At 45.8% G+C, this 57,671-nt stretch carries 61 protein-coding genes (2 of these 61 cut by a window edge); 48 read left to right on the top strand and 13 right to left on the bottom strand.

Features of this window, described 5'->3' with window-relative positions:
* From aroC to ASG02_RS06745, 11 genes are all read left to right on the top strand, one after another.
* Positions 1 to 254, top strand: the 3' portion of a protein-coding gene (gene aroC / locus ASG02_RS06795) for a chorismate synthase (RefSeq protein WP_035407171.1). Its footprint begins 901 nt before the window's first position; only the last 254 of its 1,155 coding nucleotides appear in the window; its start codon lies beyond the left edge, outside the window; the stop codon is at positions 252 to 254.
* Complete coding sequence (gene aroB, locus ASG02_RS06790; RefSeq protein WP_056062174.1) at positions 251 to 1,312, top strand: 3-dehydroquinate synthase; 1,062 nt, start codon at positions 251 to 253, stop codon at positions 1,310 to 1,312. Before aroC ends, aroB begins: the two co-directional genes overlap by 4 nt.
* Positions 1,303 to 2,559, top strand: a complete 1,257-nt coding sequence (gene aroA / locus ASG02_RS06785; RefSeq protein WP_056062169.1) for a 3-phosphoshikimate 1-carboxyvinyltransferase — start codon at positions 1,303 to 1,305, stop codon at positions 2,557 to 2,559. The genes aroB and aroA overlap by 10 nt, the downstream gene beginning before the upstream one ends.
* A gap of 11 nt (positions 2,560 to 2,570) precedes the next feature.
* The gene (locus ASG02_RS06780; RefSeq protein WP_231496842.1) at positions 2,571 to 3,857 is read left to right on the top strand and encodes a tetratricopeptide repeat protein; all 1,287 of its coding nucleotides are present in this window, start codon (positions 2,571 to 2,573) and stop codon (positions 3,855 to 3,857) included.
* Positions 3,858 to 3,885: 28 nt separating this feature from the next.
* Positions 3,886 to 4,416 carry a ReoY family proteolytic degradation factor gene (locus tag ASG02_RS06775; protein ID WP_035407179.1) on the top strand — a complete coding sequence of 177 codons (531 nt, stop codon included), beginning with the start codon at positions 3,886 to 3,888 and terminating at the stop codon, positions 4,414 to 4,416.
* A 183-nt stretch (positions 4,417 to 4,599) separates the two neighbouring features.
* Positions 4,600 to 5,040: a DUF2487 family protein gene (locus ASG02_RS06770; RefSeq protein WP_035407181.1), complete on the top strand. Its 441-nt coding sequence runs from the start codon at positions 4,600 to 4,602 to the stop codon at positions 5,038 to 5,040.
* A gap of 104 nt (positions 5,041 to 5,144) precedes the next feature.
* A complete protein-coding gene (locus tag ASG02_RS06765; RefSeq protein ID WP_035396830.1) occupies positions 5,145 to 5,651 on the top strand; it encodes a ubiquinol-cytochrome c reductase iron-sulfur subunit in 507 nt (168 codons plus the stop codon).
* A gap of 3 nt (positions 5,652 to 5,654) precedes the next feature.
* Complete coding sequence (gene qcrB / locus ASG02_RS06760; protein WP_012370658.1) at positions 5,655 to 6,326, top strand: menaquinol-cytochrome c reductase cytochrome b subunit; 672 nt, start codon at positions 5,655 to 5,657, stop codon at positions 6,324 to 6,326.
* 40 nt (positions 6,327 to 6,366) lie between these two features.
* Positions 6,367 to 7,158: a menaquinol-cytochrome c reductase cytochrome b/c subunit gene (locus ASG02_RS06755; RefSeq protein WP_035407183.1), complete on the top strand. Its 792-nt coding sequence runs from the start codon at positions 6,367 to 6,369 to the stop codon at positions 7,156 to 7,158.
* A gap of 54 nt (positions 7,159 to 7,212) precedes the next feature.
* Positions 7,213 to 7,815, top strand: a complete 603-nt coding sequence (locus ASG02_RS06750; protein ID WP_035407193.1) for a DUF1405 domain-containing protein — start codon at positions 7,213 to 7,215, stop codon at positions 7,813 to 7,815.
* Positions 7,816 to 7,859: 44 nt separating this feature from the next.
* Positions 7,860 to 8,540 carry a zinc metallopeptidase gene (locus ASG02_RS06745; protein ID WP_035407205.1) on the top strand — a complete coding sequence of 227 codons (681 nt, stop codon included), beginning with the start codon at positions 7,860 to 7,862 and terminating at the stop codon, positions 8,538 to 8,540.
* Between the two features lie 41 nt (positions 8,541 to 8,581).
* Here the strand turns inward: ASG02_RS06745 and ASG02_RS06740 are convergent, their stop codons facing one another.
* On the bottom strand, positions 8,582 to 9,469 hold the full coding sequence (locus ASG02_RS06740) for a YitT family protein (RefSeq protein WP_035407218.1): 888 nt from the start codon (positions 9,467 to 9,469) through the stop codon (positions 8,582 to 8,584).
* A gap of 170 nt (positions 9,470 to 9,639) precedes the next feature.
* Between ASG02_RS06740 and bshA the strand changes: the two genes are divergently transcribed.
* The 13 genes from bshA (at position 9,640) to nth (ending at position 22,589) form a co-directional block, all read left to right on the top strand.
* Positions 9,640 to 10,782, top strand: a complete 1,143-nt coding sequence (gene bshA, locus ASG02_RS06735) for an N-acetyl-alpha-D-glucosaminyl L-malate synthase BshA (RefSeq protein ID WP_035407220.1) — start codon at positions 9,640 to 9,642, stop codon at positions 10,780 to 10,782.
* Positions 10,769 to 11,902, top strand: coding sequence for a CCA tRNA nucleotidyltransferase (locus ASG02_RS06730; protein ID WP_035407222.1), 1,134 nt, complete (start codon positions 10,769 to 10,771; stop codon positions 11,900 to 11,902). The genes bshA and ASG02_RS06730 overlap by 14 nt, the downstream gene beginning before the upstream one ends.
* Positions 11,872 to 12,843, top strand: coding sequence for a biotin--[acetyl-CoA-carboxylase] ligase (locus ASG02_RS06725; RefSeq protein WP_056062167.1), 972 nt, complete (start codon positions 11,872 to 11,874; stop codon positions 12,841 to 12,843). Before ASG02_RS06730 ends, ASG02_RS06725 begins: the two co-directional genes overlap by 31 nt.
* 248 nt (positions 12,844 to 13,091) lie before the next feature.
* A complete protein-coding gene (panB, locus tag ASG02_RS06720; protein ID WP_056062164.1) occupies positions 13,092 to 13,931 on the top strand; it encodes a 3-methyl-2-oxobutanoate hydroxymethyltransferase in 840 nt (279 codons plus the stop codon).
* Positions 13,928 to 14,758 (top strand): pantoate--beta-alanine ligase, encoded by an 831-nt coding sequence (gene panC / locus ASG02_RS06715; RefSeq protein ID WP_056062162.1) that lies wholly within the window; start codon positions 13,928 to 13,930, stop codon positions 14,756 to 14,758. The genes panB and panC overlap by 4 nt, the downstream gene beginning before the upstream one ends.
* 2 nt (positions 14,759 to 14,760) lie before the next feature.
* Positions 14,761 to 15,144 (top strand): aspartate 1-decarboxylase, encoded by a 384-nt coding sequence (gene panD, locus ASG02_RS06710; RefSeq protein WP_029341994.1) that lies wholly within the window; start codon positions 14,761 to 14,763, stop codon positions 15,142 to 15,144.
* Positions 15,145 to 15,248: 104 nt separating this feature from the next.
* On the top strand, positions 15,249 to 18,062 hold the full coding sequence (gene dinG / locus ASG02_RS06705; RefSeq protein WP_056062792.1) for an ATP-dependent DNA helicase DinG: 2,814 nt from the start codon (positions 15,249 to 15,251) through the stop codon (positions 18,060 to 18,062).
* A 62-nt stretch (positions 18,063 to 18,124) separates the two neighbouring features.
* Positions 18,125 to 18,295, top strand: a complete 171-nt coding sequence (locus ASG02_RS15420) for a YpmA family protein (protein WP_012370646.1) — start codon at positions 18,125 to 18,127, stop codon at positions 18,293 to 18,295.
* A complete protein-coding gene (locus ASG02_RS06700) occupies positions 18,292 to 18,759 on the top strand; it encodes a hypothetical protein (protein ID WP_056062159.1) in 468 nt (155 codons plus the stop codon). The genes ASG02_RS15420 and ASG02_RS06700 overlap by 4 nt, the downstream gene beginning before the upstream one ends.
* Positions 18,760 to 18,773: 14 nt before the next feature.
* Positions 18,774 to 19,955: a pyridoxal phosphate-dependent aminotransferase gene (locus ASG02_RS06695; RefSeq protein WP_056062156.1), complete on the top strand. Its 1,182-nt coding sequence runs from the start codon at positions 18,774 to 18,776 to the stop codon at positions 19,953 to 19,955.
* A gap of 20 nt (positions 19,956 to 19,975) precedes the next feature.
* A complete protein-coding gene (gene asnS, locus ASG02_RS06690; RefSeq protein WP_035407248.1) occupies positions 19,976 to 21,274 on the top strand; it encodes an asparagine--tRNA ligase in 1,299 nt (432 codons plus the stop codon).
* A 75-nt stretch (positions 21,275 to 21,349) separates the two neighbouring features.
* On the top strand, positions 21,350 to 21,928 hold the full coding sequence (locus tag ASG02_RS06685) for a DnaD domain-containing protein (protein WP_023468616.1): 579 nt from the start codon (positions 21,350 to 21,352) through the stop codon (positions 21,926 to 21,928).
* Positions 21,929 to 21,932: 4 nt separating this feature from the next.
* The gene (gene nth, locus ASG02_RS06680; protein ID WP_023468615.1) at positions 21,933 to 22,589 is read left to right on the top strand and encodes an endonuclease III; all 657 of its coding nucleotides are present in this window, start codon (positions 21,933 to 21,935) and stop codon (positions 22,587 to 22,589) included.
* 39 nt (positions 22,590 to 22,628) lie between these two features.
* Here nth and ASG02_RS06675 read toward each other — a convergent pair whose 3' ends face one another.
* Together ASG02_RS06675 and ASG02_RS06670 are read right to left on the bottom strand one after the other, a co-directional pair.
* Complete coding sequence (locus ASG02_RS06675) at positions 22,629 to 23,543, bottom strand: DUF3800 domain-containing protein (protein ID WP_023468614.1); 915 nt, start codon at positions 23,541 to 23,543, stop codon at positions 22,629 to 22,631.
* 172 nt (positions 23,544 to 23,715) lie between these two features.
* Entirely contained in the window at positions 23,716 to 24,018 is a 303-nt protein-coding gene (locus ASG02_RS06670; RefSeq protein ID WP_035407253.1) for a DUF1798 family protein, read from the bottom strand.
* Between the two features lie 74 nt (positions 24,019 to 24,092).
* Here ASG02_RS06670 and recU point away from each other — a divergent pair, with 74 nt between their 5' ends.
* The 7 genes from recU (at position 24,093) to ASG02_RS06635 (ending at position 32,560) form a co-directional block, all read left to right on the top strand.
* Positions 24,093 to 24,719, top strand: coding sequence for a Holliday junction resolvase RecU (gene recU / locus ASG02_RS06665; protein ID WP_035409519.1), 627 nt, complete (start codon positions 24,093 to 24,095; stop codon positions 24,717 to 24,719).
* A 20-nt stretch (positions 24,720 to 24,739) separates the two neighbouring features.
* Positions 24,740 to 27,436, top strand: a complete 2,697-nt coding sequence (locus ASG02_RS06660) for a PBP1A family penicillin-binding protein (protein WP_056062154.1) — start codon at positions 24,740 to 24,742, stop codon at positions 27,434 to 27,436.
* A 97-nt stretch (positions 27,437 to 27,533) separates the two neighbouring features.
* Complete coding sequence (locus ASG02_RS06655; RefSeq protein ID WP_056062151.1) at positions 27,534 to 29,798, top strand: DEAD/DEAH box helicase; 2,265 nt, start codon at positions 27,534 to 27,536, stop codon at positions 29,796 to 29,798.
* On the top strand, positions 29,795 to 31,000 hold the full coding sequence (locus tag ASG02_RS06650) for a ribonuclease H-like domain-containing protein (protein WP_056062148.1): 1,206 nt from the start codon (positions 29,795 to 29,797) through the stop codon (positions 30,998 to 31,000). The genes ASG02_RS06655 and ASG02_RS06650 overlap by 4 nt, the downstream gene beginning before the upstream one ends.
* A complete protein-coding gene (locus tag ASG02_RS06645; RefSeq protein WP_035407264.1) occupies positions 30,997 to 31,557 on the top strand; it encodes an SLOG family protein in 561 nt (186 codons plus the stop codon). The genes ASG02_RS06650 and ASG02_RS06645 overlap by 4 nt, the downstream gene beginning before the upstream one ends.
* A 5-nt stretch (positions 31,558 to 31,562) precedes the next feature.
* Entirely contained in the window at positions 31,563 to 31,877 is a 315-nt protein-coding gene (gpsB, locus tag ASG02_RS06640) for a cell division regulator GpsB (protein ID WP_035407267.1), read from the top strand.
* A gap of 128 nt (positions 31,878 to 32,005) precedes the next feature.
* Complete coding sequence (locus ASG02_RS06635; protein ID WP_035407270.1) at positions 32,006 to 32,560, top strand: nuclease-related domain-containing protein; 555 nt, start codon at positions 32,006 to 32,008, stop codon at positions 32,558 to 32,560.
* Positions 32,561 to 32,603: 43 nt separating this feature from the next.
* On the opposite strand, the gene ASG02_RS06630 is transcribed toward ASG02_RS06635, so the two are convergent.
* Entirely contained in the window at positions 32,604 to 32,921 is a 318-nt protein-coding gene (locus ASG02_RS06630) for a hypothetical protein (protein ID WP_056062146.1), read from the bottom strand.
* Positions 32,922 to 32,954: 33 nt separating this feature from the next.
* Complete coding sequence (locus ASG02_RS06625; protein ID WP_035407276.1) at positions 32,955 to 34,529, bottom strand: FAD-dependent monooxygenase; 1,575 nt, start codon at positions 34,527 to 34,529, stop codon at positions 32,955 to 32,957.
* An 88-nt stretch (positions 34,530 to 34,617) separates the two neighbouring features.
* Between ASG02_RS06625 and yvfG the strand changes: the two genes are divergently transcribed.
* The 11 genes from yvfG to ASG02_RS06570 all read left to right on the top strand — a co-directional run bounded on the left by yvfG (position 34,618) and on the right by ASG02_RS06570 (position 44,326).
* Positions 34,618 to 34,839 carry a protein YvfG gene (gene yvfG / locus ASG02_RS06620; protein ID WP_035407279.1) on the top strand — a complete coding sequence of 74 codons (222 nt, stop codon included), beginning with the start codon at positions 34,618 to 34,620 and terminating at the stop codon, positions 34,837 to 34,839.
* Positions 34,836 to 35,447 (top strand): CoA pyrophosphatase, encoded by a 612-nt coding sequence (locus ASG02_RS06615; RefSeq protein ID WP_056062143.1) that lies wholly within the window; start codon positions 34,836 to 34,838, stop codon positions 35,445 to 35,447. The genes yvfG and ASG02_RS06615 overlap by 4 nt, the downstream gene beginning before the upstream one ends.
* A 60-nt stretch (positions 35,448 to 35,507) precedes the next feature.
* Positions 35,508 to 35,717, top strand: coding sequence for a hypothetical protein (locus ASG02_RS06610; protein ID WP_023468601.1), 210 nt, complete (start codon positions 35,508 to 35,510; stop codon positions 35,715 to 35,717).
* 351 nt (positions 35,718 to 36,068) lie between these two features.
* Positions 36,069 to 36,698: a 3D domain-containing protein gene (locus ASG02_RS06605; protein WP_056062140.1), complete on the top strand. Its 630-nt coding sequence runs from the start codon at positions 36,069 to 36,071 to the stop codon at positions 36,696 to 36,698.
* A 188-nt stretch (positions 36,699 to 36,886) separates the two neighbouring features.
* The gene (locus ASG02_RS06600) at positions 36,887 to 37,618 is read left to right on the top strand and encodes an ABC transporter ATP-binding protein (RefSeq protein ID WP_035407287.1); all 732 of its coding nucleotides are present in this window, start codon (positions 36,887 to 36,889) and stop codon (positions 37,616 to 37,618) included.
* Positions 37,615 to 39,132 carry an ABC transporter permease/substrate-binding protein gene (locus tag ASG02_RS06595; RefSeq protein ID WP_056062137.1) on the top strand — a complete coding sequence of 506 codons (1,518 nt, stop codon included), beginning with the start codon at positions 37,615 to 37,617 and terminating at the stop codon, positions 39,130 to 39,132. The genes ASG02_RS06600 and ASG02_RS06595 overlap by 4 nt, the downstream gene beginning before the upstream one ends.
* Positions 39,129 to 40,001: a diacylglycerol kinase family protein gene (locus tag ASG02_RS06590; RefSeq protein ID WP_056062134.1), complete on the top strand. Its 873-nt coding sequence runs from the start codon at positions 39,129 to 39,131 to the stop codon at positions 39,999 to 40,001. The genes ASG02_RS06595 and ASG02_RS06590 overlap by 4 nt, the downstream gene beginning before the upstream one ends.
* A gap of 172 nt (positions 40,002 to 40,173) precedes the next feature.
* Complete coding sequence (locus ASG02_RS06585) at positions 40,174 to 41,517, top strand: sodium-dependent transporter (protein ID WP_035407296.1); 1,344 nt, start codon at positions 40,174 to 40,176, stop codon at positions 41,515 to 41,517.
* A 254-nt stretch (positions 41,518 to 41,771) separates the two neighbouring features.
* Positions 41,772 to 42,515, top strand: a complete 744-nt coding sequence (locus tag ASG02_RS06580; protein ID WP_035407298.1) for a 5-bromo-4-chloroindolyl phosphate hydrolysis family protein — start codon at positions 41,772 to 41,774, stop codon at positions 42,513 to 42,515.
* Positions 42,502 to 43,710 carry a toxic anion resistance protein gene (locus ASG02_RS06575; RefSeq protein WP_035407301.1) on the top strand — a complete coding sequence of 403 codons (1,209 nt, stop codon included), beginning with the start codon at positions 42,502 to 42,504 and terminating at the stop codon, positions 43,708 to 43,710. The genes ASG02_RS06580 and ASG02_RS06575 overlap by 14 nt, the downstream gene beginning before the upstream one ends.
* Positions 43,711 to 43,759: 49 nt before the next feature.
* Positions 43,760 to 44,326 carry a deaminase gene (locus ASG02_RS06570; RefSeq protein ID WP_056062130.1) on the top strand — a complete coding sequence of 189 codons (567 nt, stop codon included), beginning with the start codon at positions 43,760 to 43,762 and terminating at the stop codon, positions 44,324 to 44,326.
* 270 nt (positions 44,327 to 44,596) lie between these two features.
* Here ASG02_RS06570 and ASG02_RS06565 read toward each other — a convergent pair whose 3' ends face one another.
* A complete protein-coding gene (locus tag ASG02_RS06565; RefSeq protein ID WP_035407308.1) occupies positions 44,597 to 45,082 on the bottom strand; it encodes a hypothetical protein in 486 nt (161 codons plus the stop codon).
* Between the two features lie 142 nt (positions 45,083 to 45,224).
* On the opposite strand from ASG02_RS06565, the gene ASG02_RS06560 reads away from it, so the two are divergent.
* The 3 genes from ASG02_RS06560 to ASG02_RS06550 are packed head-to-tail and all read left to right on the top strand — an operon-like array spanning position 45,225 to position 47,780.
* Positions 45,225 to 46,415 (top strand): HD domain-containing protein, encoded by a 1,191-nt coding sequence (locus ASG02_RS06560; protein ID WP_056062127.1) that lies wholly within the window; start codon positions 45,225 to 45,227, stop codon positions 46,413 to 46,415.
* Positions 46,416 to 46,426: 11 nt separating this feature from the next.
* Positions 46,427 to 47,386, top strand: coding sequence for a GTP-binding protein (locus ASG02_RS06555; protein WP_035407311.1), 960 nt, complete (start codon positions 46,427 to 46,429; stop codon positions 47,384 to 47,386).
* Positions 47,379 to 47,780 (top strand): reverse transcriptase-like protein, encoded by a 402-nt coding sequence (locus ASG02_RS06550; RefSeq protein ID WP_035407314.1) that lies wholly within the window; start codon positions 47,379 to 47,381, stop codon positions 47,778 to 47,780. The genes ASG02_RS06555 and ASG02_RS06550 overlap by 8 nt, the downstream gene beginning before the upstream one ends.
* Positions 47,781 to 47,802: 22 nt before the next feature.
* On the opposite strand, the gene ASG02_RS06545 is transcribed toward ASG02_RS06550, so the two are convergent.
* Positions 47,803 to 49,107 (bottom strand): hemolysin family protein, encoded by a 1,305-nt coding sequence (locus ASG02_RS06545; protein ID WP_056062124.1) that lies wholly within the window; start codon positions 49,105 to 49,107, stop codon positions 47,803 to 47,805.
* Between the two features lie 115 nt (positions 49,108 to 49,222).
* On the opposite strand from ASG02_RS06545, the gene fumC reads away from it, so the two are divergent.
* Both fumC and ASG02_RS06535 read left to right on the top strand, forming a co-directional pair.
* The gene (fumC, locus tag ASG02_RS06540) at positions 49,223 to 50,617 is read left to right on the top strand and encodes a class II fumarate hydratase (RefSeq protein ID WP_056062121.1); all 1,395 of its coding nucleotides are present in this window, start codon (positions 49,223 to 49,225) and stop codon (positions 50,615 to 50,617) included.
* 81 nt (positions 50,618 to 50,698) lie between these two features.
* The gene (locus ASG02_RS06535; protein ID WP_035407322.1) at positions 50,699 to 52,216 is read left to right on the top strand and encodes a diguanylate cyclase; all 1,518 of its coding nucleotides are present in this window, start codon (positions 50,699 to 50,701) and stop codon (positions 52,214 to 52,216) included.
* Between the two features lie 46 nt (positions 52,217 to 52,262).
* On the opposite strand, the gene ASG02_RS06530 is transcribed toward ASG02_RS06535, so the two are convergent.
* Genes ASG02_RS06530 through ASG02_RS06520 form a run of 3 tightly spaced genes read right to left on the bottom strand, consistent with a single transcriptional unit; the run spans position 52,263 to position 54,205 of the window.
* Entirely contained in the window at positions 52,263 to 52,745 is a 483-nt protein-coding gene (locus tag ASG02_RS06530) for a dihydrofolate reductase (protein WP_056062117.1), read from the bottom strand.
* A complete protein-coding gene (locus ASG02_RS06525) occupies positions 52,742 to 53,536 on the bottom strand; it encodes a thymidylate synthase (RefSeq protein WP_029341960.1) in 795 nt (264 codons plus the stop codon). The genes ASG02_RS06530 and ASG02_RS06525 overlap by 4 nt, the downstream gene beginning before the upstream one ends.
* 51 nt (positions 53,537 to 53,587) lie before the next feature.
* The gene (locus ASG02_RS06520) at positions 53,588 to 54,205 is read right to left on the bottom strand and encodes a hypothetical protein (RefSeq protein ID WP_056062114.1); all 618 of its coding nucleotides are present in this window, start codon (positions 54,203 to 54,205) and stop codon (positions 53,588 to 53,590) included.
* A gap of 225 nt (positions 54,206 to 54,430) precedes the next feature.
* Between ASG02_RS06520 and ASG02_RS06515 the strand changes: the two genes are divergently transcribed.
* Positions 54,431 to 56,101 carry an alpha-glucosidase gene (locus tag ASG02_RS06515; protein WP_056062112.1) on the top strand — a complete coding sequence of 557 codons (1,671 nt, stop codon included), beginning with the start codon at positions 54,431 to 54,433 and terminating at the stop codon, positions 56,099 to 56,101.
* Positions 56,102 to 56,153: 52 nt separating this feature from the next.
* On the opposite strand, the gene ASG02_RS06510 is transcribed toward ASG02_RS06515, so the two are convergent.
* From ASG02_RS06510 to ASG02_RS06500, 3 genes are all read right to left on the bottom strand, one after another.
* A complete protein-coding gene (locus tag ASG02_RS06510; RefSeq protein ID WP_035407335.1) occupies positions 56,154 to 56,525 on the bottom strand; it encodes a PilZ domain-containing protein in 372 nt (123 codons plus the stop codon).
* Positions 56,526 to 56,582: 57 nt separating this feature from the next.
* Positions 56,583 to 57,281 carry a queuosine precursor transporter gene (locus ASG02_RS06505; protein WP_035407338.1) on the bottom strand — a complete coding sequence of 233 codons (699 nt, stop codon included), beginning with the start codon at positions 57,279 to 57,281 and terminating at the stop codon, positions 56,583 to 56,585.
* 127 nt (positions 57,282 to 57,408) lie between these two features.
* Positions 57,409 to 57,671, bottom strand: partial view of a GNAT family N-acetyltransferase gene (locus ASG02_RS06500; protein ID WP_035407341.1) — the 3' portion only. The gene runs 220 nt beyond the window's last position; 263 of the gene's 483 nt are visible here — the last part of the coding sequence; the start codon falls outside the window, past its right edge; its stop codon occupies positions 57,409 to 57,411.

The raw sequence follows: 57,671 nt of genomic DNA, 5'->3' as shown, positions 1-57,671 counted from the left end.
GCGTCCAGGTCGCGATGAAGCCGATTCCGACTCTCTATCGTCCCCTGCAATCAGTCGATATTGAGACGAAGGAAGCCTTCACGGCACAAATCGAGCGAAGTGATGCCTGTGCCGTTCCTGCCGCATCTGTTGTTTTAGAAGCCGTCGTTGCGTTTGAGATTGCGGTCGCTATCCTTGAAATGTTCGGAACATCAACGATTGATCGTCTTCAAGCTGCCGTTGCCGCTTATACAGAGGAGGTTCGAACGTTTTGATCGAGCTTGATATCCGATTAAAAACGTCATATCCAGTATTTGTCGGAAATGGGGCATTAGCACGTTTATCGCATCTTTCGGCGCTGAACGAGGCGGATCGCATCTGGATCATTACGGATGAGACGGTTCGAGACTTGCACTTGCACACGTTGCAAGAGGCATTAGGGTCTATATCTCAATCAACAAGCATTCATGTCAGCACTGTGCCAACTGGGGAGCAGAGTAAATCACTTGCGGTCTACGGTTCTTTATTGGAAGAGGGAATACGTCATGGAATGACACGACATAGTATCATCCTTGCGTTTGGTGGTGGCATGATAGGTGATTTAGCGGGATTCGTTGCAGCGACTTTTTTGCGCGGCATCCCGTTCATTCAAATTCCGACGACACTCTTAGCACATGATTCGAGTGTAGGTGGAAAGGTCGGTTTGAATTTATCGCTTGGAAAAAACTTGGTCGGGGCATTTTATCAACCGAGCGGTGTCGTGTATGATTTAACGCTTCTTCAGACATTACCAGATCGGGAATGGCGGAGCGGCTTCTTTGAATTGGTCAAACATGGATTCCTCGCACGACCATCGTTTGCAGATACGTTACTCGATGCCTCGTTGGATACTATCAAAGGGCTTGATCTTGAAGACTGGCTCGCACGAGGGATTAACGTTAAACGGGATATCGTCGAACAAGATGAGACGGAGCAAGGGATGCGTGCCTTCTTGAATTATGGGCATACATTCGGGCATGCCGTTGAATATGCGAGCCTGGGTCTGTCGCATGGCGAGGCAGTAGGGATCGGACTCGTCTTCGTCAAGTTTTTGGAAGGAAATGAGGAACAGGCGGAACAACTCGGACGGTTGCTCCACCGTCTCGGAACCGGATTGCCGGACCGACAATCGTTCGAGACATATCTGGAACTGATGCGTCGCGACAAAAAGAATCACCAAACTACGATCCGATTCGTCCTTGAGAAAGAAGGACGTTTTGACTTAGAGGCAATCAGTGAAGAACGATTGCAACAAGCGTTCAATCAAACAATGAGGTGTTTAGAATGGGATTAAGAGGAACAGTACAAGTACCGGGCGATAAATCAATGACACACCGTGCTTTTCTGTTCGGTGGGATCGCTAAAGGAACGACATATGTCAGAAATGCACTCGAAGGAGCGGACTGTCTCGCTTCATTAGAAGCGATGCGAGCGCTTGGGGCACACGTCGAGCGAACAGCAGGAGAAATTCGCATCACCGGTACGGAAACGTTTCAAGAAGCAACGATCGATTGCGGAAACTCGGGAACGACGATCCGTCTTTTAAGTGGGATTCTAGCAGGCGGTCAAGCAACGTATGTACTCGATGGAGATGCTTCCTTGCGCAGACGTCCGATGAAACGGATCACGGAACCACTTGCCTTGTTCGGAGCGAACATAACAGGTGAGACGGCGCCGCTTCACATTACGGGAACGCCACTTGTCGGAACGACGTATACGTTACCGGTCGCAAGCGCGCAAGTGAAAAGTGCCGTCTTACTCGCAGGTTTACATGCGACGGGCGAGACGACGGTCATCGAGCCGATTCTATCACGGGACCATACGGAACGGATGCTGCCACAGTTTGGCGTTGACGTATCGATCGATGACTACGAAGATGGTCGACATATTCGTGTTCAAGGTCCTGTACATTTACAAGCGACGTCACTCGACATCCCGGGGGATCCATCGTCAGCAGCGTTTTGGTGGACAGCAGCAGCGATCGGGCAGGATAGTCGGATCACGACGACGCACGTCTTGATGAATCCGACACGGATCGGTTTTTTACAGACGTTGCGCCAGATGGGGGCAAGTGTCGAAATCGATCATCGCTCAGAAGATGGTGGAGAGGAGACGGCAGATGTGACCGTCGAGACGACATCGTTGCAAGCGACCACGGTCGAAGGTGAACAAATCCCTTCCTTGATCGATGAGATCCCGTTACTTGCATTGCTTGCGACGCAAGCAGAGGGACGAACGATCATTCGCGATGCGGAAGAGCTCCGTGTCAAGGAGACGGACCGGATCGAGACGGTAGTGACGGCGTTACGGCGTCTCGGGGCGAATATCGAGGCGACGGATGACGGTATGATTATCGAAGGACCGACACCTTTGCAAGCAGCGGAAGTCGACAGTGCAGGTGATCACCGACTCGCGATGATGTTGACGATCGCGGCGACAATCAACCCGGAAATTATAGTGCATGGACGCGAAGTAGTTGAAGTCAGCTACCCAACGTTCTATGATGATTTAAAGAAACTTCAATCCGACCGATCTGAGTAAGAAATAGGCGGATGACAGAAAGTGGGGCGTTTGCCTTGAATGAACAAGTATTGAATGGCATCATCGAAGAACTAGAACACGGTCATACCTCGGAAGCCTTAGCAACACTAGAACAACTCGAAAAGACAGGGACGGATGAGGATCGCCTCGCGGTTGCCGATCTCTATATCGAACTTGGATTATCAGACCGAGCAGTTAATCTATTGGCACCGCTTTACGTCGAATACGCAGGTAACGCCGGAGTCGCCTTGTTACTGGCAGAATGTTATATCGATTTGGACCGGGAAGAGGAAGCGATTTCTGTCCTTGAGCAGGTCGACACAACGGACATGGAATATGGTCCCCGTTCTCTCGTATTACTCGCTGACCTCTATCAGTCACAAGGTCTTGACGAAGTGGCATTAGCGAAGCTGAAGGAAGCACGTAATCTCGCTCCTGAAGAACCATTACTGGCATACGGATTAGCCGAGCTCTACATGACGCTCGGTGCGTTTGATCAAGCGGTACCACTATTCGCTGAAATCGCAGAGCGTCCAGAGTTACGTGCTGAATTGCCGCTCGATGCCCTGTACGCGGAATCACTCGCGATGACAGGACAATTTGAGGATGCGATTCCACTGTATGAACGTGCTGTCGCAGAACGTTCCGACTTGCATACGCTGTTTGGTCTTGCGATGACGGCTCACCGTGTCGGTCAACACCAAAAAGCAGTCGAGACATTCCAACAATTGATTGCGCAGGATCCGGATTATACATCAGCGTATGTACCGTACGCAGAAAGCCAAGCCGAACTTGGGCTGACGAAAGAAGCACTGAACGTCATCAAGCAAGGGATGGAGCGCGATGATTATAATGACGAGTTACGGACGATGGAAGCCTTATTCCTTCTCAAACTCGGCGATCGCGCAGGAAGTGTTCAAGCGTTACGTGAAGCACTCGCTTTAAACCCGGAATCAATCGTCGCAGCGGAACGTTTGCTTTCGTTACTGGCAGAAGACGAGGATCATGAAGCAATGATTGAGACGATCTCAGCCATTGAAGAACATGTCACGGCTCCGATTCTGACATGGTACCGGGCGCGCGCTTTATATGCGTTAGAGGAATACACGCAAGCGATGGAGAACTATGCGATAGTCGAAGGCGCATTCACGGAAGACGCGCTTTTCTTGAAAGAGTATGGTTTTGCACTCGTCGAGGAAGGACGGCGTGAAGAGGGACAACGTCTCTTACGACGCGCTGCACAGTTGACACCAGAGGATAACGAACTCGTCGACTATGTTGAACGAATGGATGGATGACTTCACGGGAGAAGGGAGTAGGATTGAGATGATAGAGAGAAAGCAGCGATTCTTACGCCGCATCTTGACCTATTACACGTTAAAGCGACGGGAAGCAAAATGGATCATCGATTACTGGTTGCGTAACGAGGCAAAACTCGAGCAGGTACACTTCGTTCAAAATGCGACTTTCGCTCCGAAAGCCATTATCATGACGACATATGGATTCGATGCGGAACCGTTTCTTTTTAAAAAAGGGGACGTCACGACGCTAGATCCAGAAAAAGCGTATCATGACATTCGTTTGACATCGGAAGATATCTACATCGAGCTAAACTTCCAAGGCATGATGATGGACGATGAATACTTGTCTTTACTGGAAGAAAATCCATTTCGTCCGGAAGTCGCTGTTGAACCGCGTTTAGCAGATGAAGCGACTCATTTCATCGCTGTCACGGTCAATCGACAAGAAGAAGAACGGTTGGTCCGATTGATCGATGAAGCACTTGATGCACGCGATCAACATCGATTCCACTCCCTTTCCGAACAGTTACGTCTCGTTCGAAATCAACTCCCTTAATCAAAGAACTCTATTGCTTATAACAGGCGATAGAGTCTTTTTCGTATGTGAAGATTTGTGCAAAATATGAAGAAAAATAGGGTGGAATTTCATAAAACGTTCACATTAAGAGAGCAGGAGGAAATGTGGATATGATACATTAAATGTGACGAATTGTAAGTAAGAAAGAAAGGGGGGAATGACTTGCGTTTCAAACCATCCGACGTACAGCGGACACGAAGCGAGCAAGCGTATATCGACACGCTAATCGTGCCTTTGCTTCCGATCGGTTTCGATGAGGCGATGCATGCTTATGCGGAATGCGCAGACATGACATTGACGGTGGCGTCCGAAGTCGAACGCCAGCTATCTGGACGGGCGTTGCTCTTACCTGCCATGACCTACATCGATGTACCGTCGATCGAACAGTTGGAAGGATGGCGTCAAGCGGCTGCTTCCGGGCAATTCCGTTTCATCACCTTCATCACCGCTGATTTAAGGTGGAAGGAGACTGCCGCAGAAGAGATTATCTACGTGCCACGTCTAGCTCTTGAGACGATGAGTCGTGACCAACAAGGTCAGATGGTCGGGAATTTTGTTGGACAAGTTCTCGAACAGTTAGGAAACCGTTGGACCGCGCTATGAAGCGGTTGACGCAATGATTTTATTAAGATACTATTACCATGTGAGAAATTTGTGTGAAGTACTGTCGTCTTGGGGCACAGCGTACATCACAAGGGGGGATCGAGATGGCTCAAAACGGGTCTAACGTAACACGTCGTCAATTCTTGACGTATACATTGACAGGCGTCGGCGGTTTCATGGCTGCGACAATGGTCATGCCGATGGTCAACTTCGCAGTTGATCCAGTCCTGAAGAAATCAGGAGCAGGCGATAAAGTAAAAGTAATGAAGTTGTCGGATATCACGACAGAACCAAAACGGGTCGACTTCAAGAAACAAACGCAAGATGCGTGGTATGAGTTCGAAGAAACGTTGTCGGCTTGGGTGTTCAAAGATGATAAGGGAGAAATTTTGGCCCTTTCACCGATTTGTAAACACTTAGGTTGCCAAGTCAGCTTCGGCGCAGATCCAACGCACCCGGAGCAATTCTATTGCCCATGTCACTTCGGACGGTATACGAAGGATGGCACGAACGTACCTGGTACGCCTCCAACGAAACCACTCGATGAGTATGAAATGCAACAGAAAGATGGTTACCTCTACCTTGGTAAACCAGTCGAAAGAGGTGCGTAAGCGATGATGCAAAAAATCTATGATTGGATTGATGAGCGCGTTGATATTACGCCGCTCTGGCGAGACATCGCCGATCATGAAGTACCGGAGCACGTCAACCCGGCACATAACTTTTCAGCTTTCGTTTATTGTTTTGGCGGATTGACGTTCTTTACGATCGTCATCCAGATTCTTTCGGGGATGTTCTTGACGATGTATTATGTACCGGACATCATCAACGCACACGCGTCCGTCTACTATCTACAAAACGAAGTCGCACACGGACAAATCGTTCGTGGTATGCACCACTGGGGTGCGTCTGTCGTTATCGTAATGTTGTTCCTACATACATTACGTGTCTTCTTCACTGGTTCATACAAAAAACCACGTGAATTGAACTGGGTCGTCGGAGTTCTCTTGTTCTTCGTCGTCTTAGCTCTCGGTCTGACAGGATACCTATTGCCTTGGGACATGAAAGCGTTGTTCGCGACAAAAGTTACGATTCAGATTGCTGAAAGTATCCCGGTCATCGGTGGTATCGCGAAGACCCTCCTTGCGGGTGGAGAAATCGTCGGCGCAAGTACAATCGCTCGATTCTTTGCGATTCACGTCTTCTTCCTTCCTGCAGCATTGTTCGTCTTGCTCGGGGCCCACTTCATGATGATCCGTAAACAAGGGATCTCTGGACCACTTTAAACCGACTATCATCTAGACAACAAAAAAGGGGGAGAACACGATGCATCGTGGTAAAGGAATGAAATTCGTCACCGATTCACGGGTGTCGATCAATAACCGGATGCCGAACAAGTCAAAAGACTATTCGGAATATCCAGGTCGAACGGAAGCGTTCTGGCCGAACTTCTTACTTCGCGAATGGATGGTTGGAGCGGTCTTCTTGATCGGCTTCATGACTCTGACAATCGTAGAAGCAGCACCACTTCAAAACATTGCCGATCCGACGAATACGTCGTACATTCCACTTCCGGACTGGTACTTCCTATTCCTCTATCAGCTCTTGAAATACCAATTCGCTGCAGGTCCATACATCTTGATGGGAACAGTCATCCTTCCAGGTCTTGCGTTCACAGCACTTCTCGTCGCGCCATGGCTCGACCAAGGTCTTGAACGCCGTCCTGCGAAACGGCCAGTCGCCGTCAGCATGATGCTCCTCGCAGTCGTCTCGATCGTCTTCTTGACATGGGAATCTGTTCAAACGACACACTGGGATACCATCCACAAGCAAGGTGAGTTGACGATGAACGAAGGACCAAAAATTGATACATCGGCAAAAGGATATGAAATTTATTCGAACCAGTCATGTGTCAACTGTCATGGTAAGAACCTCGAAGGTGGAGCAGCAGCTCCAGCGCTCGTCGGAACGAAAAAGACTGAAAAAGAGATTTATGATATCGCAGTCAAAGGTGTCGGTTCGATGCCGGCTGGTCAGTTCAAAGGCTCAGATGCCGATCATAAAGAACTTGCGAAATTCATCGCTTCATACGGTGAAGGCGGCGAAAACAATAAATAAGCCAAAAGCCGGGGGAGCAATCCTCCGGCTTTTGTCGATGATGAGGTGAAACGATTGCAAGGAATATTTACTTTACTCCGTCATAAAGCCGTGCTTTGGATCGTCGGATTGATCAACTTAGCAGGCACCTTATACGGCTACTACTGGTATGAACCACAACTCGCGACATCGAAGTGGTACTTCTATCCGTTCATTCCGGATAGCCCAACCGCATCGCTGTTCTTTACGATCATCGTTTTTCTATGGATTTTCGGACGACGTTCCCGCTTGTTTGAAGCGCTCGCATTCGTGACATTGATCAAATATGGTGTCTGGGCGGTCGTCATGAATGCCTTGATGTTGAACGAACTCGGCACATCAAACGCCTACTTAACAACGATGGCACTGATGCTGATGGTGTCGCACGGAGCGATGGCGTTTCAGGCGTTGTTATTCAGTCCTTTGATGACATTTCGCATCAAGGAACTTGTTCTCGTTGCGATTTGGGTCGTTCATAACGATGTCGTCGATTATGTCCTTGGGCAATGGCCCCGGTACCCGGCGCTTGCAGAGCACATCAAATGGATCGGATACGGTTCTTTCTGGTTGACTGGATTATGTCTTTTGATGGGATATCTGTTTGTCGCACGCGATTCAATTGACAATAAGGTCGCTTGAACATAAAATAGACCTATAAACAAAAAAGAAAGGAACGATGTCTCGTGGCAAACTATTTGATTTATCTCGCGATCATCATGATCGTCCCGATTTGGGCTCAGATGCGGGTGCGGAGCACCTATAAAAAATATCAAGATGTTCCGATTCAGAGTGGGGTGACAGGAGCACAGGTCGCTGACTTCATCATGAAGCAGAACGGGATTACGAACGTCCGGCTCGAGCCGATTGGTGGAACGATGTCCGATCATTATGATCCGACAAATAAAGTCGTCCGGCTTTCAGAAGACGTCTATTACGGTTCGACGGTCTCAGCCGTTTCGATTGCGGCACACGAAATTGGTCACGTCATCCAAGATGCGACGGATTATAACATGATGCGTGTCCGGCACCGCATTGCACCTGTCGCCTCAATCACGTCGAACTTATCGTTCCCTCTGTTGTTGATTGGTCTATTCGCTGGGTTCACTGGTCTTGCGATGCTAGGTGTCGTCCTGATGCTTGGAGCGGTCATCTTCCAACTCGTCACGTTACCGGTCGAGTTCGATGCTTCGAACCGAGCAATGGCGCAATTGACAGATCACGGAATCATCGACGCGGAAGAAGAACGTGGTTCACGCCGTGTCTTGAACGCAGCCGCTTGGACATACGTCGCGGCAACACTCGTTGCCGTCGCCGAGTTCCTTCGTCTCGCACTAATCGTCTTCAACCCGTCAAGTGATGACTAAAACGAAAAACACGGATCGCTCAAACGAGCGATCCGTGTTTTTTACGTTTCTTTGATCGGAATCCGATTCTCATCGAACGTGAAACCTTCCCCCGTCACCTCATAGACATCATGCAAGGTGATGAAGGCATGCTGATCGACACTTTTAACGAGTGTCTTCAAGCGATTGATCTCGTTTCGAGCGACGACGACATATAATACTTCGAGGTCGCGTCCCGAGTATCCACCCTTCGCAATCAGACGGGTCGTACCTCGGTTCATCGTCGCATGGATGCCGTCCGCGATCTCCGTCCGGTGGTCACTGATGATCATCGCCGCTTTACCAGCGTAAGTGCCTTCTTGCATCCAATCGATGACACGGGCACCGACGTAGACGGCAAGTAACGTATACATTGCCTGCTTATAATCGAGATACGTCAAAGAAGCAACGATGACGAAGAAGTCAAAGACTAAGAACGTTCGACCGATCGACCAACCAAAGTAGCGTTTCGTCAGACGCGCGATGATATCGACACCACCCGTCGTTCCGCCATTGTTGAAGATGATTCCGAGTCCCACCCCGATGAACACACCTGCAAACAGGGCAGCAAGGACCATGTCTTCTCGTAAATCAATCACGAGCGGTGAATACTTCGCAATCACTCCGTACCAAAAGGAAAAACTGAATGTACCAATCAACGTATAGACGAACGTCGTTCGCCCTAAAATCTTATAGCTGACGAAAAAGAGAGGAACGTTCAGCACTAAGTTCGTGATCGATGGTGATAACCCGAACAGTCCTTTTAGAATCAGCGTGATTCCGGTGAAACCGCCCTCTGCCAATTCGTTTTGGACGTTAAAATGATAAATACCAAAAGCAAAGATGAATGACCCGACTAAAATCCAGAGAATGTTCTGAACCCGAATCGGAAACTGGAATGGAGGTGCCATTTCCGTGTGCTCCTTTCAAATCAAGACTCTTTCTCTAGGGTAACGGCACGGTCGGAAAAAGACTAGCTTTTCCTACGAAAATCAGTCGAAAAGTGATCAGTATGGTCATTCTGATCGATATTGCTTAGAATAGAGACGAATAGAAGTCATAAAGAGAGTGTGGTTTTATCATGAAAAAAGCAATTGGGATTCTCTGTTATCCATCAGTCGGCGGTAGTGGGGTTGTCGCGACTGAACTTGGTATGAAGCTAGCAGATCGTGGACATGACGTTCACTTTATTACATCGAGCATGCCGTTTCGGCTGACGGAATATCGACCAAACATCACGGTCCATTTGGTTGAGGTCAACCAGTATTCTGTTTTTAAATATCCACCCTATGACATTACGTTAGCGTCAAAAGTCGCAGAAATCATTGATTTATTCGATCTCGATGTGATCCACGCCCATTACGCTGTTCCGCATGCCGTTTGTGCAGAACTCGGACGAAACATGGCGAAGAAAAAAGGCGTCGCCGTCGTCACGACATTACATGGAACAGACATCACCGTCATCGGTCAGGACTTAGAGATGCAACCGGCCATTCGGTATGGTATCGAACAATCGGATGCGGTCACGGCTGTTTCTGAGAGTCTTGCGCTTGAGACGAATGCGACACTTAACGCCCATTACGACATCGATGTCATCGCGAACTCGATTGATGAGAGTGTCTATTATCCGATGCGGGATGAACGATTGAAGCGGCATTACGGTATCGAATCGGATGAAGTCGTCGTCATCCATATCTCGAACTTCCGACCGGTCAAACGAATTGACGATACAGTCGCGGCATTCGCAATCGCGGCAAAAGATCGGAAGATGCGTCTGTTGCTCGTCGGAGATGGTCCAGAGATGGGACAAACGAGACGGCGTGCGAAGGAACTTGGCATTGACGACAAAGTCATTTTCGCTGGTAAACAGGAACATGTCGCGCAGCTGCTCGCCATCAGTGACATTCATGTGTTGCTGTCGGAAAAAGAAGCGTTTGGACTCGTCGTCCTCGAGGCGATGGCAATTGGTGTCCCAAGTGTCGTCTCGACAGCGGGTGGATTACCAGAAGTCATTCAGGACGGCGTGACAGGATATATCGTTCCGACTTACGACGTTAAGGTCGCTGCGGCGCGCATCGGTGAACTTGCGGATGATCCGTTGTTACGAGAACGGATGGCAGAAGAGGGTATTCGCGATACTCGTCGTCGTTTTGATTCGAATGAGATCGTCCGTCGTTATGAACAAGTCTATGAACGGGTGTGTGCGCGTCATGAACTTGCTTGAAGGCGCGCATCATATCATTCAGACGATCGAACAAGCGGGTGGTGAGGCTTATATCGTTGGTGGTGCCGTTCGCGACATGTTACTCGACCGGACACCAGGAGACTATGATTTAGCGAGTTCGATGTTACCGGAACAGATCATCGACTTATTCCCTGTCGTCATTCCGACAGGGCTCGAGCATGGAACCGTAACGGTTGTTCTCAACCACGTACCGTACGAAATCACGACGTTCCGCTCGGAAGCAACCTATAGCGATCGTAGGCGACCGGATGCGGTGACGCTTGGCGTTAGTTTGGAAGAGGATTTGACCCGGCGTGATTTTACGATCAACGCGATGGCACTCAGACCATCCGGACGTGTGGATTTGTTCGGCGGAGCGCGCGACATCGAAGAGCGGATCATCCGCACGGTCGGTGAACCAGTCGAACGTTTTAATGAAGATGCACTCCGTATGATGCGGGCGTTCCGCTTTATGAGTCAACTTGATTTTTCGCTTGAGGAGACGACCGAGCAAGCAATCTTTGAACTCGCTCCGCATCTAGAGGCCGTTGCGATTGAGCGGATCGCGACCGAGTTTGAGAAACTCTTACTTGGTCCAGGGAAACAGCAGGCGTTACAGGCGATGCTCCGGACAGGGATCGAACGCTATCTACCCGGCATGACTTCAGAAATCGTCGAGAGACTCGCCAAGCAATCGTTTCGGGGTGTTTCAAAGGATGCCGTCTGGACACTCGTACTTGATGCCGGTCTAACGCGCGATCAATTGACACGCTGGAAACGATCGAAACATCAAATGCAACTCGCTGTGCGTTTAGTCCCTCTGTTATACCGACCGTTACAGGACTGGGATCGTTATCAATTGTCGGATGAAGAACTGGCGATTCTGCGGGAGATGACTGGAATGGATTATCCGGATCGATCGGATTTACCGATTCGCGGTCGCAAAGAGCTCGCTGTTGACGGAAAAGACATGATTCGTCTTGGTCTTCGAAAGCAACAGATTAAAGAAGCACTCTTGCACTTGGAGTACAGCGTCGTCATACGGTCTTGTCCAAACGACCGAACGGTATTGATGAAGGAGGTAGAGCGATGGCACACACAGTCCGAGAACAAATCTTGATAGCACTTCGCAAGCGAACGTGGTATTCCGGACAGGAATTAGCGGAGACACTAAATATTTCACGTACCGCTATTTGGAAACATATGCAAACCTTAAAGGAAGAAGGATACCAGATCATCTCCAATAAAAAACAAGGCTATCAATTGGTCGATGAAGGTGACTTGTTGACACCGATTGCAATTGAGGACGGATTAACAACAGTGCGTTTCGGTCGACACATCCTTCATTTCGAAGAACTGGACACGACGCAACGGATCGCACATGAACAAGCACAACAGCAGGCGCAGGAAGGAACACTCGTCGTATGCGATCATCAGACGAATGGTCGCGGGCAACTGGGACGGACTTGGCATGAGGCGAAGAATGAGGGGATCGCGATGAGTTTGCTCGTCCGTCCAGATGTACCGATGCACCAAGCGGGGCAATTGACGCTCGTAGCAGGTATTGCGCTTGCGCAGTCTCTCCGGACATTCGATGTTCCAGTTACAATCAAATGGCCGAACGATATCTTGATCAACGGTCGCAAGGTAGCTGGCATCTTAACAGAGATGCAGACCGAGGCAGACCGGATCAGTTCAGTCATCATCGGCATCGGAATCAACGTGCATCATGAACAGTTTCCGGAAGGGATCAAAGATCGTGCTACCTCACTTGTCCGAGAATCAGGAAGAACTTTCAGACGTGCGGAAGTCGTCGCAGCTTTTTTGAATCGATTTGAACGACTATATACGCAGTGGGTCGAGCTAGGGTTCGGACCTTTCGTATTCGAATGGGAAACACTCGCTGATCGCCTACATGAACAAGTGACGCTACGGACACGTCAAGCGACCGCTTCCGGAACATTGCTCGGTATTGACGAGACGGGAACGATCCGGATTGAGACGGATGCAGGCGAGACCCGTTTCCATTCGGCAGAGCTGATTTACTGGGAAAAAGAATGAGGATTTGAATCAGACGGTTTGCAGAGAGCTTTTCCCGTCATGTATAATAAAACCACGGATGGTATCCGCTCGTCGGAATCATACCGAATCGACAGGTGTCAGTTTTAGCTGTTTCAACTGCCTTGATCTTAACGGACAGGGACAGAAGGACGATATTCAATTATTCCGCCTTCTTTTCCGCATGCGTTTATTTTGGAAAAGAAGGCGTTTTCCTTTTGTCCTCCCTACACACGTAAGGAGAGAACACGATGCACACAATGGGTCCATTATTAAAAAAACAACAAGCTGGAGAGAAGCTCGTCATGTTGACGGCGTATGATTATCCTTCAGCAAAATTATCAGAGGCAGCAGGGGTAGATATGTTACTCGTCGGGGACTCCCTCGGAAACGTCATTCTCGGCTATGACTCAACGATTGCCGTCACGGTCGACGACATGGTCCACCATGCGCGTGCTGTTCGCCGCGGCGCACCACAGACGTTCATGATCGTCGATATGCCGTTCGCAAGCTATCATGGTTCATTTGATCGCACGCTTGAATCAGCGGCCCGTATTTTCCAAGAATCAAAGGCGGATGCTTTGAAACTAGAAGGGGCAGGGGAGATCTTAAAAACGATTCGTCGTTTGACGGACGCTGGGATGCCTTGCGTCGCACATCTCGGACTAACACCACAATCCGTTGGAGTTCTTGAAGGATTCAAGGTCCAAGGGAAATCACTAGAAGCAGCCGAACAACTGATTGCAGATAGTTTGGAAGCAGAGCGTGCCGGAGCGAAAATGCTTGTCCTTGAGTGTGTGCCGCATCCGCTCGCGAAACGAATTCAAGAGCTCCTCTCGATTCCCGTCATCGGCATCGGAGCCGGTGCAGATGTCGCCGGTCAAGTACTTGTCTATCATGATATCTTGACGTATGGCGTCGGACGTTTACCGAAGTTCGTCAAAACGTATACGGACTGGAATACTTCAGGAACAGAAGCAATCGCTGCTTACGTCAAAGATGTCAAAGCCGGTGCTTTCCCTGAACTTGCACATTCGTTCCAGATGGACGAGGAACTGATCGGTGCGCTTTATGGAGGAAACAAGGAATGAAGATTGTTCAAGATATTCAGACGTTACGAGAACGTCTAGCGGGAGCCGGTTCAATCGGATTTGTACCGACGATGGGTTTCCTGCACGAAGGGCATGCCTCATTGCTAAAACAAGCACGACAAGAGAATGATGTCGTCGTCTTAAGTATTTTCGTCAACCCGACACAATTCGGACCAAACGAAGATTTGGATCGTTATCCACGAGACGCGGAACGCGATCAGAAAATCGCGGAGGCAGAAGGTGTCGATTATCTGTTTTATCCGACGAACGAGACGATGTATCCGCTTGATATGGCACGGGTCACAGTACGGTCTGGTGATGATGTCTTATGCGGCGCATCGCGACCAGGACATTTTGACGGTGTCTTGACGGTCGTCAGTAAGCTGTTGAACGTCGTCCGTCCAACCCGTGCATATTTCGGCTTAAAGGATGCACAACAGCTCGCCTTGATTGAAGCGTACGTCGCTGATTACTTCGTTCCGGTTGAAATCGTCCGTTGCCCAATCATTCGCGAAGCGGATGGTCTAGCGAAATCGTCACGAAATGTCTATCTTTCGGATACGGAACGCACGCAAGCACCGGGAATTCAACAGGCGTTGCAACAAGCGAAACAAGCACTCGATCAAGGAGTGCCTGTTGAAAAGGTTCTCGAACAGACGCGCGCAGCACTTCAATTTGAGGGGACGACGATTGATTACGTCGAAGCTGTCGACTATCCATCACTACGACCTGCCACTGAACAAACGACTACGATTCTCTTAGCTGTTGCCGTGCAGTTCGCATCGGCACGCTTAATCGATAATTTACTATATACGAGAGGAGTATGACGATGTTACGCACATTCATGCATGCTAAACTACACAAGGCCCGGGTCACCGAGGCAAACTTACACTACGTTGGGTCGATTACGATTGATGAGGATTTACTCGATGCTGTCGGGATCCTTGAAAATGAAAAAGTCCAAGTGACGAACAATCAGAATGGTGCGCGGATTGAAACGTATGCGATTAAAGGGGCTCGCGGCTCAGGTGTCATCTGTTTGAACGGTGCTGCAGCACGCCATTTTCAAGTTGGAGATGAGGTCATTATCATGGCGTATGCGCAATTGTCGACGGAAGAAATTGCGACACATGTCCCAAAAGTGGCTGTTCTAAATGAGCAGAATGACATCAAACAAATGTTGTCTCAAGAAATCGCCCACACGATCTTATGAAATTTTAGAGACCCGATTATGTCAGCGGGTCTCTTTTTTGTTAAGATGAAGAATGAGATGCCATCCAATCATGGATAGGATGGATTAAAGGTGGAGGATCAGTGTTGAAGAAAAAGTACGTCGTAGTCGACCTGGAAACGACAGGTCATTCCATAAAGGCTGGCGATGAGATGATTGAGATCGGAATGGCGGTCATTGAAGATGGACAGTTGACAGAACAACTGTCTGCCTTCGTCCGTCCGACCCAACCGATTCCTCCATTCATTTCCCAGTTGACGGGCATCACGGATAAAGATGTCAAAGATGCCGAGACGTTCGATGTCATCGCACCACGAGTTTTATCATTGCTCGATGGTGGCGTCTTCGTCGCACATAATGTGCAGTTCGATTTAAACTTCTTAAACGATGCGTTAGAAGAAGAAGGATACTTGCCGTACACAGGTCCCGTCATTGATACGGTAGAACTTGCGCGAATCTTACTTCCAACAGCAGAAAGCCATGCGTTGTCGCATCTGTCAGAATCATTGCGTCTTGCTCATCAAGAAGCACATCGGGCAGGAAGTGATGCTTCGGCGACGGCTGAATTGTTACTTGAACTACTCAAGCGACTACATACGTTGCCGCTCGAGACATTAAAACATCTCAGACGGTTATCACCACGTCTATTTAGTGCTATCGAAGAGGAAATCGACCATGCGATTCGTTTAGTCGGCATCGAAGAGGATGAGCGATTCGATCGTTTTCGTAAAATCGCTTTGAAAAAGCGTCAGACAATAGAACGTTTGTCACATCCGCCCATTCTTGAACCGTTCGGACCGTTCGTTGATGAATTGAATGCCGTGACGTTCCCTCGTCTATTTGAAGGATATGAAGAACGGCGTGGGCAGCTCGAGATGATGCGTCATGTCTATCAGTCGCTCGATCAAGAAACGCCGTTACTTGTCGAAGCGGGAACAGGGACCGGGAAATCGCTCGGTTATCTCGTGCCTGCAGCGCACTACGCGCTCGAACACGAAGTGCCGATCGTCGTCAGTACACACACGATTCAATTACAGGAGCAACTGTTTGCGCGTGATTTACCGCTATTGCGTCAATTGTTCGATACGCCGGTCCAGATTGCATTGCTTAAAGGACGAAGTAACTATATCGATTTACGGAAATTCGAGTTTTTCTTGAATGATCAAGAGGATGTCTATAACTTTACGCTCGCAAAAGCGATTCTTCTCGTATGGTTGACGGAGACGGAAACAGGAGATTTAGAGGAAGTCAGCTTACCGGGTGGTGCAGCACAAGGCAATATCGGAATCAAGCAATTGATTCAATCCGATAGTCAATCGCAGCTTGGACGGTTTGATCCCTGGTACAGTCGGGACTTCTTCCAGCATGCGATTCGCCAAGCGAAAGATGCGACGATTATCGTCACGAACCATGCGTTGTTGTTTAGTGATCTGCAGTTCGAAGCAGGGGTCTTACCGAAAGGAAGCCCGTTGATTCTCGACGAGGCACACCAAATCGAAGAAGTCGCGAGCCATCATTTTGGTCTCGTTTTTGATGGTCATACGTTCGATCGTCTGTTCCGCCAACTCGGGTATTCATCTGACAAAAAATTATTGCACCGTTTGCTTGATCTGTCGGAAGAATGGGATATTGCCGAGATGGTTGAAGCCCATAGTGAGACGGTCGATGAAGCACTGACGACGTTGCTCGAAGAAGCAGACGGCCTACTGATGATCGTTCAAGCATATGGGCTCGAACTGGCTTCCCGCAAAGCACGACGGGAAGGAATGGTCAGCATTCGCTTTAAGCGACTTGATCGTTCGATGCGTGCCGTCCAAGAGAGTGCCAAGCGGGTTGAATTGGTGTTGCGGCGTTTGCGTCAAGCAATTCGTGCGATTCATAAACTGTTCCATGAACATCGGGAGCAAATGAGTTATCGGGAGCGTTCGCTCGTCGCGGATTTAAAAGCGATCACGGCACAAATCGAAGAAGCAGAGCTCGCGATCTTCGAGACGATGCTTGCTCCGCACGATGAGACGGTATCTTGGATCGAGACGTCCGTTAAGAACCGGAAGCTAACACGCGTATACACACAACCAATTGACATTTCAGAGCGATTACGACGCGATGTCTTTTCAAAACGCACGTGTATCCTGACGTCTGCGACGTTGACTGTCTCGAACAAATTCCAATTCATTGAGAACCGATTAGGACTTGATGCTTTTGAGACTCGTCGTTTCGTCGTGCCGTCGCCGTTCGGATATGCCGATAATGTGCGACTGATGATTCCGACGGATCTCCCACTCTTACAGGATGTGCCATTGCCAGAATTCGCGGAGACGATTGCGGAAGCAATCTTACAAATCGCAGAGGTGACGGAGGGACGGATGCTTGTCTTATTTACCTCGAACGACTTGCTACGACTGACGCATGAGGCGACGAAGCCGTTGCTGCCAGACCGGTTTACATTACTCTCGCAAGGGGTCACGCAAGGTTCACGGCAACGACTGATGAAACAGTTCAAGCAACTCGATGCCTGTATCTTGTTCGGGACGGCTAGTTTTTGGGAAGGGGTCGATATCCCGGGAGATGATCTCAGTTGTCTCGTCATCGTCCGCCTACCATTCGCGCCACCAGATCAACCAATTGTCCAAGCACGCTCGGAACGGATCGAAAAACTCGGAAAATCATCATTTTTCGAATACAGCCTACCGCAAGCAATCATTCGCTTTAAACAAGGGTTTGGTCGCTTGATCCGGACGACGAACGATCGTGGTGTTGTCTTCGTGCTCGATCGCCGGATTGAGACGACGAGATACGGAAAACGATTCGTTACGAGTCTGCCGAAAGTGCCTGTTTTATCAAAACCGCTTGATGAACTGACCGCAGAACTTGAATTGTTCTTGAATGATGGCGATTGAGTCTATTCAGATAAACCCTATCGCATTATAATAGATAGAGAAAAATGAGGGAGGACATACAGATGGATTCAAAAATTGAAACACTTGCGACCGTCAAAGTGAACCGCCATGACGATACGTATAAAATCGTCGACTTATTGAACCGGACGCTGAAAACGGAAGATTTAATGTTCGGTCTTGCTCTCGATGAAAAAGACAAGGAGCAGATGGTTTTCACCATCTATCGCACATGAAGTGGAAAGTCACGCTTGCTCTACTGAGTGCACTCCTCATCTTGGCTGTTCTTGGAACAGCTGTTTATCAGGTGACGATCGCTGAGGCAAAAGACCGAGAACAGAGCGTCGCGGAACAAGCAGAGACGCGTCTGAAAAAAGAACTAAAGCCGACAGACGTCCGGTTCGAATCTGTCTTTAGCGGAAAACGCCAATATGTCGTTTTTACGATGAAGCAGAGTGGACAGGCGGTACGGGCGTTTGTTCCGGAAAAAGGAACGATTGAGACGCGACCAGTTGCTGATGGTATTGCCATTAAAACGGTCATCGCGGATCATCCGGAACTCGGAGATATCGTGTCTGCTAAATACGGTTTTGAGGACCGTGCTGTCATTGAGATCGTTTCAAAGACGAAGACAGGCTATGATTATTCGTATTACACGTATCAAGAAGGTTCTTTCATCAAACGATTACGAATTAAGTAAAGGGAGTGGGCGACATGTTATCGAAACGCGTACGACAATTGACACCATCTACGACTCTAGCCATCACTGCGAAAGCTAAGGCACTACGTGAAGAAGGTCAAGACATCATCGGTTTAGGTGCGGGAGAGCCCGACTTCAATACACCGGAATTCATCATTCAAGCAGCATTCGAGGCAGCAGAAGCAGGCGATACGAAATACACGCCGTCTGGCGGAACGGTTGCCTTGAAGGATGCGATCATTGAAAAAACACGCCGTGACTTATGGATGCCATATGAACGTTCAGAAGTCATGGTCGCTTCTGGCGCAAAGCATGCGCTCTCGACATTGTTCCAAGCGATTCTCGACCCAGGCGATGAAGTCATCGTCCCAGCACCATACTGGGTCAGTTATCCAGAGCAAATTAAACTCAGTGACGGTGTCCCTGTCATTCTCGAGACGGACGAATCGTCTCGCTTCAAAGTGACACGGGAATTGCTCGAGCAACATATCACTCCGAAGACGAAAGCACTTGTCTTGAATTCACCATCGAATCCGACGGGGATGGTTTATTCGAAAGAAGAGCTTGAGATGGTAGCAGATGTTGCAATCAAGCACGATTTACTCGTCATCAGTGACGAGATTTATGAAAAGTTGCTCTATAACGGTGTGACACATATCTCGATCGCGTCCTTACCAGAAATGCGCGAACGGACGGTCATCATCAATGGTGTCTCAAAATCACATGCGATGACAGGCTGGCGGATCGGGTATGCGATTGGACCTAAAGATATCATCGCAGCGATGACGAACTTAGCGAGCCATTCAACGTCGAATCCGACATCGATTGCGCAAGCAGCATCGGTTGCTGCGTATGCAGAGGGTGATGCACCGGTCGAAGCGATGCGTGTCATCTTTGAAGAACGACTTGAAAAAATCTACGCACGACTCATCGAGATTAAAGGATTGACGTGTCTGAAGCCGGAAGGGGCATTTTACTTGTTCCCACATGCAAAGCAAGCTGCTGAGATGTGTGGATTCGATAATGTCGATGACTGGTGTACAGCTGTTTTATCTGAAGCGAAGGTTGCCTTAATTCCAGGTTCAGGATTTGGTGCACCGGACTATGTCCGCCTATCTTATGCAACGGATCCGGCACGTGTCTTAGAGGCACTCGACCGGATTGAAGGATTCATCACGGCCCATACAGCCGTTTAATAGAGAGAGGATGTTGACTGTTGAAAACAATGATTCGGGATGTAAATAAATATGTAGGAGAAGAAGTGACGATTGGGTGTTGGTTAGCAAACAAACGCTCGAGTGGTAAAATCGCCTTCCTCCAACTTCGGGATGGCTCTGGATTCATGCAGGGTGTCGTCGTTAAAGAAACGGTCGGCGAAGACTTATTTAAACAAGCAAAAGGCTTAACACAGGAATCATCACTTTGGGTAACAGGTGTCATCAAATCAGATGGCGGTCGGACAGCGATCGGTCATGAAATGGAAATTTCAAAAATCGAAGTCATCCATGAAGCGATCGATTATCCGATTACACCAAAAGCACACGGAACGGATTTCTTGATGGATAACCGTCACCTCTGGTTACGTTCAAAGCGTCAGCATGCGGTCATGGTCGTTCGGAATGAATTGATTCGTGCGACGTACGAATTTTTCAACCAAGAAGGATTCATCAAAGTGGATCCGCCAATCTTAACAGGTAGTGCGCCAGAAGGAACAACAGAATTGTTCCATACGAAATATTTCGATGAAGATGCATATCTTTCACAATCTGGTCAGCTCTACATGGAAGCGGCAGCAATGGCACTTGGAAAGGTCTTCTCGTTCGGTCCGACGTTCCGTGCTGAAAAATCAAAAACACGTCGTCACTTGATCGAATTCTGGATGATGGAGCCGGAGATGGCATTCCACGATCACGAGATGAACCTCGAAGTCCAAGAAAATTACGTCTCGCACCTCGTGCAATCGGCACTGAAGAACTGCCGTGCGGAGCTTGAGTTGCTTGGACGTGACTTGACGGTCCTTGAAAACATTAAAGCACCGTTCCCACGCGTCAAGTATACAGAAGCAATCGACATGCTCAAAGAGCAAGGATTCGACGATATCGAATTCGGGGATGATTTTGGTGCACCACATGAGACAGCGATCGCAAACAGCTTTGCGCGCCCTGTCTTCATCACGCATTGGCCAAAAGCAATTAAGCCGTTCTACATGAAAGAAGATCCGGAAAACCCAGATTTCGTTTTATGTGATGATTTGATTGCCCCTGAAGGATACGGGGAAATCGTCGGTGGTTCACAACGTGAAGAAGATCATGACAAACTTCTCGCTGAGATGAAGAAACATGGTCTTGATGAGACGGGTGCCTATAAATGGTATCTTGAAACACGTCAATACGGTTCTGTTCCACACAGTGGCTTCGGTCTTGGTTTGGAGCGGACAGTTGCTTGGATTACAGGCGTCGAGCACGTTCGGGAAACGATTCCGTTCCCACGTCTGCTGAACCGCCTCTATCCATAAGCAGTAAGGAAAAACATCGACCCATCGTCTCGACGGGTCGATTTCTTGTTTAGACTAGAGAATCGAGGAATTACGATGAATCATAATTTAGTGCAATTATTCGAGGAAGGGACGGTCGTCTTACCAAAACGGTTGTTCACCGAGGCGAAACGATTAGGTATCAGTTTTGTCGAGTTCACGTTAATTGGTCAACTGTTTGCCTGTCGGGCGGAAGGCATGGAGATGCCGTCTCCGGAAGAGTTAAGTAATCGACTTGGACTATCCGAGACGGAAACAATCGAGACGACACTCGGTTTATTACAAAAAGGATTACTAGCGATGGAGAACGTCAACGGATCAGAACGTTATTCGCTTGTACCGCTTTACGAAAAACTGATGGCACCACCGGAACAGGAAGCACCGAACTTTGATACAATCAACCCATCCGTCTTCCAACAATTCGAGCGGGAACTCGGGATGATGTCACCGTTTCAGATGGAGCAAATCATTCAGTGGTTGACGATCGAGAACATTTCGGAAGAGCTGGTGCTCGCTGCACTTCGAGAAGCGGTCTATCATAACGTTCGCAAGATGACTTATATCAATCAAATTTTACGAACATGGGAACGCGAAGGCATCAAGACACTTGAGGATCTTGCCGGGCGAGGAGGCTGAGTAGATGTTACGGAAAGCTGAAATCGATCGGATTGAAGCGACGTTAGAAGAGATGTTTCCGGATGCATTTTGCGAGTTGATTCACCGCAATCCGTTTGAACTGGTCGTCGCGGTCGCACTGAGTGCGCAAGCGACCGACGTACTCGTCAATCAGGTGACGCCTGGATTATTTGCTGCGTATCCGGATCCTGCTTCACTTGCTGCGGCGCCGGTTGAGGAAATCGAGGACAAGATCAAACGACTTGGATTATACCGGAATAAAGCAAAAAACATCAAGGCACTGGCGGCACAACTTCTTGCGCAACACGATGGTGAAGTCCCGACGGAACGAGCCGGACTTGAAGCATTACCTGGTGTCGGGCGTAAAACGGCGAACGTCGTCTTGTCTGTCGCCTTCGATGTCCCGGCATTTGCGGTTGATACACATGTCGAGCGCGTCTCGAAACGTCTCGGAATCTGTCGGTGGAAGGATAATGTCACACAGGTTGAAGCGACACTCATGCGCCGTTTCAAACGAGAACGTTGGTCAAAACTCCATCATCAATTCATCTTCTTTGGACGTTATCACTGTAAGGCACAACGTCCGAACTGTGAAGCTTGCCCGTTACTCGACATGTGTCGAGAAGGGAAAAAGCGGACAAAAGGATTAGCGACACCATAAAAAAAGTGGATCCCTATCGGATCCACTTTTTTTGAGTCATCAACCATTCCAAGGGGTATCGGACCATTCACGACGCTTTTTCGTGATCGGTACTTTTTTGAAACCCCAGTTTCGGAAATCTTGGTCCGGGCTATCGCGGCGAATGTAAATTTTATCTTTGATGGCTTTAAAAATCCGGTTTTCGTCCCCATAATGGACAAACCGTGGTTTTACCTCGATGACACCACGACGGACGCGGGACAAAGGTAAGCAGACCAAATCGGCAATCTCAAGACCAGATTGGTAGAGGTCGCTGTCTTTTTCAGCAAAGATGAAGCCCTTGATTTTTTGACGGCTTTTTTCAACGTCGAGATGGACCGTTCCTGAATTGAAAATATCGAAGAATGCCTTTTGAATCAGCAAGTTCTGATAATCATCACGACTTTCAAGCACAACACGTGCACTCGTCGCTTCTGTCTCATCAAGGAAGGAATAGAACGATTTCATCAGATGAGCGAAGGCAACGACATACGGATCCTTCGGTGTCGAGAAGAAGTCTTGCAGCTTCTGTTTATCGACTTCGACACTGACGATCGTACAATCGATATCAACTAAAAATTCCGGTAAGGCAATCCAGAAGTGACGCAACATATCGATCGTGATCCCGTCTTCTTTTCCATATGGATGTTCGGCTTTTAAAATTTCTTTGAGATGAAGCGGAATATGTGGATCCTCAAAGACTTTTGCCTTGAAGTCCATCAAACGTTGACGAAGCGGACTCGGTTCGCCCGTCTCATCCGAATCGATGGCATATTTATATTCCATCAAGACACCTGTTAGATTGAATTGTGTATTCCCCTTAGGTGTTCCCGTCTCGTCAACGAACATGATGTATTTCTTCGGGGCAGGGGTTGAGTTCTTAGGAAATCCTTTGACATCAACGCCTTTGACGTTCGATTGTACCCGTTTGTTCAAATGAATCTCCTCCAATTGCACGATAATTACACAGTCTTAAGAAAGAAATGCTCTTGATGCCACTTTACACGCTAGGCGACTGAAAAGCTATAGCCTGGCAAGTGAAACCGGTGAAACATTCCCTTATAGATTAGGTGTTCGACTCAAGGAAGATAATTCCTGTTTTTAATTATTATTCTTCGCCATTCATCAATCGATCGATATAGCGGACGGATTTAATCGTTTCATTGAAACGTTTCAGACTCGTCTTCGGCTGAAAGGCTTGGACAGAAATCTGCTTCAGTTGATCCACAGCACTTTCGACCATGCTCGGACGTAAGTAAGGACTATCTTGGGCATTCATTTGCCACTGCGCAATCAGTTGATCTGCTCGTTCGACGAACGGTACGACGTCTCGATTGAAGTCATATTCGGTTCCGGCACGTCCTTCTTGATATATACGTTCAATCTCTTGTAATAACGGTTCAATTGTCATTGGTTTTTAACTACTCCTCTCGGCCGATACGGTACAATCACATATCATGGTACAATAAACGCGATAGGAGGGGAATCGTTTTGAATTACCCGAATGGGAAAAAATTTCAAAAGCCACTCGAGTCGCACGGAACCCGAATCAAGAAGGCACGATCAACCGATTCAACCTTTTCAAATCGTGGGATGACGCTCGAAAAATTATTGAATGAAAGTAATACGTTTTATCTGACTCATAATCGGGCAATCATTCACAAGAAACCCACTCCGTTACAAATCGTTCAAGTGGATTATCCGAAACGGTCGGCAGCGGTCGTTAAGGAAGCCTACTTCAAGCAACCGTCGACGACTGATTATAATGGCGTGTACCGTGGAAAATACATTGATTTCGAAGCGAAGGAGACGACGAATAAAACGTCCTTCCCGATAAAAAATTTTCACCCCCATCAAATCGCACACATGCGTCAATGTGTCGAACATGGAGGAATTTGTTTTGTCATCATTCGATTCAGTCTGTATAATGTGCAATATGTGCTTTCAGTCGAGCACGTGTTCCCCTGGTGGGATCAACTCGAAAGCGGACGGAAATCCATTCCGCTGACGATCATCGAACAAGACGGTATCAAAGTCGAGACTGGCGCGTACCCTGCTATCGATTATTTAAAGGCAGTGGACGAACTATATTTCAATTCAGACACTTTTTGATTGAAGGAGAAGGATAGCATATGGAAAGAAGTCGTGTCGCACGTCGTGAAGAGACGAAGTCATCTGAAAAAAAGATGAAACGGACGAAACGTCCCCAAAAGAAAAAATCAGGTGGAGGATCCGGTGGGAAAGGTCCACTCTGGAAAAAGTTATTGTTGATTGCTACCGGATTATTTATCTTGATGATGTTGATCGGAGGCGGATTTGCGGCTTATGCGATTGCTACGGCACCTGAGCTTGATGAAGCAGAGCTTCGTGATGCTTTACCGTTAAAGATTTATGCAAGTAATAAAGAGGAAATCACAAAAGGTGGAACGAGCCGAGAATATGTGTCGATCGATGAAGTACCAGAAGTCGTTAAGGACGCATTCATCTCGATCGAGGACCGTCGTTTTTATCAGCATAACGGGATTGATTTCCGCCGTCTCGGAGGTGCCATCATCGCGAACGTCACCGATGGATTTGGTTCTGAAGGCGCTTCGACGATTACGCAACAGGTCGTCAAACAATCATTCCTCAGCTTTGATAAAACAATCACACGGAAAGTCCAAGAGCAATGGCTTGCGATCCGCTTAGAGCAGGATTATACGAAAGATCAGATTTTAGAGATGTACTTGAATAAAAACTACTATGGTCAAAACTCATTTGGCATCCAGACCGCTTCAAAAGCCTATTTCAATAAATCAGTTGATAAGTTGAATTATGCGGAAGCTGCAATGCTCGCGGGATTACCGCAACGTCCGACAGCTTATGATCCAATCAAAGGATCTCCGAAGCTAACGAAATGGCGTCAGACGCAAGTCCTCAATGCGATGCAAACGACAGGCGTCATTACAAAAGCGCAACGAGATAAAGCGGTTAAACAACCAATTTCGAAATTAATCAATCCGGCGCCGAAGTCAACGAAGGATGAATCATATGATAGTGTCATCTTCGACATGGTATCAAAAGAGTTAGAAGATGATTTTGGTCTAGAAGGAAAAGATATCTATGGTCAAGGGTTAAAGATCTATACGTCGATTGATAAGCCGATGCATGACTATATGAACGAAGCGATCAAAAAAGATCAAATCGTTCAATTACCGGAATATGCTGAAACGGCTGCTACGGCAATTAATACGCAAACCGGAGAAATTCTTGCAGTCGTCGATGGTAAAAATCCAGGTAAAGGAACAGCGCGACGAAACTATGCAAATGAACCCCATCAACCGGGATCATCCGCAAAACCATTCTTCGCATACGGCCCGGCCATCGAAAATGACAAATGGTCGACTGCGAAACAATTGACGGATAAGCCGACAGAAGTCAACGGAAAAGAGATTGGAAACTATTATGATGGATATCGTGGTACGAATACGATTCGTCATTGGTTGAAAATCTCGGCTAACACACCTGCCATTCAGACGTTCCAAGAAATTGGTGGGGATGCAGTCGAAGCATTCGCTGAAAAGTCTGGCTTGAAAATGAAAGACGATGAGTCGATTTCACCAGCTTATGCAATTGGTGGGATGAAGCATGGTTTTAATACGACTCAGATGGCAGGAGCTTATGCAACACTGGGTAATGGGGGCGATTATATCAAACCACACGTCATTAAATCGATTGAGTACAGTGACGGATCTAAAATCAAGTCACCAATCAAATCGAAAAAGGCGATGGAAGACTACACAGCTTATATGTTGACGGATATGCTTCGTGATGTCTTGAAACCAGGCGGTACGTTCCCAAGTGCTGGGTTGTCGTTTGATGCAGCCGGTAAGACAGGGACAACTAATGCTTATAAAGATGTCTGGTTTGCAGGATATACATCTGATGTCTCGATCAGTGTCTGGACAGGAACAACAAAATCAGGAAACAACAATGGATCCGGACTCAGTGGTCCATATAACAGTACGATGGCACAGCAAATCTGGAAAGATTTCATCACGAAAACACGCGATCGAACGCCAGCGCCATTTGAACAACCAAGTTCTGTCCTCAGTATCGGAAACGAATTATACGTGAAAGGGACGAAGGAACCTGTCGTTGAAAAAAAGACAGTACCCGCTCCGACTGGATTACAAGCATCTTACGATGAAGACAAAAAGAGCGGTGAACTGACTTGGAACTACAATGACGCTGCGCTTCGTGCCAATGGGTATGATAATGTATCGTTTGAAGTAAAGATGACAGATGCTGATGGTAAATCATCGACAGTCGGAACGAGTACGACGAATCGAATCAGTATCAGTGGATTAAAGCCAGGTCGCTCGATATTCCAAGTTGTAGCGAAAGCGTCAGGAGAAAAATCGGGACCAGTCTCGACGACGGTAACGGTCACCGATCCTGAAGAAGAAAAACCGTCAACGGACGAGCCAACGACGGATGAACCAACGACGGATGAACCGTCAACGGACGAGCCAACGACGGACGAACCGTCAACGGACGAACCGTCAACGGACGAACCGTCAACGGACGAACCGTCAACGGACGAGCCAACGACGGACGAGCCGACGACGGACGAGCCAACAACGGACGAGCCAACGACGGACGAACCGTCAACGGACGAGCCAACGACAGACGAACCAACGACGGATGAACCGTCAACAGATACACCGAATTCAAATGATGGTGCGAATGCACAAAACAATTCGAACGGTTCAACGGAACGAAACAACTCGAATGATAATGGAAATAATGGTCGTGGAAACGACGCTACGAATTCTACAACACCATAAGCACGACTTGTAAAGAAAGACAAGACCAAAGACGAGTAGATCGTTCTTTGGTCTTGCTTCTTTTTTTGTATAATGAAAAGTGGAAGGAAGTGAAGGCATGCAAGCGAAACAAACGCTCGTTGCATTTCTTGAAGAATTGAAACAGGACCGTTCATTCATGGAGCGGATTACGTATATGAAAACGATGGAAGCGACAGCGGGACGCTATGTCGATTTTCCAGAACAGTTACCGGAACGCTTGCGCCAAGCCCTCCGGACACGTGGCATCACTCAGTTATACCGTCACCAAGGATTGGCGTATGAACGCGTACAAGCAGGCGAGTCGACGGTCATCGTCACACCAACCGCCTCGGGAAAGACCTATTGTTTTAATTTACCGGTCTTATCACACTTGCTCGAACATCCAAATGCACGAGCGTTGTATCTGTACCCGACAAAAGCGCTGGCACAAGATCAAAATAGTGAGTTACTTGAACTGATCGATCAATTAGAGGCTCCAATCCGTTGTTTCACATATGACGGAGATACGTCACCGACGATTCGAACAAAAGTACGAAAAGCCGGGAACATCGTCATTACGAATCCAGATATGCTACATTCCGGAATCTTACCACATCATACAAAATGGATCGAACTATTTGAGAACTTAAAATATATCGTCATCGATGAGCTTCATACGTATCGCGGTGTCTTTGGCAGTCATGTCGCGAATGTCATTCGTCGCTTACGACGGATTTGTCGGTATTATGGCAGTAATCCCGTCTTCATCATGACAAGTGCAACGATTGCAAATCCAAAGGAACTAGCCGAACGATTAACGGAGAAAACAGTCGGACTAATTGATGAGAATGGTGCGCCGACAGGACGTAAACATTTTCTCGTCTATCAACCACCGATCGTCAACGCACAACTCGGTATTCGACGCTCGGCGACACTTGAGACAAAACAATTAGCGATGCGCTTCATCAAGAACAAGTTTCAGACAATCGTCTTTGCACGGTCTCGCGTCCGCGTCGAAGTCTTACTGACGTATCTGAGAAGTATCTATCCGCACGAGCTTGGTCCTCGATCCATCGAAGGGTATCGGGGTGGTTATTTACCAAGTGAACGTCGCGATATCGAACGACGGTTACGCCAAGGAGAAATCACAGGTATCGTCTCGACAAATGCTCTTGAACTCGGTGTCGACATCGGTCAACTGCAAGTGTGTATCATGAACGGCTATCCGGGTACGATTGCTTCACTTTGGCAACAAGCAGGACGAGCGGGGCGTCGGCAAGATGATGCACTAATCATTCTTGTCGCCTCATCTGGTATGCTCGATCAATATGTTGCGGAACGACCAGAGTTATTCTTGAATCAATCCCCGGAAGCAGCGCGACTTGATCCAGATAATTTGATCATTGCCGTCGATCACGTCAAATGTGCGGCGTTTGAACTGCCTTTTACGAAAGGCGAATCATTTGGAACGCTTGAGACGGAAGACATCCTCGAGTACTTAGTCGAAGAGCGTGTCCTGCACGAGCGAGGCGATCGTTTTTATTGGATGAATGACGCGTTTCCAGCACACGGGATATCGCTACGGTCCAGTGATCAAGAGAATGTCATCATCGTCGATCAGACCGAGGTACCGAATCGAGTCATCGGCGAGATGGATACCTTTAGTGCAATGACGTTGTTACATGACGAGGCCATTTATTTGCATGGGGCCGATCAATACCAAGTCGAGTACTTGGATTTTGAGGAGAAAAAAGCATTCGTCCGTGCAGTAGACGTTGATTATTATACAGATGCTAATTTTTCAGTCGACCTTTCCGTTCTCGAAGAAGATGAACAGTATGCAGAGGGAGAATACAGTGTTGCGCGTGGAGATGTCAGTGTTCGGGGGATGGCGACGATGTTCAAGAAGATCAAGTTCGGAACACATGAGAACATCGGGTCTGGTCCGATTCACTTACCAGAACGAGAGATTCATACGACAGGTGTCTGGTTCACCTTACCCGATCATGCACGCTCCTCGACGGAGCTTGAACAAGTGTTGGAAGGTGTCGCAAATAGTTTACGACGTGTTGCTCCGCTTTATTTGATGTGTGACGCTAGTGATGTCTTCGTCGTGCCGCAAGTCAAGGCGACACACACGCAGCAACCGACCGTCTATCTATATGATCGTTATCCTGGAGGCGTTGGTCTCGCGGAATCAATCTACAAACAACGCGGTGTCATGCTACGCGCAGCGCGTGATTCGATTGTCACATGTCCTTGCCAGGACGGTTGTCCTGCTTGTATCGGCATGGTCGGCGTAGCAGACGAGAAAGAACGAACGATTCAGTTGTTAGCAGAAATGGAGAAGGAATTATCATGAAAAATCGTCTTAGACGAATGCTGAAATCTACATCAGACGTCTCATCGGAGAATATAGAGCCTTCTGTCCTCGAAGTGGAAACGCTAAAGCCAACAAGCGGATGGACTGAAGAGCAACAAGCCTGGATTGATCGTGGGGCGGATATCTTAACATTCGAACAAGAGTGGATTGTCAGGATCGACAAACGCTATGCTTTGACGGACCGGCATGGAGACCGGAGTTTTGCCGAAGTGTATGAGTCTTTACAGCTTCCTCATCCACCACTTGCGCTGGATGTCCCACTTGAGCAGGTCATCTTCTTTGATACGGAGACGACAGGATTGCGGGGAGCCGGAACGACGATTTTTTTACTCGGGTTTGCGCGCTTTGAGCAGGGAGGATTGTTGATGCGACAATATTTCTTACCGCATCCGCACTTTGAGGCTGCCTTTTACCATCACTTCCTGCATGATATCGGGGATGATGTCCGATTCGTGACCTATAATGGAAAAAGCTTTGATTGGCCGCAAATCAAGACACGACACGTTTTCGTTCGGGAACGTGTTCCACGATTACCGAAAGTCGGTCATCTTGATTTACTCCATGTTGCGCGGCGCATTTTTAAAGGAATGTATGACTCGTATCGATTGACAGCGATGGAAGAGCGGATTGGATTCGAGCGGGAAGGTGACCTACCTGGTTTTTTGGCACCAATGCATTATTTCCAATATGTCGAACATCAGCAACCGGAAATCATGACGGGCGTCTTGCAACATCATCTAGATGACTGTTTAACGCTCGTTGGACTGTATGATGCGTGTAACCGTCTTGTCACGCATCGGGCGGAAGCACCTTCTCCTATTCAAGAGAACATCGCGATTTGGTTAGCGGATCTTGGAATCCATGAAGGATCCCATGCTCATTTTCAGCAGGTTAAAGAATTATCAGCAGAAGGATGGCTACGCCAAGGGTATTTGCATAAAAAAATGAAGAACCATGAACAAGCTAGAGACTGCTTTTTAAAAAGCGATAGTTACTTGGGGTATCTCGAACTTGCGAAGTGGGCAGAGCACATTGCAAAAAATCCTGTGCTTGCTTATGATTATACGGAACGAGCACGACAACACGTCGAACGGCATCATTGGTTAATCACTAAAAAAGAACGAATATTAGCTGAACTGGATCATCGAGAACGTCGGTTAAAAAGGAAGTGTAACTCGTGAAAGTAGTCGCCATCACAGGATACAAACCAAATGAACTAGGCATCTTTGATCAAAAACACCCGGGTATCCGGGTCTTAAAGGCAGCATACCGAGAGCGGATGATTCGCTTGATTGAAGACCGTGGAACAGAGTGGTTCATTACGAATGCCTCGCCTGGATGCGAAATCTGGGCATGCGAGGTCGTTCTTGAATTAAAAGAAGAGTATCCAGATATTCATCTTGGTATCCTCTTGCCGTTTTTAGAACAGGAAGCGCGCTGGAAAGAACCAGTCCAAGCACAGTATCTTTCGATTCTTGAACAAGCTGACTTTGTCGAAGCAATCAGTCAGAAACCGTATACGGATCCATCGCAGTTGCGTAATAAAACTGAATTCATGATCCAAAAAAGCCAAGGATTGTTGTCGGTTTTTGATGAAGAGCATGGAGGATCAGCGAAATTTTTAGTAGAGCGTGCTAGAATGGAAATGGAACAATCCGATTATCAGTTATTTTTGATTACACAAGATGATTTATCTTGGCTCGAACAAGAATTACAATACAATGATCAGTGGGAGTGAAGAGGATGTATAAGCCATTGTTGACAGCGGACGATATTTACAAAAAGGAATTCAAGACCGGCCTCCGTGGCTATGTCATCGAGGATGTCGATGGATACTTGGATCAAATCATTAAAGACTATGAAGGATTCGAACGTGAAATCGAGCGTCTGAAGAAAGAGAATGAGGCGTTGAAACAAGCACCTGCTCAACCAGAAAAACGGGAAGAGCGTCGTGTTGAACACGTTGAACCACAAGTGTCGAGTTCATCCAATTATGATATGTTACGTCGTATTTCGAATCTTGAGAAGGCGGTTTTCGGTCGCCCTCATCAAGACTAATGAAAAAAGACATTTCTGCCAATCGTCAGAAATGTCTTTTTTGATTTCCTTCTTTTTGAAAGAATCGTCATGTATACGAAAACGGTGTTAAGATAACTACTAATACATATTACAAAGGATGATGAATCATGTTACAAGTCATGACTGCTTCTGTTCCGGCACCACCACGCCGTCGCTTTTTTGCAAGTAAGCAAGTGAATACGATGACGCATGAAACAGATGCGCTCTGCAATGAAATCCGTCATGTATGTCGTTTTGATTGGATGTTATTTGAACGTATACGTCTAACTGAAACGATTATCATTCCCTTTGCTTTGATTGGTCCAAAAGGGTTGTTTCTTGTGTTGCAAAACGATGCAGTCGTAGAATGGATGACGGAAGAATCCTGTCATGTCATCGATCCTATGCATGGGAAAAAGGTGTTTTCACCCCATCCGATTAATCAATCGAAACGAATTGTCCAAATGGTTCGAAAAACGCTAAAAAAACAAGGGATCGTCATACCGATTCATGGCATCACACTTTTTCCGAATGCACCACAGATGCGGACGGAACGAATTAAATTTCCGACGGGTCATACATTCAAAGATGTGCGAGCGTTCATTGTTTCAAAGAAATCCTCTCCTGTTCAAGAGCAAGAACGAAAACAAGTCGCGTTTTATCTCGCGCAGCAACAGGAATGAATAAAGGCAGTGAAGCGAACGCTTCACTGCCTTTCATTTAAATTTATCGTCTTGGTCGAGACGCAAGGATGTTCTCGGCTTGATCCAGGTCTTCTTTTAAGACATACACCGCTACGCGATCGTCTAAATCTTTACTGAAGCGTCGGAATAAAAACGAAGTCTTGACGCCGCGTTCGACTCGAATGTCTAGATCAGCTGCCTCAAGTCGAGCAGCATCCTTCAATAAATCTTCTCCTTTTTCACCGAATGCTTCTCCGAGAAGCGACCATCGAAGATTTTCCTTCGCTCGTCTACTGACGATGACAAGAAATGCCACAATCAGAAGAATGATCAAAATCGTTCGAATCAGTTGTATATCCATATCTGCCTTCACCTCATCTTCTATCATACCGAGTTAGCGCGCATAAAGTAAACGTTCAACATAACGGGCGAACGATTTACTTTTTAAACCTTGCTGGCGATACGCGATATAACCGTCAGGGCGAATCAAATATAGTCCGGATTGCTTAATGCCGAAGCGTCGTGCGAGTTCGCCACCTTGATCGACGACGCCATCCTCTTTAAGGGATTGATGGATGGGTACTGTCTCAAATAGATCTGGATAGGTATAGGCGAGTTCCTTAAATGGCTCAAGAAGATCGTCAGTTGCGTTTTTTGGTAAGAACAACAGTAATAAGAAATTTCGATCCGCGCGACGTAACAAGAGTTCATTTTTTTTCGTCCGCGGATGTACGACTTCACTGTAGGGCATCGGTTCACCCGGCTTAGGTGTCAATGGACTGAAGTGTCCTTGCGTGACAAAGGTCAGGCTTGCTGGGTAGTGACTGTTGAGTTGAGCAATTCGATTCGTCACGAAATGATGTAAGGGTGCGATCTTGAGACTATTTCGAATGACTTTTTCTTGTAGAGGCAACAAAAACGGAATGTTGATTTGCAAGAGTTCGGTTGCTAAATTCGTTGATCGTAAGATACCTTGTGCCGCTTCGCGGCGTTCGACACTGTAAGAATCAAGCAACGGAAAACTCGCTTTGAACTGATGCACACACCAAAGTTTCCAAGCAAGGTTCATCGCATCAGCAATCCCTGTATTCATTCCTTGACCACCGACAGGGGAATTGATGTGTGCCGCATCCCCAATCAAATAAATTCGATGGTGACCAAATTTCTCGATAATTCGATTATGGACACGGAACATGGAGTACCAATGGACTTTTTTTAGCTCGAACGGTACTTTGGCTCGATTTTGTAAAAAATCATCAATCGCTTTATGATCAGTCGGAACAGGTCCGCTCGTTAGGTTGCCCGTAATGCGGAATAAATTCGACTGAAGTGGGAAAGACTCGATGACCCCATGATCAGAGAAGAAAATGTGGACCTCTTCGGAAGAGAGCGGCCAGTCGACTTCGATATCGGCCAATGCCCACGACTCTTTGAACGATTTTCCGCTAAATGGAAGTCCAAGTTCTCGACGAACAAAGCTATTCGCGCCATCAGCTCCGATGATAAAGGAAGCATCTACCGTCTCTGTCTCTCCTTTATGTTGTAAGGTAGCAGTAACGAACGTTGGAAATTGAGCGAATCCTGTTAATTCCGTCTCTCGTTCAACGGTATGTCCGTAAGTGGCGAGTCGTGCTTCGAGAATCCGTTCCGTCTCACTTTGAGGCAAGAGCGTAACAAACGGAAAAGGTGTATTTAAATCAGTAAAATCAAGCTTTGCCTGCCATGCACCATTAACATAGAGGTTTCCTTGATTGATTTTAATCGCATTTTCCATTAAATCTTCTGCCACGCCAAGTCTTGCGAACAATTCAAGGGAACGTGCTTGAATGCCGATGGCTTTGGAGACGACAGATGGTCCACTTGCACGTTCGACGATGCGGAAGGATAATCCATAGCGCGAGAGTGCGAGTGCGAGTGTTAAACCGGTTGGTCCGGCACCAATAATGAGGACATCTAATTTTTTATTCACGGATAACCCCCCTTAATTTACATCTTAGCCAAAACTCGTTACCATTAAACTATTGATGACACGCTCGACGTGTGAAAGGATGAAACTTGTGAACGAACAACTTTTTACGACAGAACGATTGATTGCGAATTTTAAGGAATATATCCGTCAGAACGAGGCTCATCTGACAAAGCGCAATGCTTTAAACGCCTACTACAAGACGGTAGCGGGATCGATTTTATCGGACCGGATCGCTAAAAATGCGGATCTGATCGTTCGTATGCGCCATCTTGAAGAAGCGTATCATCATGTTGCACAAGAAGGGCGATGAAGCAGGTGAACTTAGCCGATATCCGAAAACACTATGTAGATTCAGAAGAACGTTTACCTCGACATGCAGCAGCCGTACTCGTTCCTTTGGTTGAACAGGATGGCGAAGTCTATCTGTTATTTCAAGTACGAGCCAAAACCCTACGTTCGCAACCAGGCGAAATCGCTTTTCCAGGTGGTCGGATCGATGGCGGTGAATTACCGAAAGTAGCAGCCATCCGTGAAACGGTTGAAGAATTAAATGTCAGTGCTTCCGAGATTGAAGTGATTGGAACGCTCGAACCACTCGTGACACCGAACCGGTCAATTATTTATCCGTATCTTGGTATTCTACATGCAACGGATTTTAATCCTTCACCGGCAGAAGTCGATCATGTCTTTCTCGTATCCTTGACAGAATTGATGACTTCTAAACCAATCAAAGGGGACATGGAGTGGCGGATACGCCCTGGTAAGGAAGTGCCGACCGAACGAATGGCGAATCGAGAAGCATATCTCGATCGTACGTATACAGTCACGGAGCATTTCTATGAGCACGGGGATTATCTAATTTGGGGATTAACCGCTAAAATCTTGCGCCAGTTCTTAGCTCAATTGACGCGTGACTAGCTTTTTTGGTCGTTATTTTATATGATTAACTGTAATTGAACGTGTCAGGAGATGAGTCAAATGGAAGAAACAGAAGAGTTATTCGATTATATCGTTGGTGATATGGTAAAAACAAAAGAAGGCTGGGTTGCGGAAGTAACAGCTGTATTGACAAATACGGTCGTCGGTGATGTATCCCATACGAAAAACTTTGAGGCACTCGGCTTAGAATTTGAAAAACAAGTCTTGTTAAAGTCAGAGATCGAATTGTTAGAACGTAAAACAAAATAATACATGAAAGCATACCAAGCTACTATGGTGTGCTTTTTTTATGTTCATTCAAAAAAATGAATAATAATGAAATATGATATTGGCTGGAGTGTTGTTAGGTCAATCGAAATGACTGAAAACATCGAAAAGATACATTTATTACAAAAGAGTAACAAAAGATAAATCGTAACAGAACGGTTACAAAATATAAAAACGTTGCTATACAACGAATGAGAGCGTTTTTTGTAAGCGTGTAACCATTTCGTTACTTTTTGACAGATATATTTCAAATCATGGTGTTCGCTTTTCAAACGGTTTGTCGCCGTGATACGTTGTGCGGGTCGTAAAACGGCGAGAAAGGTTGGCACCAACATGAAACGAACATCATTCCTATTATCCCTCTGTTTAGCGGGATTCATATTTATTCTTTTGCCGCATCATGAAGCTTCAGCGGCACAAATCGGGATTGGAACAGAGAAGACGATCGTACAAAATCCGTTAGAGATGAAACGTCAAGCTGCTCAAAAAAAGCGGGAACAAGCTGAGGCAAAAAAGCGAGCTCGATTACAAGCCGTAGCCAAACAAAAAGCAGAAGCGGAGCAGAAAGCAAATGCAAATGCTAAAAAGAGAGCTAGACAAGCTGCGAAGCAAAGCCAGAAGCAAGTGAAGACGGATCGTTCATCAAAACGTACGGTAACATTTGAAACGACAGCGTATACGACAAATCCAGAAAACAATGGAAGCCGCTTGTATAATGGTCGTGCCTTAACGGCATCAGGTTATGACGTCACGAATACGATTACATATGAAGGTCGTCGGATCGTGGCTGTTGATCCATCTATCGTGCCGCTTGGAACAAAAGTTCATGTAGAAGGTTTTGGTGACGCAATCGCACTCGATACAGGTGGTGCGATTCGTGGAAGAATCATGGACCTTCTAGTAGGATCAAAACAAGAAGCACTAGAATGGGGACGCCGCCAAGTGACGGTAACGTTCGAATAAATGAATATCGAGACTAGACGATGGGTAAACTCCATCGTCTTTTTTTGTGTTAGTAAAGATGAATCAGTATTCGGTTGTAAAACAAATTGTTTAGGAAACGAGAGATCAATTGGTCAAAATAGGTTTTAGAATACGAGAGAAAGGGGAATTTTACAAAGATAATAAACAGGGGAAACGAGGGATGAGGAGTGATTGAGTTCAAAGATGTCGGCAAAACGTATGCGGATGGAACAAAAGCGGTGCAACACGTTAACTTCACCGTTGATCAGGGTGAGATTTTTTGTTTGATTGGTCCATCGGGTTGCGGAAAAACAACAACGATGAAGATGGTCAATCGATTGATCGATCACACAGAGGGTCAAATTTGGATCGACGGTGAGCCGATCATGTCAATCAACGAACATGAATTGCGGCGGCGAATCGGTTACGTCTTACAACAGATTGCCCTCTTTCCACATATGACGATCGAAGAAAATGTCAGTGTCGTGCCAGAATTATTAAAGTGGGACAAAGAAAAGGTGGCGCGTCGAGTCGATGAATTATTCCGTCTGACAGGTTTAAACACATCGCTTAAGAAGAAATATCCGAGTGAACTTTCGGGGGGGCAACAACAACGTGTCGGTGTCATGCGTGCGCTCGCAGCAGAGCAAGACGTCATCTTGATGGATGAACCTTTCTCCGCCCTTGATCCAATTTCACGTGAACAATTACAAAATGATTTGTTGCATCTAAACGAAGAGCTTGGAAAAACAATTTTATTCGTTACGCACGATATGAACGAGGCATTAAAACTGGGCAGTCGCATTTGTCTGATGAATGCTGGGGAGATTGCTTTCATCGGAACAAAGGAAGAAGTACTAGCGAGTAATGATCCATTTGTTCAAGAGTTCATGCGTCAAGTCAGGGGGAAAGTCGAATGAACGGCTTGATTGAAACGTATCAAGATCGGAAAAGTGAATTGCTTCAAGCGTTAATTGAGCATATTCAACTATCGGTCATTTCGTTACTTATCGCATGTATCATCGCCATTCCGCTTGGGATCTACTTATCACGGAATAAACGTCTGAGTGAGTGGTCGATTGGTGTGACTTCCGTCATTCAAACGATTCCATCATTAGCGCTACTTGGTCTGATGATTCCACTTGTCGGAATTGGTACAGTCCCGTCTATCATTGCACTTGTTCTCTATTCTTTATTACCAATCGTTCGAAACACATATACAGGTCTTGCCGAAGTCGATCCTTCAATCAAAGAGGCGGCACGCGCATGTGGGATGACCCCGATGCAAAGTCTATGGAAAGTCGAACTTCCGTTAGCTTTGCCTGTCATGATGGCCGGAATTCGAACGGCGATGGTATTGATCATTGGTACGGCAACGATTGCTGCCTTGATCGGTGCTGGTGGACTAGGGTCGATCATTCTCCTTGGAATTGACCGTAATGATAACTATCTACTGTTGCTTGGTGCGATTCCAGCAGCTCTCCTTGCTCTTCTATTTGACGGTTTACTACGCCAAACGGAAGTCGCAACTCGTAAGCGGCAGACGGCACGTCTCGTGACGGCAGTCGTCTTAATGGTCGCAATCGTCATCGCACCTTTCGCATTCGGCCGTAGCGAACGACCAGATCTCGTCGTTGCCGGAAAACTGGGCGTGGAACCGGAGATCTTAATGAATATGTATAAAATCGTCATCGAAGATGAGACGGATTTAAAGGTTCAAGTCAAACCAAACTTCGGGAAGACGACATTCGTTTATAAAGCACTCGAGTCAGGAGACATTGATGCTTATCCAGAATTCACAGGAACGGTGCTCGCTAGTTTGACGAATGAAAAACCAAAATCAAACGATGCAAAAGAAGTATACGAACAGGCGAAAACCGGTCTGAAAAAACAAGATTTGACCTTATTGCCACCAATGAACTATAACAACACCTATGCTGTAGCCGTTCCGAAGAAATTAGCGGAACGCTACGATTTAAAGACGATTTCTGATTTAAAACAGGTCGCGAATCAACTGACGGCTGGATTTACATTAGAATTCAAGGATCGCCAAGATGGTTATAAAGGAATCCAAGATAAATATGATGTCAATTTCAATAAGGTCGTCACGATGGAACCGAAATTGCGTTATAAAGCGATTGAATCTGGTGAAATCGATGTCATTGATGCGTACTCGACCGATCCAGAGATTGCGAAATACGACATGCTTGTTTTAAAAGACGATCAGCAATTATTCCCACCGTACGAAGGAGCACCTTTACTTCGTCAAGAGACAATCGATGAGTATCCAGAGGTAAAACAAGCGCTTGAGCAATTATCGGGTAAGATTTCCGATGAAGAGATGTCGAAAATGAACGAAGCTGTCGCGTATGGTGGAAAAACTGCAAATGCGGTCGCCCGCGATTACTTGAAGAAGGAAGGCATCATCCAATGAAACTATTACTGATCAGTAACCCGACAGCCGGTACGAATGGTTCAGGATTACTTGGAGAAGTCATCGAACCGTTAAGTACGTTGTTCGACGAGATCGTCATTCGAAATACAAAACAAGCAGGAGATGCGATGCATTTTGCGGAAGAATCATCCGCGTTTGACGCTGTCGTCGTCATCGGTGGAGATGGGACGGTCTTTGAGACGATCAATGGTGTAGCGAAATTAGAAAATCGCCCGATACTTGGCATTATTCCTGGAGGTACGTGTAATGATTTCGCACGAACACTTGGCTTACCGATGGCGCCACGGCTTGCAGCAGAAGCAATTGCTATGCAACATGTCGTTCAAGTCGACCTTGGGCAAGTCGGAGATAGCTATTTCTTGAACTTTCTCGGTGTCGGTCTCGTCGCCGAAGCATCGATTGGGATCGATACAGAAGAAAAAGCGCGTCTTGGGAAGATGGGGTATTATTTATCGACGATTCGCTCGAGTTTAGAAGCAAAACCATTCGAATATGAATTAATTTTAGATGAAGGTCGTCATATGACAGGTGAAGCAGTATTGATTCTGGCAGCAAATGGAGAATCACTGGGTGGAATCGAGACGAATTTGTCGGATGGAGCTTATAATGATGGAAAACTAGATTTGGTAATTGTTGATGAGGTAAATCTGACGACAATCCGGGACGTCATCCTTCAAAAAATTGGTCTCGCCAATGATCCATCTTTTACCCATATCTTGACGAGCGGATTTCAATTAAAGACAAAAGAAGCAAAAGTCATTGATACAGATGGTGAAAAAGCCATCCATACGCCAATTACCGTCAAAGTGTTACCGGAATATCTTCGAATGTATGGTGGCACTGATTAATACAAATTGAGTCGAGAGAAGGTCGAGATAATATTCGACCTTTTTTTTATTTTCATGCAATGCGTATATGCGGTTATGCTTTGACGCTTTAAAGAAAATATTTGATAAAGGATGACTTTCATGATTTCTTTCTGTACAATGAAAAAGTATTTTGAAAAGGAGGTGGAGCACCATGAAAGGAAACGCATGGGCTTCAAAAGTTGGATTTATTTTAGCAGCAGCGGGATCCGCCATTGGTCTGGGGGCCATTTGGAAATTTCCGTATACGACTGGAACAAACGGAGGGGGCGCCTTTTTACTTTTATTCCTCGTGTTTACCTTGCTACTTGGATTGCCTGTCTTGATTGCTGAGTTTTTAATCGGTCGAACGAGTGGGAAAACGGCACTTCAAGCGTTCTCGGCGCTTGGTCATAAGAAGTTCACGTTCATTGGTGTCCTGGGTGTCATCGCCTGTTTCTTGTTGCTCTCTTTCTACAGCGTCATCGGAGGCTGGGTCTTAATTTATACCATTCTTGGTTTTACAGGTCGGTTAACGACAATGGATAGTGGAGCACTCGGTGAATTGTTCGGAACGATTTCAGCCTCACCGCTTTATGTCATTTCGGGGCAATTGATTTTCCTCGCTCTGACATGTTGGATCGTTTTACGTGGTGTTCAATCTGGTATTGAAAAAATGAGTAAGATCATGATGCCATTATTATTCGTGTGTTTCATCATTCTAGTCTTACGATCGTTAACGCTTGATGGTGCGATGGAAGGCGTCAAGTTTTTCGTTCAGCCTGATTTCTCGGTGCTCAACCGAACTTCTGTCCTGAGTGCCCTTGGGCAAGCGTTCTTTTCCTTATCGCTCGGTGTATCAGCGATGCTGACGTATGCATCCTATATGAAGGAACGTGGAGAAATTAACCGTTCGGCAGCATGGATTGTTGCGATGAATGTAGCCGTCTCATTATTAGCAGGATTTGCGATTTTCCCAGCCGTTTTTGCTTCAGGTCTTGACCCAGCAGAAGGTCCAGCGTTACTCTTTATCGTCTTGCCGACCGTCTTCAGCCAAATTCAATTTGGTTCGTTGTTCTTGATACTATTCTTCTTGTTGTTCGCTTTCGCGTCGATCACTTCATCGATTGCGATGCTTGAGGTCGTCGTTGCTTCCTTGACGGATCGAAAAGAAAACGCGACGATGCGCGATAAAAAGCGGACGACTTGGCTTGCGACACTCGCAATCGCCATCGTAGGGATTCCATCTGCACTCTCGTTTGGAATTCTAGGTGATGCACAATTCATGGGGAAAACATTCTTTGACAGTGTTGATTTCCTCGTCTCAAACATTCTAATGCCGATTGGTGCATTATTGATTTCAATTTTTGCCGGTTACAAACTCGACCGAACTCTTATCGAGCAGGAGCTAGTAACAAGTCCATTCATGAAAAAAATCGTTCCTGTGTGGCGGGTAAGCGTATGCTACTTGAGTCCGATTGCGATTTTGATTATTCTCATCTGGCCAATTTTTGGATGATATATAAATAAAACTCTCGGAAGGTAGTCGACAACGTGTGTCGACTACCTTCTTTATCGTAAGAGTTGATATAAAAAAAGGCGAACAGTTCGTTCTTCGGTCTGATGTCATTACTGCAAAAGTATGTTGAAATATAAATATACGAGGCGTAACATTTCGGGAAAACGGGAAACTTTTTGTTAAACGTTACGTAATGTTAAAATAAAGACACGTAGACCTGATAAAAGAATCAGCAAGAAGGAAGAGGGGATGATATGAAGTCTTCATGGTGGATATTTGGCTCCATCGGTATGATGTTCGTATTTTTACAATTGGCTGATACGTTCAACTTTTCGGGAATCTTCATCGCACTTGGGTTATGGTTCATTTGGAGTGGTTACCGGACTAAACCAGGACGACGATATCGGACTGAACGAAAATCGACCGAAATCAAGCGGAAAAATGTCAAAAAGAAACTACTACTCGATGACGAAGATGAGTTTGTGGGCAGTGTCATCTTAAAACCCGAGCGGGCGACACGACGCTTTGAGGAGACGGATGATTTAGAACTTCAAGTCTTGCAACGGACGATTGAGGAAGGATTTGTGAAAATCCAGACGTATGATCAAATCGTTCCCTCCATACGAGATGGTGAAATTAGAAGTGAGATGCGAATGGTTTCACGCGAAGCCCATGTATTGTTCGAAGAGTTATATGAAAGTCCACGAGACGTCAAAAAAGTCCGAGACTTCTTTACATTCTACCTAGATTCCTTATTATCGATTTCAGAAAAATACGCCGATCTGGAACGCCGAGGTGCCCAAGTTCAAGTTGATACGAAAAATCAACTGATTTCGAATTTGAAAATGATTGGTCAAAAATTAAAACAACAACAAACCTTATTGCTCGAAGGGGATACCGTTGATTTAGAACGGGAACTCTTGACGATTGAAAAGGTTCTAGCACAAGAGACCGAACAACAAAAACAGGAGGAGAGTTACCGACATGACCCATTCTGATAAAGAAACGTGGCAACAATGGCCTGATGAGCAAGATCAACCAACGATCTCCGATCCGTCGGTCGATCTAAATATAGCGGAGACACCTCCTAAAATGCCGGCACGCCCTGTCGAAGAGATGATTCCTTCGGATGTTCCAGCAGAACAACGACAAAAGATCGAACGTTTGCTGCAAGTAATCGATCTTCAAAAGACGGATGCCGTCATGCAATTTGGAGCACCCGTCCAGCGTGAACTCTCTCAATTCTCCGATCAAGTCTTAAGTGAAGTAAAAATGAAGGACGGCGGGGAGGCAGGAAAACTGCTGAGTGATTTAATGCAACGTGTACGTCAAATGGATCCAGACACACTTCAAGAAAAAAAGAGTTTCTGGTCGAACGTTCCGGTTATTGGGCGAGCAAAGAAAAAAGCAGAAACGTATTTCTTGCAGTATGAGAAAATGAGTGCTTATCTCGAAGAAGTCGTACACAATCTTGATCGATCGAAATTTGGATTGATGAAAGACATCACTTTACTCGACCAAATGTATCAAAAAAATAAACGTTATTTTGAAGAATTGAACGTCTATATTGCGGCTGGCGAGACGAAAATCGCTCATGTGCGTCAGCATGAAATCGAACCGCTACGGACAGAAGTCGAGATATCTCGGGATCAGACGAAGTTACAGGAATTAAATGACTTGATTCAATTGACGGACCGTTTCGAAAAGAAAATCCATGATTTAAAATTATCACGAACGATCAGTTTGCAAATGGCACCGCAAATTCGCGTCATTCAACAAAACAACCAAATATTAGCGGAAAAAATCGAATCGGCAGTCGTCAATACGATTCCGCTCTGGAAGAACCAAGTCGTCTTATCCTTAAGTTTATCACGTCAAAAAGCAGCGCTCGAAATGCAAAAGGATGTCACCAACACGACGAATCAGCTACTTGAGCAAAATTCGAAGTTACTGAAAGAATCGTCGATTGAAATTGCGGAAGAAAACGAAAAAGGAATTGTTTCTGTCGAATCATTAAAAGTGGCACACCAAAACTTGATTGAGACACTTGATGAGACATTACGCATTCAACAAGAAGGAAAACAAAAACGTCGCGACGCTGAGCATGAATTAGAACGAATGGAAAACGAATTGAAACAAAAAGTCATCGAAGTTGCCTCAAAAAGTAGAGAATTACCGAATCGACCATACTAAGGAACACGAATTTTCGTGTTCCTTTCCTTCATGAAAGGAAGGATTTTAAATGAATATAGAAGAGAAGCAATTGAAGTGGGACACAACATGGTTATTATTTGCGCGGATGATGGCAGATCGTCATTCAAAATGCGCCTCAAAATCCGTTGCTTGTGTCATCGTCAAAGACGAAAAGCCGATTTCGATCGGGATAAACGGAACACCCAGTCAGCATGTGAATTGTAATGAAATTTACTTAAAGCAAGAGGGTATTCTCTATACATCAAGATCCGACCATCCGATTACTGAAGAGTCGATTGAACGAAACGGGATTCTCTTTTATCGTTGTGAAAATCAAGAGGAACATCATGAGTGGTCGAAGCAGCATGAGATTCATGCTGAAATCAATGCACTCGGTAAGCTAGCTGCCGATTCGACGAGTGCGCGTCATGCGACAGCATACGTCACACATAGTCCGTGTCATGCGTGTAGTTTAGCGCTCATTGCCTCTAAAATTGATCGTGTCGTCTATTCGACAGGATATGAATATGGGGACGGATTGAACCTGATGCGACAAAGTGGAATCGAAGTCATCCACTTACCACTCGCAAACGAATATTTTCTTGAAAAAATTTAACGGAAAAGGGTTGTAAACGCTTCCATGGCATTGTATGATGAAATCAAGCATTGCCATGGTAATTATTCACTCTTCCATTCGGACTGATTTTCAATCGAAAATCGGTCCACTTTTTTTAGAAAAGAATTGACAAGACTTGAATAGTTTGGCATGATGACAATAGAATATGACGAAGCGGAACGCCGCATTTTCATACAAAACCAATCAAGGAGCTGGAATGCCAGGTCGTTGAATGAAAAATCCTGACTCATACGAGTCAGGATTTTTTTGTTATGGATGAACAAGCATGGTTTCCTTGAGACGCTTAGCACGGATTTTACATTTCGTAGCGACTGCACCCGCGAGGATTGTCATAAACCGTTGACAAAGAATGTCTGGTTGCGACTGATGTAAAAACAGTTGATGCAATAGTCGATTGAAAGCGGCATCAAGTGTAGAAAGATGTCGTTTGATAGCGGTCGGTGACATATGCTGAATTTCTTCTGCTAAATAACCTGCATCACATTGGAAAGCAGAGAGGATCAACAATTCCGTCTGCATATCAGCCAAGGATAGTCCTTCTTCTTTAACACAATGACATGCCTGACGTAACTCATGAAGCAACAACTCTTCCAGTGCATGCGACGTATGCGATTGGTACGGATCATACGATTGAACAGCTTGCCGAATCTGGTCGCGTGTCACGATTTTGGATGGATCCAATTGATCGTGTGTGACGACAGCTTCGCTGTATAAATGAGTAAGTGGTCGAATCATCGTTTCTCCTCCTTTAAGCATAAAAATTGACTTCCACGTTCATCATAATTCATTTAGAAAACGCTTACAATATATGTTTGATAGTAGTCGTGATGAAATCGTCTCTGCTATGATATGGATGAAGAAAAAGGAGTGAGATGAAGTGATACAATTATTCAAGGCGCTTCCAGAAGTGACGATGCCTTCTAATGAAAATGACGCTTTTTCTATCAATCAATCAAATCAACCGATTGGACTTTCGCTAGATACACTTGTTCCTGGTGAGCGAATCGAAGAAGTACTACTCGTTGCCTCGGGTGAAATTCGCACAGGTCAAACCGGACGAGAGTGGTTACAGTTTACATTCAACTCGCCTGCTGGATCTTGTAAAGGAAAACAATGGATCAATCAAGGAACAGCAGAAGAAGCACTCCGTCCATATCTCGAGACACGAATTGTTCGAGTCGAAGCAAAAGTAGAAGAGTATCCGCCGCAATCCGGTAATAAATCATTGACGATTCAACGCGTCACACCGATTTATGATGCTTCACCTACGCAGTTCTTGCCGCAGCTACCGTCAGAGGAGTCGCTTGAAACGTATCGTGATCAGTTACTTGGATTGATCGATCAACTAGATACGCCTTACCGAGAAATCGCGCTATCGATTCTGAGACAGTACTGGGCGGACTTTTCAACGCGACCGGCTGCCTTATTTCATCACCATGCCTATATCGGTGGATTATTAAAACATACTGCCTGTATGATGACGATTGGTCAAGGAATCTGTGATAGTGAACAACCGTATTTGACATTGCTGAAATGTATCCAAGAAGCAGAGGCCGATCACAAAAATGAACTATTCCAAGCATCTGAACGAGAGATGCGTCAATTTTCTTGGGATGACAGCTTTGATGCGCTTTATCAAGCAGCAAAAGGAATTGCTCTGTTAGATCAACGACCGAATCCGAATGAATTGTTGCTCGGTATTTTATTGCACGATATCGGTAAACTATGGGAATATACACATGCAGGTGCATCGACAAATCGTTTTTCGAGATTGTTACACGTAACCGAAGAAGAAGAAGAACTAGCAGGTATTGCGCTTGATCCAGATGGTGTTCTTATAGGACATATGCCATACGGATGCTTCGTACTCGAACAAACGCTTCGAGAAGAAGATATTCGGTTACCACGAGCGGTCTATCACCGTCTCATGCATATGGTATTATCACACCATGGGAAACGCGAGTGGGGATCAAGTGTTACGCCGCAAACGGCGGATGCCTGGTATCTTCATGCGATTGATCTGCTCGATGCACGAAAAGAAAAATGGCGTCAGCAACAAGGACGCTAAGGAGTGAAATCATGCAAGACAAAATACGTACGACCGTCATTACTGGTTTTTTAGGTGCTGGTAAGACCACGTTACTCAACCATCTTGTTTCTCAACCGACAGAGAAGTTTGCGTTGCTTGTCAATGAAGTAGGTTCTGTTCACATTGATGAAGCATTGATTGAGCGAAGCGATGAAGAGATGATCGAATTGACAAATGGTTGCATCTGTTGTTCTATTCGAGGTGATTTACGGGATGCATTGCTACGGATTGCCAAACGTCGCCGTGATGGGGAACTATCATTCGATCGATTATTGATCGAAACGACTGGTGTCGCTGATCCAGGACCGATTCTTCAGACATTTTATTTTGAACCAGCCGTTGAACAGTCTTATCAGATTTCAAGTGTCGTCACAGTCATCGATGCGTATCACTTAGAACGACAATTGACGTTCCAAGAAAATGTGAAACAAATCGGATTTGCTGATGTACTTGTATTAAATAAGATGGATTTAATTAAAGCATCAGAACGCGAAACGTTGATTGCTTTGCTGCGCGAACGAAATCCATCTGCAGCCATCATTGAAACGGAACAGGGACAACTGGAATCAAATCGACTATTTGAAACATTCCATTTTCCAAAAGAAGAACAAGTGCGACTCAGCCAACAAACAGATCAGATTCATCAATCCGTCGAAGATTTTACGGCACTAACGATCGTTGAGGAACGACCATTGAATCGAAATCGATTCGGTATGGTCCTACGTGAGGTGTTAGAAGCCTACGCGGAAGATCTCTATCGTTATAAGGGGATCATCCATTTTGCAGATACAGAACGAAAAGTAATCTTACAAGGGACAGGGATGATTTACGGAACAGCAATCCGAGAACCATTTAGCGAACAACCAAAGACGACGCTCGTCTTCATTGGAAAAGGGCTAGATGAGCAAGCGATACGAAAAGGAATCGAGGCGGCAATTGAACATGGTTGAACTTTATTTTGACGGAACGGTCCGTCCCTCAAACGACGAAGCAGCGGTTGGACTGTTTAGCAAAAGCTCCGAGGGCGAAGTCACAGAAAAAATGTATCAAATTCAAGCAATTAATAATCATGAGGCAGAATTCATCGCATTTGCAAAAGCCGTCGAGTGGGCGCACGAACTAATTACTCAAGGAGAAAGCGTCATTTCGTTTCGGACGGATTCAGAAGCGGTTGCATTAGCGGTCGAACGTGAATTCGTCAAGAATAAACGAACGCAGACGATCTTTGATCCTGCTTTTGAACGCTATCAACTCTTACCACTCGCCTTCGTGAAGTGGATTCCGCGGTCTGAGAATAAAGCAGATCGCGTCGCACGCGAGGCATTACGATTATACGAAGCATAATTGAAGGCAAACACCCCTATCCTTATGGAAGGGGTGTTTGTTCATGTTCGATGCGCTCAATCAGGATTTGATCGACGCGACGTCCGTCTAAGTCAACGACTTCAAATCGGTATGATCCAATCACGACAGCACTTCCACGCGTTGGTACATCACCTAACATATACAGGATTAAACCGGCAACTGTATGATAGGCGTTTAACTGTTCACCGGGTAAGTCATCTGTATAGCCGAGCGTTCGTTTTAAATCATCGATGTGCAATAATCCGTCCGCTAGGAACGAACCGTCTTTCCGCATGACGAGTTCCGGCTCTTCCTCGACGCTTGAAATCTCGCCGACGAATGCTTCGAGAATATCGAACAAGGTGATCATGCCAAGAAAACCACCGTACTCGTCTAAAACGAATGCAATCGATACAGTTTCCTTCCGCATCCGTTCAAGTAAAACGGTTGCTTTCAGTTGGCGGGGAACAATCAGTGGAGATTGAATTAATCGTTCAAGTTCTTTGACAGGATGTTCCGTTGATAGTATTTCTTTTGCATCGATGAATCCGACAAAATGATCCAAATCCCCGTGACCGACCGGTAAGTTTCGGTGTCGCGCTTGTCGGAGCTCTTGTAGGATCGTGTCGGGTTCATCAGCTAAGTCAATCCACTCCGTAACCGTTCTGGGCTCCATCAGTTCATATGCATATAAATCATGAAAATCAAAGACACGAGAAACTTGCTCAGCTTCTGAACGATTAAATGTTCCCTCTTTCGTGCCACGAATTAGTAATTGCCGGACTTCGTCTTCCGTCTCGTCTTTCGTCTGCAATCGATCGAGGCCAATCAAGCGGAAGATGGAACTCGTCGATTTACTCAAAACCCAGATGAATGGTCGAAGAACGATCGAGAAGAAGCGCATCGGTGGGGCGAGCCACATCGTAACTCGTTCTGGACTGACAAGAGCCACACGTTTAGGAACGAGTTCACCGATGACGAGCGAAATATAGGTGATGATTGTCACGACAAGAATATAACCGATTGTACTGGCATAAGGAGCGATCCATTCAAATTGAGCGAGCCAATTGATGACAGGACCAGAGAGCGCGGCACCACCGAATGCACCATTGACGATTCCAATTAACGTGATGCCGACTTGAACAGTCGATAACAGGTCAGTCGGTCGATCCAGCAACTCTAATGCGACATGGGCTGATTTTTTACCATCATCCATTGCTTTTTCTAATTTCGATCGTTTGGAAGAGAGCAAAGCAAGTTCGGTCATCGCAAATATACCGTTCGCCAGAATCAATAATAAAACAATTATTAAATTTATTAACCACATGAAATCTTCACTCCTTTTCGATAATAAACTATTCCCCAAAACTGTCTCCCTCATTCCCATTCTGCGAGCTTTCCGGTAAACTAGAAGAGAAGTAATCAAAAGGGGGAATTTGTTTATGGAATACCGTGTAGAACGTGACACGATGGGGGAAATTCGTGTACCGGAAGCGCAGGAGTGGGGCGCACAAACACAACGTAGTCTAGAAAACTTTAAGATCGGAACGGAAAAAATGCCGATTGAAGTCATTCGTGCCTTTGCAGTCCTGAAAAAAGGAGCGGCGCTTGCGAACCGCGACTTAGGTGTGCTTGAGACAGAAAAAGCTGGTGCCATTGCTGAAGTATGTGACGAAATCATCGCGGGGAAATTCGATGATGAGTTTCCGCTTGTCGTTTGGCAAACGGGTTCAGGTACTCAGTCTAATATGAACGTCAATGAAGTGATCGCTCGGGTCGCGACACGCAAATTAAAGGAACAAGGCAGTGAAACGACGATTCATCCGAATGATGATGTCAATAAATCACAAAGTTCAAATGATACATATCCAACAGCGATGCATTTAGCGGCAAAAACAGTCTTATTGGAATCACTTTTCCCAGCTATCGATGCTCTGCATGCGACCCTTGATGAAAAAGCAAAGGCTTTTGCGGATATCGTTAAAATCGGACGAACACACTTGCAAGATGCTACACCAATCACACTTGGTCAAGAAATCAGCGGCTGGGTCCGGATGCTTGCGCTTTCGAAGCAAATGATCGAACGGACGCTTGATCCATTAACGGAACTAGCAATCGGCGGTACGGCAGTTGGTACGGGGATTAATGCGCATCCTGAGTTTGGTGATTTGGCAGCGAAGAAGATGAGTGAAGAGACGGGTTATGAATTCACGAGTGCGGAAAACAAATTCCACGCTTTAACAAGCCACGATCAACTCGTCTTCACACATGGTGCTGTCAAAGCACTAGCGATGGACGCGATGAAGATTGCAAATGACGTCCGCTGGCTTGCATCTGGTCCACGAGCAGGAATCGGTGAAATCACGATTCCAGAAAATGAACCAGGGAGCTCAATCATGCCAGGAAAAGTCAATCCGACTCAAAGTGAGGCATTGACGATGGTCGCTGCGCAAGTCCTCGGAAATGACGCAACGATTGGTTTTGCTGCAAGTCAAGGTAACTTTGAACTAAACGTCTTCAAGCCGGTCATCATGTATAACTTTGTTCAATCCGTTCGTTTACTTACAGATGCCTTGCATTCGTTCAATGACCATTGTGCGATTGGCATTGAACCTGAGCAGTCCGTCATCGCTGAGAACGTCGAACGGTCACTGATGCTCGTAACAGCGCTCAATCCGCATATCGGATATGAGAATGCGGCAAAAATTGCGAAAGCGGCGCATCAGTCAGGATCGACATTAAAAGAAGCGGCACTTGCGACAGGATTACTAACAGAAGAACAATATGATCAATGGATTGTACCAGCAGACATGGTTCGTCCGAACTTAAAAGCATGAGTTGAAAAAGCGGGGGATATTCCCTCGCTTTCTCTTTATCCGAGAAACGTTATTCGGATCTATAGAAAGAGAGGGAATTGCATGGAGCAAAATCGAAAGCGGGCAGAAAAACAATTACAGCAAACGATCAACATGGTAGAGACATTACTTCGGATGCCGGCTGTACCACGATCAGAATTGCTTGCATTGGCGAGCTGGATGGAAGGACTCGGCAGAGAGGAACTCTTTAAGGGACTCGCCGATCAAGTAAGCCATGAAAAAATTACTTGGGAACGAGTAGACGTTGTCATTGATCAGTCAAGCGTCAAAGAATTATTGCAACCTATCGTCGATCAGTTATCAGAGCGCTCACGTGCTAACCGGGTCCGAAAGGAATTAGTCGTCACTGTGACAAAACGTTTTCTTGAGAATATCAAATGGAAAAAGTCACTGGAACAAGCGCGCTATATGTCACGTTTTTTTAGCTCGGTAGAAGATACCTTATCAATGTCACACGACATTACGATGGACGCCGTCATCATCGATTATGCATGTATCACTGATTCAGTGGAAGTGTTCAAAAAGCTCATGAAGCAGATGGAATCCGCATTCGTTCCGATTATCATCGTCGGTCCGAGTCAATCAGAAGTCCGACAAAGTAGTTATGAGATGGGGGCCGATGATTATTGGGATGAAACTGTGAGGAATGAAGAACGTCATGTCCGCCTTGCGCGACTTTTACGAAAACTGAGAGTTGTATCGTCAACAATTTTGGTCGATGAATTGACAGGGGCTTATAATCGGAAATACCTTCAGAATGCATTTGATCGTCGCACAGCACGTTTAGAACGTGAACAACGAACATTTGGATTAGCGATTTTTGATCTTGATCACTTCAAACGAATCAATGACTTACATGGACATCCGACAGGAGACTTAGTCCTATCCGAACTAGCGACCGTCGTTCAACAAGCGGCTCGTCTCGACGATGAGTTCATTCGTTTCGGTGGTGAGGAATTCATTTTACTGTTTTCAGCAGAAACATTGCCTCAAGCAATCGCTAATATGAATAAAATACGTGAACGTATCGAACGACATGTTTTTGCGAATGGATTAAAAATTACTGTTTCGATTGGTCTATCCTTTTCATTTGATATACATACGACGCTTGCTCAAGCGACGGCGGAGGCAGATGAAGCGTTATATCAAGCAAAACGTAATGGACGTAACCAAGTCCTTTCCTACTCTACGGCAATATCGATTGAAAAATTATCTGTGTCTATCCGTGTCGAGGAAAGATTGCTTAAACAAGTCCGTCAGTTGGATCTACCCGATCATCCCAAATACCACTTCGAAGTGGTTCCATTAGACGATCAGCAGACAACACAACTACAACTGGCGATTCTTTCGCTTGATCAATTAGCGATCGAGAACTTTCTGCGACTAGAAGAATGGAGAAAACAACGAGATTCAATCATTGATGTTTTGGTCGTGACAGAACAAGAAGATGATCGTCTTGCAGAAGCCTTATCTCGAGGTGCTACCGATTATGTGATGGTAACTCATGTAGATCAAGAAGTGGAAGAATGGATCACAGAGTGGATTATGCAAATACCGTAAAAAAACCAGCCTTTTCCTTCCGCTATTCGGATGGAAGAGGCTGGTTTTATAATGATCGATCATATTGACGAATGACAAAGGAGTAATCATTTCCTTCTACTGCATCATAATACGTTTCAGACGTGATTTGAAAAGTAGACGGGATCTCGGGGTAATAGACATCTCCCTCAAGCGTCGCATCAATTTCTGTTACATAGATGCGCCGTACGAGAGGAAGCGTTTGAGCGAATAATTCTCCTCCACCAATCAAAAAGACTTCTTCCTCTGAATCAACATATGGGTGTAAGGTAGATAAATCATGCCAAATTGTCACGCCATCTATTACATAATTTTGATCACGCGTGATGACGATGTTCTCTCGACCAGGTAACGGGCGTCCAATTGATTCGAACGTCTTTCTCCCCATGATGATCGGTTTACCAAGCGTCGTACGCTTAAAGTGTGCTAAATCAGATGGAAGGTGCCACGGCATGGCATTATCGCGTCCGATGACATGATTTTTCGTGTACGCTACGATGTGTGTAATCATACAGCCACTACACCTTTAATATGCGGATCAGGATCATATCCTTCGATGATGATATCTTCGAAGCGGAAGTCTTCAATACGATCGACTGTTCGAGCGAAGCGCAGCGTCGGTAATTTTTTAGGGGTACGCGTCAACTGAAGATTGACTTGTTCCACATGGTTCGAATAGATGTGGGCATCTCCGAGCGTATGGACGAAGTCACCGACTTCGAGTCCACACACATGAGCAATCATATGTGTCAGTAAGGCATAGGATGCAATATTGAACGGTACTCCTAAAAAGACGTCGGCAGAACGTTGATACAGCTGACAGGACAGTTTTCCATCAGCGACATAAAATTGGAACAAGAGATGACATGGAGGTAACGCCATCTCATCGACTTGTCCAGGATTCCAAGCGCTGACGATCAAACGACGGGAATCCGGATTCGTCTTGATTTGTTCGATGACTTGTGCGAGTTGATCGACCGTTGTTCCGTCAGGACGTGGAAAAGAACGCCATTGTGCCCCATACACAGGTCCTAAATCCCCATTCTCATCTGCCCATTCGTTCCAAATGCGCACTCCGTTTTCCTGCAAGTAACGAATATTCGTATCACCCGAAATAAACCAGATCAACTCATGGATGATCGACTTCATATGTAGCTTTTTCGTCGTGATAAGCGGAAAGCCATCTTGAAGGGAGAAGCGCATTTGGTGACCAAACACGCTCAGCGTTCCCGTTCCTGTCCGGTCTTCCTTTTTTGTTCCGTGTTCCAAAATGTGTTCGCAAAGTGCATGATATTGTTCCATCGGATGACAGCTCCTTTTAAAAAAATCCAATTTCCATTGTACCATAAACCATCACGATTTTGAGGAAGCTGGCAGATGTCTTGTGAACAGATAGCGGAATAGACCAAAAAGAGGAATGCCGTCTTGCCATTGCAATGATTGTTCATTTCGAAGACGAATGCGTCGTAATAAATAAACTTGAAGAATATAAAACAGTAATAAATCGACTGTCATCGTTCGAACAAATTGATTCGTCTCGAAATAAATACGGAAAATATTCCAATCGGCACGTGCGAGGGCAAGCCAAAGCAATAATGTCGTCACGACACTCAGTAAAGCGACGACAGTTGGAATCCAACCTCGACGCTGAAACGGTAAAAAGGTTTTCCTTGGAATAGCGAGTGCGACATAGGGCATTAAAACGAATGCACCTAAGAAGAACGACCCTATGCTTGCAATGAGCGGTCCTGGTCGCATGAATCGTTTTTCATCTAAAAATAATAAAAAGAAAGCAAATGGATAAATGCCAAGTAAAGCAAACAAACTTAATGCGGAAGTATCAAATTGACTTTGATCGAAACGTAAAAATGAAATTAAGAAACCTTCCGGAAAGACACGATTATTTCCAAATAACAAGATAAAGACAATGGCAATCGCCCAGACCAAGAAGAGCAAATACCGACGATACATTCGCCCACACTCCTTTCTCATACCGTTCTTTCCCATTATATTAGATGTGGTAAACGCCCCTATTTCATATTCCATGATATCAAATAAGTAAAAGTTCTCACTTGAGCACCCTCTTATGGACATGTTAAGATGACGTTGTGAGAATTGAAAGCGCTTTTACAAATTGATGCAATCGTTTGCTCAATATGTAGCACGACAGGTACATAAAAGAGGAGAGTGTAGAAGATGGAACGTAAATGGTGGCATGATAGTGTCGTTTATCAAATTTACCCTCGTAGTTACAAGGATTCGAATGGAGATGGAATCGGTGACTTAAACGGAATCGTTGAAAAATTGGATTATCTGAAGACACTTGGCATCGACGTCATCTGGTTAAGTCCAGTCTATGATTCACCGAATGACGACAATGGATATGATATCCGAGATTATGAAGCCATCATGAAGGAATTCGGAACAATGGATGATTTTGATCGTCTTCTAGATGAAGCGCATGCACGAGATATCAAAATTGTCATGGATCTCGTCATCAATCATTCGTCGGATGAACATCGGTGGTTTGCGGAATCGCGTCAAAGCAAGGACAATCCGTATCGGGATTATTACATGTGGCGTCCAGCAAATCCAGACGGTTCATTACCGAACAATTGGGGTTCGATTTTCTCTGGTCCTGCATGGGAATATGATGAGTCAACAAATGAGTATTACTTACATCTATTCTCGAAAAAACAGCCTGACTTGAATTGGGAAAATGAACAGATGCGTCAAGAGGTTTATGGGATGATCCGTCGTTGGTTGGATCGAGGAATCGATGGTTTCCGGATGGATGTCATCAACTTGATTTCAAAGACACCTGGATTACCCGATGCGACGGTCCATCCAGGAGCATTGTATGGAGATGGTGGAGAACACTATATCAATGGACCGCGTGTCCATGAATTTCTACATGAGATGAACGAAGCATCGTTTGGAAAGTACGATGTCCTGACAGTCGGTGAGATGCCGGGAGCAACAACAGATGATGCCATTCTTTACACGGATCCGGCACGTAAAGAGGTCAACATGGTCTTTACGTTCGAACATATGGATCTTGATTCAGGTCCGAACGGAAAATGGGATGTCATTCCGTTTGATTTGCTTAAACTCAAGCAAAATTTCACCAAATGGCAAACAGCGTTGCATGAAACAGGCTGGAACTCCCTCTATTGGAACAACCACGATCAACCTCGAGTCGTCAGTCGATTTGGTAATGATACGACGTATCGCGTCGAGTCAGCTAAAATGCTCGCTACGCTCTTACACCTTCTAAAAGGAACGCCATATATCTATCAAGGCGAAGAAATCGGAATGACGAATGTCGCGTTTGAAGACATTACGGACTATGAAGATATCGAAATTCGGAACATGTGGAAAGAACGTACGGCACAAGGAGCATCACCGGCGGAACTACTACGTTCCATCCATATCAAAGGACGCGACAATGCGCGGACACCGATGCAGTGGGATGCATCGGAAAATGCTGGTTTCTCGACTGGAACACCATGGTTGAAGGTCAATCCGAATTATCCAGACATCAATGTGGAACAGGCGCTTGCCGATGAACAGTCCATCTTCTATTACTACCAGCAATTGATTCGACTACGACATGATCATGAACTCGTCGTATACGGTCGCTATGAACTCTTACTTGAAGATCATCCGGAAGTCTACGCGTATTCGCGGACGCTTGAAGGAGAAACGTGGTATATCTATTGTTCGTTTGCAGATCATGACATTCATGTACCGATTTCTCACGCGACAACGGATCGCGTGATTGGTAACTACGCTGACACCAATACATCGGATGGCTTGACATTACGGCCATATGAATCTGTCGTTTTCCGAACGTTTGACGCTTAAATTTTCTGATTAAAAAATGGCATTGCCCTTACAAATGTAGGGCGATGCCATTTTAGTCTTTATGAAGTGACCGTTCTAATTGCACGATCTGTTTCACTTGTGAAATAATTTTTTCGCGATCAGTTATTGTCGAATTAAGATGGATACCGTACAACCGCTCAGGACCAGAAGGCTTCTCATGCAATAAAAATCCATCGATGCAGAGCGGCTCGTGCCCTTCGATTAACGAGAACTCAACAACGATTTTCATTGATTTTTGAAGAGGCAGTTTTAATGCAGTAGTGATTGCGATTCCATTTGGTGAGATGTTATGAATCTTCATCAAGCCTTTTGGTGTCCGTTGCTCATTTTTCAGCAAATAAAACTCGCCCGTTACGGGTGTTTTCAATGTATAGCGAAACGGTTCATTACGTTTAATCTTCATCTAGGCACCTCCATTCCCATTATCCGACAATTCGCAAAACTCTTCTAGTCTTTTTTATCAGGCTGCAGCATCTGTTGATCGTTTCGTCGGATGGATGCGCTTTGCTAAATACATGAATGGTGTCGCGAACCAGGCGACGACGAATTTTGCGAGATATGTCGTAATGAAGATTTGCCACCAAATAGAGAATGGCATATCGTGAAAGGCGATCGCACAAAATGTCAACGTATCGAGCAATTGGCTTAATACAGTTGATCCCGTCGTCCGTAACCAAAGTTTTCGTTCACCTGTCTTTTGACGAATCTTCGAATAAATGAAGACATCAAACAATTGCGACACGAGATAAGCGGCAAGACTACCGACAGCAATCCATGGCAGGAGTCCGAATAGTAGATGTAAAGAATCAGATGTTTCGAGTGCTGCTTTATCGGCGAGTGGGGTATACAAGAGACTGAATTGCATGAGGACGGTCGTCGTGATCAAGGAAAAGAACCCCATATAGACACCTTTTCGAGCGACCTGTTTGCCATATTTCTCATTGAGAATATCCGTCGCTAAATAACAACTGCCATAAACGACATTTCCTAACGTGAAGACGAAACCAAAAATATCGACGGTTTGTGTGACTTGAATGTTTGCAATGATTGTTGCGATGGCAATCCACATCAACAATCCGGTCTTTCCAAATAGATAATAACTGAAAATCAATAATCCCATCGTTAATAAAATGGAAGGGATCCATAACCATTCGTTCATGAGGTAGACTCCTTTCTGTTCATACAGATGAAAATTGTACGCTGAAATCGATCGCCTGTCAAAGGTGAGTTACACATGTGACCAATATAAAAAAAGACCATGAATCTCATGGTCTTTCAGATAGTGTTCAACCGAGTCGTTGTAAAGAATATCGACGTCGTCTCCCTTTGACGTAATAGTTCTCAATCGACGTAAAGTCATTTGCTTCTAAAATACGTTTCGCGTAAAAAGCGTGTGGTGATTGATCGAGAACACGCGCGCGTACTTCATGACGATCTAGTACTCCCGAATGCTTTAATGCTTCGGCAACTGCTTGAGTAGCTATACCACGTCGTGTATAAGGATCAAACACCATAAAGTCGAGTTGAAAATAGTGACCCATTTTCAAAA

Source organism: Exiguobacterium sp. Leaf196 (genome assembly GCF_001423965.1).
Lineage (GTDB): Bacteria > Bacillota > Bacilli > Exiguobacteriales > Exiguobacteriaceae > Exiguobacterium_A.
Note: the sequence above shows the minus strand (reverse complement) of the source record. Positions and strands in the feature narration are given on the sequence as shown.

Excerpts from the sequence above, each read along its gene's own strand:
- ASG02_RS06610 (WP_023468601.1), top strand. The coding sequence starts at position 35,508 with ATGGAAGAAACAGAAGAGTTATTCGATTATATCGTTGGTGATATGGTA.
- ASG02_RS06575 (WP_035407301.1), top strand. The coding sequence starts at position 42,502 with ATGACCCATTCTGATAAAGAAACGTGGCAACAATGGCCTGATGAGCAA.
- fumC (WP_056062121.1), top strand. The coding sequence starts at position 49,223 with ATGGAATACCGTGTAGAACGTGACACGATGGGGGAAATTCGTGTACCG.
- ASG02_RS06570 (WP_056062130.1), top strand. The coding sequence starts at position 43,760 with ATGAATATAGAAGAGAAGCAATTGAAGTGGGACACAACATGGTTATTA.
- nth (WP_023468615.1), top strand. The coding sequence starts at position 21,933 with ATGTTACGGAAAGCTGAAATCGATCGGATTGAAGCGACGTTAGAAGAG.
- ASG02_RS06695 (WP_056062156.1), top strand. The coding sequence starts at position 18,774 with ATGTTATCGAAACGCGTACGACAATTGACACCATCTACGACTCTAGCC.
- ASG02_RS06530 (WP_056062117.1), bottom strand. The coding sequence starts at position 52,745 with ATGATTACACACATCGTAGCGTACACGAAAAATCATGTCATCGGACGC.
- ASG02_RS06595 (WP_056062137.1), top strand. The coding sequence starts at position 37,615 with ATGAACGGCTTGATTGAAACGTATCAAGATCGGAAAAGTGAATTGCTT.
- ASG02_RS06765 (WP_035396830.1), top strand. The coding sequence starts at position 5,145 with ATGGCTCAAAACGGGTCTAACGTAACACGTCGTCAATTCTTGACGTAT.
- gpsB (WP_035407267.1), top strand. The coding sequence starts at position 31,563 with ATGTATAAGCCATTGTTGACAGCGGACGATATTTACAAAAAGGAATTC.
- qcrB (WP_012370658.1), top strand. The coding sequence starts at position 5,655 with ATGATGCAAAAAATCTATGATTGGATTGATGAGCGCGTTGATATTACG.
- ASG02_RS06655 (WP_056062151.1), top strand. The coding sequence starts at position 27,534 with ATGCAAGCGAAACAAACGCTCGTTGCATTTCTTGAAGAATTGAAACAG.
- ASG02_RS06615 (WP_056062143.1), top strand. The coding sequence starts at position 34,836 with ATGAAGCAGGTGAACTTAGCCGATATCCGAAAACACTATGTAGATTCA.
- ASG02_RS06660 (WP_056062154.1), top strand. The coding sequence starts at position 24,740 with ATGGAAAGAAGTCGTGTCGCACGTCGTGAAGAGACGAAGTCATCTGAA.
- ASG02_RS15420 (WP_012370646.1), top strand. The coding sequence starts at position 18,125 with ATGGATTCAAAAATTGAAACACTTGCGACCGTCAAAGTGAACCGCCAT.
- ASG02_RS06605 (WP_056062140.1), top strand. The coding sequence starts at position 36,069 with ATGAAACGAACATCATTCCTATTATCCCTCTGTTTAGCGGGATTCATA.
- ASG02_RS06755 (WP_035407183.1), top strand. The coding sequence starts at position 6,367 with ATGCATCGTGGTAAAGGAATGAAATTCGTCACCGATTCACGGGTGTCG.
- ASG02_RS06580 (WP_035407298.1), top strand. The coding sequence starts at position 41,772 with ATGAAGTCTTCATGGTGGATATTTGGCTCCATCGGTATGATGTTCGTA.
- ASG02_RS06515 (WP_056062112.1), top strand. The coding sequence starts at position 54,431 with ATGGAACGTAAATGGTGGCATGATAGTGTCGTTTATCAAATTTACCCT.
- aroA (WP_056062169.1), top strand. The coding sequence starts at position 1,303 with ATGGGATTAAGAGGAACAGTACAAGTACCGGGCGATAAATCAATGACA.
- ASG02_RS06700 (WP_056062159.1), top strand. The coding sequence starts at position 18,292 with ATGAAGTGGAAAGTCACGCTTGCTCTACTGAGTGCACTCCTCATCTTG.
- ASG02_RS06505 (WP_035407338.1), bottom strand. The coding sequence starts at position 57,281 with ATGAACGAATGGTTATGGATCCCTTCCATTTTATTAACGATGGGATTA.
- ASG02_RS06635 (WP_035407270.1), top strand. The coding sequence starts at position 32,006 with ATGTTACAAGTCATGACTGCTTCTGTTCCGGCACCACCACGCCGTCGC.
- ASG02_RS06555 (WP_035407311.1), top strand. The coding sequence starts at position 46,427 with ATGCAAGACAAAATACGTACGACCGTCATTACTGGTTTTTTAGGTGCT.
- ASG02_RS06535 (WP_035407322.1), top strand. The coding sequence starts at position 50,699 with ATGGAGCAAAATCGAAAGCGGGCAGAAAAACAATTACAGCAAACGATC.
- ASG02_RS06730 (WP_035407222.1), top strand. The coding sequence starts at position 10,769 with ATGAACTTGCTTGAAGGCGCGCATCATATCATTCAGACGATCGAACAA.
- ASG02_RS06520 (WP_056062114.1), bottom strand. The coding sequence starts at position 54,205 with ATGTATCGTCGGTATTTGCTCTTCTTGGTCTGGGCGATTGCCATTGTC.
- panB (WP_056062164.1), top strand. The coding sequence starts at position 13,092 with ATGCACACAATGGGTCCATTATTAAAAAAACAACAAGCTGGAGAGAAG.
- bshA (WP_035407220.1), top strand. The coding sequence starts at position 9,640 with ATGAAAAAAGCAATTGGGATTCTCTGTTATCCATCAGTCGGCGGTAGT.
- ASG02_RS06630 (WP_056062146.1), bottom strand. The coding sequence starts at position 32,921 with ATGGATATACAACTGATTCGAACGATTTTGATCATTCTTCTGATTGTG.
- ASG02_RS06525 (WP_029341960.1), bottom strand. The coding sequence starts at position 53,536 with ATGGAACAATATCATGCACTTTGCGAACACATTTTGGAACACGGAACA.
- ASG02_RS06585 (WP_035407296.1), top strand. The coding sequence starts at position 40,174 with ATGAAAGGAAACGCATGGGCTTCAAAAGTTGGATTTATTTTAGCAGCA.
- panC (WP_056062162.1), top strand. The coding sequence starts at position 13,928 with ATGAAGATTGTTCAAGATATTCAGACGTTACGAGAACGTCTAGCGGGA.
- ASG02_RS06685 (WP_023468616.1), top strand. The coding sequence starts at position 21,350 with ATGAATCATAATTTAGTGCAATTATTCGAGGAAGGGACGGTCGTCTTA.
- ASG02_RS06780 (WP_231496842.1), top strand. The coding sequence starts at position 2,571 with ATGACAGAAAGTGGGGCGTTTGCCTTGAATGAACAAGTATTGAATGGC.
- ASG02_RS06775 (WP_035407179.1), top strand. The coding sequence starts at position 3,886 with ATGATAGAGAGAAAGCAGCGATTCTTACGCCGCATCTTGACCTATTAC.
- ASG02_RS06725 (WP_056062167.1), top strand. The coding sequence starts at position 11,872 with ATGGCACACACAGTCCGAGAACAAATCTTGATAGCACTTCGCAAGCGA.
- ASG02_RS06590 (WP_056062134.1), top strand. The coding sequence starts at position 39,129 with ATGAAACTATTACTGATCAGTAACCCGACAGCCGGTACGAATGGTTCA.
- ASG02_RS06510 (WP_035407335.1), bottom strand. The coding sequence starts at position 56,525 with ATGAAGATTAAACGTAATGAACCGTTTCGCTATACATTGAAAACACCC.
- panD (WP_029341994.1), top strand. The coding sequence starts at position 14,761 with ATGTTACGCACATTCATGCATGCTAAACTACACAAGGCCCGGGTCACC.
- ASG02_RS06740 (WP_035407218.1), bottom strand. The coding sequence starts at position 9,469 with ATGGCACCTCCATTCCAGTTTCCGATTCGGGTTCAGAACATTCTCTGG.
- ASG02_RS06545 (WP_056062124.1), bottom strand. The coding sequence starts at position 49,107 with ATGTGGTTAATAAATTTAATAATTGTTTTATTATTGATTCTGGCGAAC.
- ASG02_RS06650 (WP_056062148.1), top strand. The coding sequence starts at position 29,795 with ATGAAAAATCGTCTTAGACGAATGCTGAAATCTACATCAGACGTCTCA.
- ASG02_RS06550 (WP_035407314.1), top strand. The coding sequence starts at position 47,379 with ATGGTTGAACTTTATTTTGACGGAACGGTCCGTCCCTCAAACGACGAA.
- ASG02_RS06565 (WP_035407308.1), bottom strand. The coding sequence starts at position 45,082 with ATGATTCGACCACTTACTCATTTATACAGCGAAGCTGTCGTCACACAC.
- ASG02_RS06670 (WP_035407253.1), bottom strand. The coding sequence starts at position 24,018 with ATGACAATTGAACCGTTATTACAAGAGATTGAACGTATATATCAAGAA.